The organism is Citrobacter sp. BIDMC107 (genome assembly GCF_001037575.1).
GTDB classification, from domain to species: domain Bacteria; phylum Pseudomonadota; class Gammaproteobacteria; order Enterobacterales; family Enterobacteriaceae; genus Citrobacter; species Citrobacter freundii.
This window is the reverse complement of sequence record NZ_KQ089848.1, coordinates 2,577,456-2,635,126: the sequence shown is the minus strand read 5'-3', so window position 1 is coordinate 2,635,126 and position 57,671 is coordinate 2,577,456. Positions and strand designations below refer to the sequence as shown.

The window sequence follows — 57,671 nt, the reverse complement described above, 5'->3', positions numbered from 1 at the left end:
TAAAAGTGAATATCAATATCAGGGTTATTCACTAATACTGAGGTCATTGAAATACCAGAGCCAAATAAAAAATTACGGTCGACACCATACGCAACACTTAATTTTTTACTCTTCTCATGCGTAGAGCTGTCTATGACGTGTTTTTGGATAACTAGGGAAGGTGCGAACAAGTTCCTGATATGAGATCATCATATTCATCCGGAGCGCATCCCAGAGGGACATCATGAGCCATCAACTCACCTTCGCCGATAGTGAATTCAGCACTAAGCGCCGTCAGACCCGAAAAGAGATTTTCCTCTCCCGCATGGAGCAGATTCTGCCATGGCAGAATATGACCGCTGTCATCGAGCCGTTTTATCCCAAGGCGGGCAATGGCCGACGGCCCTATCCGCTGGAGACCATGCTGCGTATTCACTGCATGCAGCATTGGTACAACCTGAGCGACGGTGCCATGGAAGATGCCCTGTACGAAATCGCCTCCATGCGCCTGTTTGCCCGATTATCCCTGGATAGCGCCCTGCCGGATCGCACCACCATCATGAATTTCCGCCACCTGCTCGAGCAGCATCAACTGGCCCGTCAATTGTTCAAGACCATCAATCGCTGGCTGGCCGAAGCAGGCGTCATGATGACCCAAGGCACTTTGGTGGATGCCACCATCATTGAGGCACCCAGCTCTACCAGGAACAAAGAGCAGCAACGCGATCCGGAGATGCATCAGACCAAGAAAGGCAATCAGTGGCACTTTGGCATGAAGGCCCACATTGGTGTCGATGCCAAAAGTGGCCTGACCCACAGCCTGGTCACCACCGCGGCCAACGAGCATGACCTCAATCAGCTGGGTAATCTGCTTCATGGAGAGGAGCAATTTGTCTCAGCCGATGCCGGCTACCAAGGAGCGCCACAGCGCGAGGAGCTGGCCGAGGTGGATGTGGACTGGCTGATCGCCGAGCGTCCCGGCAAGGTAAAAACCTTGAAGCAGCATCCGCGCAAGAACAAAACGGCCATCAACATCGAATACATGAAAGCCAGCATCCGTGCCAGGGTGGAGCACCCGTTTCGCATCATCAAGCGGCAGTTCGGCTTCGTGAAAGCCAGATACAAGGGGCTGCTGAAAAACGATAACCAACTGGCGATGTTATTCACCCTGGCCAACCTGTTTCGGGTGGACCAAATGATACGTCAGTGGGAGAGATCTCAGTAAAAACCGGAAATAACGCCAGAAATGGTGGAAAAAATAGCCTAAATAGGCTGATTCGATGTGTTTGCGGGAAAAAAATCGGCCCAGATCCGCGAAATTTTAATCAGCGAGTCAGCTTGGGAAGAAATGACCTGCTTATTCGCACCTTCCCTAGCTTTTGGAAATCAATGTTCATAGTAAAATGGCCTCAAACTTTATCTGTGATTTATAGCGCTTTTCTTATTGTTCTTTGTCTTATTTTTTGCGCTTTTGTGACAGCCTGTTCAAACAACCTGACTTCCTGACGAAAGATTTCACGTAGTGGCTTCGAAAAATAGACACGTAAAAAACGGTAGATATCTCTGGACGTCAACCCGATCTCAAGTGAAGAGAAATAGAGTCCAATCAGATCCTTATCCCGCCAGCGGCGTGGCACATGCTGACGAATTTGTGCACGATGCAAATCGATTACGGAGAGTTTGATATCCGCAATATTTTCTGGCATCGGTTGTTGGAGTAAAAAATGGCAAATATAGCAATCCCGATGATTTACTCCCCCCCGATGCATTTTACCCACCATTTCTGCCACGCGGGTAATAATGGTCCGTTTTAATACAAAATCAGGGGGCTCAACTTTCCACCTTGCACAAAAATCTTCAAGGCTGATAGCAGGAGAGAGATCTTCAGTGATGATAAATGAGGTGCGCTCTAACGGATTCAGTCCTTTCTGCCCAAATGCCACGCCGGTCATGGTGTCAACATTCAGTTCTTGCAAGCGATGTATCGCCAGCCACTCACGGTCTGCGCCAAGTACAGGCATACGTAAAGATATAAGATTCTTCACCACTTCTTTAAGCGTGGTTCCATGATGATATTTAAGAAAATAACCCTTACCCATCATCTCAAAACGTAGGGTACGTCGTGTTTCCAGGGCGCGAAAAACCTCACCGTCCAGCTTAGCGACTTCAGTAAACGGGTCTTTTCCTTGCCACTGCGTGGCAAATGGTTCTTTTAATTCAATCATTCTTAGGACCTAAAATGATATCTGCAGCTTTATCTGCCAGGCTGTAGAGATCTTTTGTATCAGCAAAATGCCGTGCGTTCCCGGCCCAACGACTTCTCTGCTCATTATTTTGCAGCGCATCGAAAAGTGCTGTATTCAGATTTTCCTGCTCAAAAGGTTCAGGAATCACCACCCCACATTGGGCGGCGTTGATATAACCCGCATAGCCGCAAACTTCGGTAGTTAATACCGGCAGCCCGGCAACTACAGCTTCTAGCAAGACAATACCGGCGGCTTCCTGTACAGCTGGGTGAAGTAATAAATCAGCAGCAGACATCAATTCTGCTACATCGTCCCGCCCCGAGAAGAACTGCACTTGTTCTTCAACCCCCAATTGACGAGCCTGAGCGCGATAGCGATCGGCCTTATCCTGACCAACAACCATCAATCGTGTGCGGTGGCGAATGACATCAGGCAAAGAAGCCAACGCCTGTAATGTTCTTGGCACGCCTTTGCGTTTGAAATCGGAACCTACCTGTAAGAGCAAGAACTGATCGAGACCAATACCATTTTTTTCTCTAACAATCAGCCGGCTGTTTTCAGGTTGCTGGCTGTACTTTCTGTCAGGGTAGATTCCTGGAGGCAGAATACGAAAGCGCTGGCTCTCAGTTTGGTAATGATGCTTGAAGTCACCAATTTGTTTATCGGTTAACATCAAAAGCGTAGTGCCGACACCCTGCTGAAATACGGCTTTTTCAAATGCAGAGTAGTGTCGGTACCTGCGCGTCAATTTGTAGAAAAAGCCTTTCTCGCGGGCAACCTTTTCCGCATAACAAACGTCCGCAGCGTAATACACATCCAGGCCAGGCATTTTATTAAAACCAACGACACGATCGACGGGATGTTGAGTTAAATAATTCTGAACCCACTGATAATATTGCTCGTTTTTCCCATGATTCGTTCTGGATGTAACGGGGACGAGTATAATCTCCAGCCCTTCCGGACGCTCGCCCTGCCATGACTGGGTAAATACCTGAACATGATGACCACGAGAAGCAACCGTCAGCGCTACCCGCAAGAAATCACGCTGTAACCCACCATAGGGAAAATACTTGTACAAACAAAAAGCAATATTCATGCATTAATATCCGCATCGCGTCGCCAGGCATATCAGGTTTGAAGCATCAGAATCGTGTAATCCTTGCCTAAAGCATCCAAAGATGACTTTCTGTGCTTTCGAAACGTTTCTGCCCGCTAGCTACCTGAAATTGCGCAGTAGTATATCATTTATTATCAAGCATTCCGAAATGAATATTTTTTAAACAAAAAACAAAATAAACCATTAAAAACATACAGATAAATAAGACACCAGTTCATCAGGAAACGCACACCGCACAAGAGGTTAAGACATATAAATGCGGCCATGTGCATTTTTGAAATAGCCATCAGCGAAATCAGTTCCCCACCAATTCCATCGTTTTGATACAACCTGGATAAAAATGATGGTAAAGCCATAGTTAAATACATAGAATCCCCAGCACATTCATAAGTCAGCTACCATTATGCTCGAATTGCTTTACACCGCCCTTTTCTACCTTATTCAGCCTTTGATCTGGATACGGCTTTGGGTGCGCGGACGTAAGGCTCCGGCCTACCGTAAACGCTGGGGCGAACGCTACGGCTTTTATCGCCGCCCGCTAAAACCCGGCGGGATCATGCTTCATTCGGTTTCTGTGGGCGAAACGCTGGCTGCAATCCCATTAGTTCGCGCTCTGCGTCACCGTTATCCCGACTTGCCGATCACGGTCACCACCATGACGCCAACCGGTTCCGAGCGCGTACAATCTGCTTTTGGCACTGATGTTCAGCATATTTATCTGCCTTACGATTTACCGGATGCCCTGAACCGTTTTCTGAATAAAGTTGACCCCAAACTGGTGTTAATTATGGAAACCGAGCTGTGGCCAAATCTGATCGCGGCACTCCATAGGCGTCACATTCCTCTGGTCATTGCCAACGCACGTCTTTCTGCTCGTTCAGCCGCTGGCTATGCGAAATTAGGTAAATTTGTTGGCAGACTACTGCGTCGAATTACGTTAATTGCCGCACAAAACGAAGAAGATGGCGCACGTTTTATTACGCTTGGCGCCAGAAGCAATCAGGTCACCGTTACTGGCAGCCTTAAGTTTGATATATCCGTCACGCCACAACTGGCTGCAAAAGCGGTGACATTACGTCGTCAATGGGCTCCTCACCGCCCGGTATGGATTGCAACCAGCACCCACGACGGCGAAGAAAGCATCATCATTGCCGCCCATCAGGCGTTATTAAATCAGTTCCCGAATCTTTTACTAATCCTGGTTCCCAGACATCCTGAACGGTTCCCGGATGCAATTAACCTCGTACGCCAGGCTGGGCTAAGCTATACCACTCGTTCTTCGGGTGAAGTTCCGTCCTCAGGCACTCAGGTTGTGATCGGTGATACCATGGGTGAGCTGATGTTGCTGTATGGCATTGCCGACCTTGCTTTTGTCGGCGGTTCACTGGTTGAACGTGGTGGGCACAATCCACTGGAAGCCGCAGCACATGCTATTCCAGTGCTGATGGGACCACATACGTTTAATTTTAAAGATATTTGCGCCCGCCTCGAACAGGCAAGCGGATTGATCACCGTCACCGACGCACCTACGCTGGTAAAAGAAGTATCTTCTTTACTGACCGATGCAGATTATCGTAATTTTTATGGCCGTCACGCAGTTGAAGTTCTGTATCAAAATCAGGGCGCGTTACAGCGTCTGCTGCAGCTGCTGGAACCTTATCTGCCACCCAAAACGCATTGAGGCAAGCCATGCAAAAACGGGCGATTTATCCAGGAACCTTTGATCCCATAACTAACGGCCATCTTGATATCGTGACGCGTGCGACCAGCATGTTCGATCACGTGATCCTGGCGATTGCCGCAAGTCCCAGTAAAAAACCGATGTTTACCCTTGAAGAGCGCGTCGAGCTGGCGCAACAGGCAACGGCGCATCTCGGCAATGTGGAAGTTCTGGGATTCAGCGACTTAATGGCAAATTTTGCCCGTGATAATCAGGCTAACATTCTGATCCGAGGCCTACGCGCGGTAGCAGATTTTGAGTATGAAATGCAGCTGGCGCACATGAACCGCCACCTAATGCCGCAACTGGAAAGCGTCTTTCTGATGCCGTCTAAAGAGTGGTCATTTATCTCATCGTCACTGGTGAAAGAAGTCGCCCGCCATCAGGGTGATGTGACGCACTTTCTGCCGGAAAACGTCCATCAGGCGTTAATGAGTAAGTTGAAGTAATGTGCCTGGCCGGATGCTGCATCCGGCCAGCAATGAAACTATTTCTGACAGCGACGGCAATAGAACGTTGTACGCTGGGCGTGTTTTGTCGCAACAATCGGTGCGCCACATGCGCGGCAAGGTTCACCTTCTCTCCCATAGACCTGCAGCTCCTGGGCAAAATAGCCCGGCTTACCGTCACTTTGCAGAAAGTCCTTCAGCGTCGTCCCGCCCTGCTCGATAGAACGCAGCAAAACCGCCTTGATAACGCGTACCAGCAGTTCACACTCATCTTTCGACAGCGATGATGCCAGACGGTCAGGATGGATACCAGCCGCAAACAGCGACTCGCTGGCATAGATGTTTCCCACCCCCACCACCAGCTTGTTATCCATCAGCCAGGGTTTAATCGCCGTTTTCTTCTTTGCACATTTCTGCTGTAGATAACCGGCGTTGAAATCGTCACTCAGCGGCTCAGGGCCAAGATGGGCGAGGACATTATGTCCATCCAGCTCTTTAGTCCACAGCCAGGCACCAAAGCGACGGGGGTCGGTATAACGCAGAACTTTGCCATTACTCATCACTAAGTCAACGTGGTCGTGCTTATCTGCCGGAAGCTCTTCAGGAAGGATACGCAAACTACCCGACATCCCCAGATGAATGATTACCCAGCCATCCGGCAGCTCCAGAAGCAGGTATTTTGCGCGCCGCTGTACGCTCAGGACAGGTTTATCGCTCAGGCGATAGATTTCCTCTGATACCGGCCAACGCAAACGACCGTTACGCACAGTCGCGTGCATAATCGTTGCCCCCACCAGATGCGGCTCAATCCCACGGCGACTGGTTTCGACTTCAGGTAATTCAGGCATAGTATCTCCGGCGGTGTATCAGGTCTCATTAATATGGGGACGGCCAGAAAACAAAAAACCCCGCCGAGGCGAGGTTTTTTGCTACATCGAAACTAAAATTATTTGATTTTAGCTTCTTTGTACAGTACGTGCTGGCGTACAACTGGATCGAATTTTTTCAGTTCCAGTTTTTCCGGCTTAGTACGTTTGTTCTTCGTAGTGGTATAGAAATGACCAGTACCAGCAGAAGAAACCAGCTTGATTTTCTCACGAATACCTTTAGCCATGATTTATTTCCTCTTAGTACTTAGTACTTTTCGCCACGGGCACGCAGTTCAGACAGAACTGTTTCGATGCCTTTCTTATCAATTACACGCATACCTTTAGCAGATACACGCAGGGTGACAAAACGCTTCTCGCTCTCAACCCAGAAACGGTGAGAGTGCAGGTTCGGCAGGAAACGGCGTTTAGTCGCGTTCAGTGCGTGGGAACGGTTGTTACCGGTCACCGGACGCTTGCCAGTAACTTGGCAGACTCGGGACATGTCTATTCTCCAAAAATCAAATTAGCTCGAGCTTCGTATGGGGTATCGGCGCCTCGTCAGGCTTTACAGCCCGGTCATCGCATAGTTCTAAGTGAACTCTCGATTGCCAGGCCCAAATGCCAAACCCGAGATTCTCAAAGGTGGCGTAGTATACGCTGACCCGGCGTTATGCTCAAGTCCCGAACAGACAAAGATCCCGATGGATCGCGTAAAGTGCGTTAAATCCAACCGCGTTCCGCAAAAGAAACGTACTCTCCGCGCCCAATGACCAGATGATCAAGCACCCGGATATCCATGAACTGACAGCATTTCACAACACGCTCGGTGATGAGTTTATCTGCTTTACTCGGCTCTGCACACCCCGAAGGGTGATTATGCGCAAGGATCACGGCGGAAGCATTCATTTTTATCGCTTCGCGGACAATTTCTCGCGGATGTACCTCGACGTGGCTTAGTGTCCCGGAAAAAAGTTTGCTGTGTTTAATCACTTGATGTTGAGAATCCATAAAGATCACCAGAAAGATCTCGCGTTCCTCTTGCGAGAGCTGGCTTTGCAGAAATTCACGCGCCATTTCCGGGCTAAGTAGAGCACGCTCCTCTATTACTCGCACGTTGTAGTAGCGTCTTGCCAGCTCCGCAATACCCTTCAACTGTGCATACTTCGCGATACCGATTCCCGGAACATAGCTAAAATCCATGTAATCAGCAGACAACAAGCCATACAACGACTCAAAATGCTGAAGCATCTCTTTCGCCAGCGTAAGCACATCTTTACCCTGAATGCCGGTACGTAAAAAAAGCGCCAGTAACTCAACATCGGTCAGCGAACTGGCCCCCTGTGCCAACAGCTTTTCCCTGGGCATCATACTTCCTGTATTGTCCATACTTTTCCCTCCTTTCGCGTCCGCATAGTGGCATAACACCGACGGTGAATCGACGCGCTGTTTTCACTTCTTCGTAGTGCCTCGCAAAGTAGAAGACGGTCAAAAGCACGACAAATTGCGGATTGTGATAAAATATCTGCCTTCTGGTGAAACCCAACAGGAAAGATCATGATGAGCCTGGCCGGTAAAAAAATCGTACTTGGCGTCAGTGGCGGGATTGCTGCGTACAAGACCCCTGAGCTGGTGCGTCGTTTACGGGAACGCGGCGCTGACGTCCGCGTGGCGATGACCGAAGCGGCAAAAGCATTTATTACTCCCCTGAGTTTACAGGCGGTTTCAGGTTATCCCGTTTCCGACAGCCTGCTTGATCCCGCAGCCGAAGCTGCGATGGGCCACATTGAGCTGGGAAAATGGGCCGATTTGGTCATCCTGGCGCCCGCTACAGCAGATCTGATTGCTCGTGTCGCCGCAGGTATGGCCAACGACCTGGTGTCAACGATTTGTCTGGCAACGCCTGCTTCTGTTGCTGTACTGCCAGCCATGAACCAGCAGATGTATCGCGCTGCCGCGACCCAGCACAATCTGAGTATTCTTGCCTCACGCGGTTTGCTCATTTGGGGCCCGGACAGCGGTAGCCAGGCATGTGGCGATGTCGGTCCTGGACGTATGCTGGATCCGTTAACGATTGCGGATATGGCGGCAGAACATTTTTCGCCTGTCAACGATCTGCAACATCTCAACATCATGATTACGGCGGGTCCGACGCGTGAACCGCTTGATCCCGTGCGTTATATTTCCAACCATAGCTCCGGGAAGATGGGATTTGCTATCGCGGCCGCTGCAGCAAAGCGCGGGGCAAACGTCACACTGGTATCGGGTCCGGTTTCGTTATCCACACCACCATTTGTTCAGCGGGTTGATGTGATGACCGCGTTGGAAATGGAAGCCGCTGTGCAGTCTGCAGTGCAACAACAGCATATTTTTATCGGCTGCGCTGCAGTCGCTGATTATCGCGCTGAAACTGTCGCCCACGAAAAAATAAAAAAACAAGCGACGCAGGGTGATGAATTAACAGTAAAAATGGTCAAAAACCCGGACATTATCGCCGGTGTTGCCGCACTGGATGCTAACCGTCCTTTTGTCGTTGGGTTTGCCGCCGAAACAAATAATGTGGAAGAATATGCCCGGCAAAAACGCATCCGCAAAAACCTTGATGTGATCTGTGCGAACGACGTTTCGCTGTCAACTCAAGGGTTTAACAGCGATAGCAACGCATTACACCTTTTTTGGCAGGATGGAGACAAAGTCTTACCGCTTGAGCGTAAAGAACTCCTGGGCCAATTATTACTCGACGAGATCGTGACCCGTTATGATGAAAAAAATCGACGTTAAGATTCTGGACCCGCGCGTTGGGCAACAATTTCCGCTCCCGACGTACGCCACTTCTGGTTCTGCCGGACTTGACCTGCGTGCTTGTCTTGATGACGCCGTAGAACTGGCACCGGGCGCAACAACGCTGGTGCCAACCGGGTTAGCTATCCACATTGCCGATCCTTCTCTGGCAGCGGTGATGCTCCCGCGCTCCGGATTGGGCCATAAGCACGGTATCGTGCTGGGCAATCTGGTTGGTTTGATTGATTCCGACTACCAGGGCCAACTGATGGTGTCCATCTGGAACCGTGGTCAGGACAGCTTCACTATTGAGCCGGGCGAACGTATCGCGCAGATGGTATTTGTACCGGTCGTGCAGGCTGAATTTAATCTGGTGGAAGAGTTTGAAGCCACCGATCGTGGCGAAGGTGGCTTCGGCCATTCCGGGCGCAAGTAACCCGCAGAAAAGTATCCCATAGCGTAATAACGCAATAACACACCGCAAACAACAGTTTGCGGTCGCTGTGTGGATGCCTGCCTGGCAAGAGCTTATTTTCAGGGGTATTTTGTAACATGGTAGAAAAGCAAACTGCGAAAAGGAATCGTCGCGAAGAAATACTTCAGTCTCTGGCACTGATGCTTGAGTCCAGCGATGGTAGCCAACGCATCACCACAGCAAAGCTGGCAGCCTCAGTTGGCGTATCCGAAGCGGCATTGTATCGCCATTTCCCCAGCAAGACCCGTATGTTCGATAGCCTGATTGAGTTTATCGAAGATAGTCTGATTACGCGTATCAATCTGATTTTGAAAGATGAAAAGGACACCAGCGCGCGTCTGCGTCTGATCGTTCTGCTGATTTTAGGGTTTGGTGAGCGTAATCCGGGCCTGACGCGAATTCTGACCGGACACGCGTTGATGTTCGAGCAAGACCGTCTGCAAGGTCGCATTAACCAACTTTTTGAGCGCATTGAAGCGCAGTTGCGCCAGGTTCTGCGAGAAAAAAGAATGCGTGAAGGTGAAGGCTACACCGTGGATGAAACGCTTCTGGCCAGCCAGTTACTGGCTTTCTGCGAAGGTATGCTATCCCGGTTTGTACGTAGCGAATTTAAATACCGCCCAACGGATGATTTTGACACCCGCTGGCCGTTGGTTGCCGCTCAATTGCAGTAGCGGTTTCGTCTTGTCCGGCCTACGTAAAACGTAGGCCCGGTAAGTGCGTGGGCCGGATCAGCGCAGCGCTATCCGGCAGTCCTTATACACCGTATGCTTCGCGATAGGCTCGTACTGCCGCCAGGTGCTCCGCCATCTCCGGTTTCTCTTCCAGATACGCAATCAGGTCTTTCAGGGTGATAATAGAGATAACTTTGCAACCGTAATCACGTTCCACTTCCTGAATAGCGGAAATCTCGCCGCGACCGCGTTCCTGACGATCGAGAGAAATCAGTACCCCCGCCAGAGTGGCGCCATTCGCCTGGATAATTTCCATCGACTCACGAATCGCCGTACCTGCGGTGATAACATCATCCACCAGCATCACGCGCCCCTCAAGTGCACTACCGACCAGATTGCCACCTTCACCGTGGGTCTTTGCCTCTTTACGGTTAAAGCAGTACGACAAATCTTTATCGTGGTGTTCAGCCAGCGCAACGGCCGTTGTGGTCGCAATCGGAATACCTTTGTACGCTGGGCCAAACAGCAAATCGAACTCAATACCGGAATCCACCAGCGCTTCGGCGTAAAAACGGCCTAACAGAGCCAGGTCGCGCCCGGTATTAAACAGTCCGGCGTTGAAGAAATAGGGGCTTTTACGCCCGGATTTCAGCGTAAACTCGCCAAACTTTAGTACCTGCTTGCTAAGCGCAAACTCAATAAACTGGCGCTGATACGGTTTCATGGATTCGCTCCTCATCTCACTTTATTACAGACAAAAAAAAGGCGACTCATCAGTCGCCTTTAAAATCAATTTTCTAACGCCGCCTTCTGCGTCGCTACAATGGATTCGATTCCCCCTCGGGCCAACGCCAGTAGGGTGAGAAGTTCTTCATGGCTGAATGGCTCACCTTCCGCCGTGCCCTGAACCTCTATAATGCGACCGTCTTCAGTCATCACTACGTTCATATCGGTTTCTGCAGCAGAGTCTTCAACGTACTCGAGGTCGCAGAGCGCTTCACCGTTAACAATGCCCACGGAAACTGCGGCGACCATCCCTTTCATCGGGTTAGTTTTCAGTTTACCGCTCGCGACCAGCTTGTTAAGCGCATCCGCCAACGCAACACATGCACCGGTAATTGATGCGGTGCGCGTACCGCCATCTGCCTGGATAACATCGCAGTCCAGCGTAATGGTGAACTCACCGAGCGTCTTCAGGTCAACGGCAGCGCGCAACGCGCGAGCGATCAGACGCTGGATTTCCATGGTACGACCACCCTGCTTACCTTTCGCCGCTTCACGGGCGTTACGGGTGTGTGTGGCGCGTGGCAGCATGCCATATTCTGCGGTGATCCAACCCTGGCCCTGACCTTTCAGAAAACGCGGTACGCCTTCATCAATAGAAGCGGTACATAGCACTTTGGTATCACCAAATTCGACCAGCACGGAGCCTTCAGCGTGTTTTGTATAATTACGGGTCAGGGTGACGGGACGCACCTGATTGGCACTACGACCTGCTGGACGCATGATAAAATCTCCGGCTTGAAACGAATGTGGCTGCGCATTATACGGACTTCCGACTGTTATTCCTATCCTGACAAGACGTGGATGGCTATAATCCTCCCATCTCATCTTTAAAAACAGGAACGTCTATGATCCGCAGCATGACCGCTTACGCCCGGCGTGAAATCAAGGGTGAATGGGGTAGCGCTACCTGGGAAATGCGCTCGGTAAACCAGCGTTATCTGGAAACTTATTTTCGCCTGCCGGAGCAGTTCCGTAGTCTCGAACCCGTAGTTCGCGAACGTATTCGCACACGTCTGACGCGCGGTAAAGTCGAATGTACGCTGCGTTTTGAGCCTGATGCCAGTGCACAGGGCGAGCTGATTCTGAATGAAAAACTCGCTAAACAGCTCGTTAGCGCTGCTAACTGGGTAAAAATGCAGAGTGATGAAGGTGAAATTAACCCGGTTGATATCCTGCGTTGGCCAGGCGTAATGGCAGCCCAGGAGCAAGATCTGGACGCCATTGCCGCCGAAATCCTCGCCGCGCTTGACGGTACGCTGGATGACTTTATCGTTGCGCGTGAAACCGAAGGACAGGCACTGAAGGCGTTGATCGAGCAGCGTCTGGAAGGCGTCAGCGCCGAAGTGACGAAGGTACGTGCGCATATGCCGGAAATCCTGCAATGGCAGCGCGAGCGTCTGGTAGCCAAACTGGAAGATGCTCAGGTGCAACTGGAAAATAATCGTCTTGAGCAAGAGCTGGTGCTGATGGCACAGCGTATCGACGTGGCTGAAGAACTGGATCGCCTGGAAGCTCACGTCAAAGAAACCTACAACATTCTGAAGAAAAAAGAGGCGGTTGGCCGTCGTCTGGACTTCATGATGCAGGAATTCAACCGTGAGTCGAATACTCTGGCATCGAAGTCTATCAATGCCGAAGTGACTAACTCCGCAATTGAACTGAAGGTATTGATCGAGCAAATGCGCGAGCAAATTCAGAATATCGAGTAAGTCACCATCTCACGTAGCCCGTCAATAAACGGCGGCGCTACGTGCTTTTCCCGACGCTATCAGTTCTCATCTATGCGACCAGACTTATATTTTCTCATCATTTATTGTCACCACTCATATCACAAAGCGCATGCCATAACGTGTTTACAACAATTTCGCATTAGCTGTAGTTATTAGAATCACTTCGCCTTAGAAAATCTCAATCGTGACAGTGCGCACAAATCGTTAACCTTAGCCCCCAGCAAATCAGGGGGAATACATGCTGTTACACGTTTTATACTTAATTGGTATTACTGCCGAAGCCATGACCGGTGCGCTTGCGGCTGGGCGTCGGCGTATGGATACATTTGGCGTCATTATCATTGCCACCGCGACAGCCATTGGCGGTGGTTCAGTACGCGATATTCTTCTCGGCCATTATCCGCTCGGCTGGGTAAAGCACCCTGAATACGTCATTATCGTAGCCACTGCCGCGGTACTGACCACTATTATTGCTCCCGTGATGCCCTATCTGCGCAAAATATTCCTCGTACTGGATGCGCTGGGCCTGGTGGTCTTTTCTATTATCGGGGCTCAGGTGGCACTGGATATGGGCCATGGACCGATTATCGCCGTGGTCGCTGCGGTCACTACCGGGGTTTTCGGCGGCGTATTACGCGATATGTTCTGCAAACGCATCCCGCTGGTGTTCCAGAAAGAACTGTATGCCGGCGTATCATTTGCCGCTGCCGTGCTGTACATCGTGCTGCAGCATTATGTCTCCAGTCATGATGTGGTGGTTATCTCTACCCTGCTCTTCGGCTTTACCGCCCGACTACTGGCGCTGCGCCTGAAGTTAGGTCTGCCAGTATTTTACTATCGCCATGAAGGCCATTAAGGCATAAATCCCGCGATCCGCTGAGCAGCTAACCAGTTGCTCAGCGCTGTGACCTCTCGATCCTCCAGCCACTGAATAACCTGCCGTGCCCGCTGCTCCCCCATGAAAGGAAGCTGCCGCCAGCTTTGTTCATCGCGTTCTTGCAATTGCTGCCACGAACCATCCCGGCTGGCATTCAGCGTTGCCTGTGTTAACGGTATTCCCATGGCAATCACCCAGCGCGTGAACGGAAGATCGCGTGACAGGTTGAATTGATGCCATAACTTCTCCCCTTTGCTTACACCAAATGTGGACTGTAGTTGTTCCTGAGTTAGCCCGAGCCAGGAAAAGATATGCTCAAAACGATACACCTGGTGGAGCTCCCGCCATCCCGCCTCGCCGATGCCCTCCAGCCCCAGCACCTCTTTGGCCCCCAGCCAGACCAGTCTGGCAACAAACTGTTCCTGGCACTCCGCTGTGGCATAAAAACAGGTTAATGAATTGAAGCGCCCCTCAGGTGGCACTGGCTTACTACGCTGGGTACTGCGCCAGACCACCTCATCTATACGGGGGATCCCTTGTCCGGCCAGGCTCACCAGAATCTGATCGCCAGGCGCGATATCCCATTCATTCCAGCGTCGAACGGAGCCAATATTGACGCGCTGTACGCGTTTATCATCCAGCATGACGGGAGTCAGCAATGCTACCACCGCAATTTTCCCGCTTTTACCAACGGAGAACTGAATACCGGTTACCTCAGATACCCTGGCCACGGGAGGATATTTCCACGCAGCCAGCCAGTCTCCCTGTCCGGGTAGCCAGTATCGCGCCTGCGGCTCTTTTCCTGTTCGCACGACCACGCCATCAGTGACAAAAGGTAATCCTGAAGTCCACCACTTTGCTCGCACTTGCTCTACGTCATCCGCACTCTTCACGGCCTTGGTAAAATGTTGTGTGAAACTGAACCCGGCAGCAGTGAGCTGCTCCAGTCTTTCAGACATGACCGCAGGACCATCGGGCCAGGCCCAGATAAAAATAGCCAGCGAGCCTAATAATTCCTGATTGCTCTGGCGCATCATCAATCCAGCAACCTTCGAGCGGGCGTTCATTCCCCCTCTCTGCTTCTGAATATGCCCCTCTTGCTGCAAAAAAATCTCACCCTGCAACGTACTGTTAGCGAGATTCCCCTTGGTGGAATGTGGTACGGAAGGGATCTGAAGAACCTTTTGCGTCCAGTCTTCGCCTTTCAGGCCATTACCACGGCTAATCGCCCGTACCAGATTGCCATTGCGATAGACTAACGTCACTGCCACGCCATCCACCTTCGGTTGCACCCAGAGATCGCTGCGCGCGTGCATCCATTGCTGTAGCGCTTGCTTATCGGCAAGTTTTCGAACACCCGTGTGGGGAATGGGGTGCGATACTGTGCCACCCATTGGTGGCGCAGACAGATCTGGTGGAACTTCATCACCAAAACAGCGCTGCCATTGAATTAGTTGCGCATTGAGCTGGTCATAAACGCCGTCATCTACGGCACTTTCACCCTGTTTCCAGTAACTGTCATTCCACTGTGTTATCTGCTGCTGTAGTCGTGAAATTTCCTCGTTTGCCCTGGCAGGTGACCAGACGGGGCATACCGCCCATGCGGGTAGATACCCCATTAGCAAAACCAGCCCTATGCCTTTCCATAATCCCATGTTACCTCCGCTGAGCACTGCATTTCCTGGCAGGTATAGCGCGAAATAATAGGGAAACAGAGCGGCAAAAAAGCATCCTGCGAGCACCGTTCCTGACATTTGCGCGTATTGCTGCAAATCATCGATAAAACAGGAAACTGATACGCAAAACGCAATAAACATGCGCAAAAAGTGTGACAAGGGCTACGTCACATAGCGGCTACGTGTATAATAAGCCCGTATGTAGGCTCTCTTTCGACAATCACATACATTAAGATACTCATGGCTCAAGGCACGCTTTATATTGTTTCTGCCCCCAGTGGCGCGGGTAAATCCAGCCTGATTCAGGCTTTATTAAAGACCCAACCGTTGTATGACACCCAGGTTTCTGTTTCGCACACCACGCGCGCACCGCGCCCGGGGGAAGTGCACGGTGAACACTATTTTTTTGTGAACCATGATGAATTCAGAACCATGATTGGCAGAGACGCGTTCCTGGAACACGCGGAGGTTTTCGGTAATTACTACGGCACCTCACGTGAAACCATTGAGCAAGTATTAGCATCCGGCGTAGACGTCTTTTTAGATATCGACTGGCAAGGTGCGCAGCAAATTCGTGAAAAAATGCCGCATGCGCGCAGTATTTTTATTTTGCCGCCATCTAAGATTGAGTTGGATCGCCGTCTGCGTGGCCGCGGTCAGGATAGCGAAGACGTGATCGCAAAACGTATGGCGCAAGCTGTTGCAGAAATGAGCCATTACGCCGAATATGATTATCTTATTGTGAACGATGATTTCGATACCGCCCTGGGCGATTTGAAAACCATCATTCGCGCCGAACGTCTGCGCATGAGCCGCCAAAAGCAGCGTCATGACGCTTTAATCAGCAAACTGTTGGCAGACTGAACCCACATTCAGTATCATGCCCAGTCATTTCTTCACCTGTGGAGCATTTTAAGTATGGCACGCGTAACTGTTCAGGACGCTGTAGAGAAAATTGGTAACCGTTTTGACCTGGTACTGGTCGCCGCGCGTCGCGCTCGTCAGATGCAGGTAGGCGGAAAGGATCCGCTCGTACCGGAAGAAAACGATAAAACTACCGTTATCGCGCTGCGCGAAATCGAAGAAGGTCTGATCAACAACCAGATCCTCGACGTGCGTGAGCGCCAGGAACAGCAAGAGCAGGAAGCCGCTGAATTACAAGCCGTTACCGCTATTGCTGAAGGTCGTCGTTAATCACAAAGCGGGTCGCCCTTGTATCTGTTTGAAAGCCTGAATCAACTGATTCAAAACTACCTGCCGGAAGACCAGATTAAGCGTCTTCGGCAGGCGTATCTCGTTGCACGTGACGCTCACGAGGGCCAGACACGTTCAAGCGGTGAACCCTATATCACGCACCCGGTAGCGGTAGCCTGTATTCTGGCCGAGATGAAACTCGACTACGAAACGCTGATGGCTGCACTGCTGCATGACGTGATTGAAGATACCCCAGCCACCTATCAGGACATGGAACAGCTTTTTGGTAAAAGCGTTGCAGAGCTGGTAGAAGGGGTATCGAAGCTTGATAAGCTTAAGTTTCGCGATAAGAAAGAGGCGCAAGCCGAAAACTTTCGCAAGATGATTATGGCGATGGTGCAGGATATCCGCGTCATTCTCATCAAACTTGCCGACCGTACTCACAATATGCGCACGCTGGGCTCATTACGCCCGGACAAGCGTCGCCGCATCGCCCGTGAAACCCTCGAAATCTATAGTCCGCTGGCACACCGTTTAGGTATTCATCACATTAAAACCGAGCTGGAAGAGCTGGGTTTTGAAGCGTTGTACCCGAACCGCTATCGCGTGATTAAAGAAGTGGTTAAAGCCGCTCGCGGCAACCGCAAAGAGATGATCCAAAAAATCCTCTCGGAAATCGAAGGACGTTTGCAGGAGGCAGGTATTCCGTGTCGCGTAAGCGGGCGTGAGAAGCACCTGTACTCTATTTACTGCAAAATGGTGCTCAAAGAGCAGCGTTTTCACTCCATCATGGATATCTACGCATTTCGCGTCATCGTTCATGATTCCGATACCTGCTATCGCGTACTCGGCCAGATGCACAGCCTGTACAAACCACGTCCTGGCCGCGTGAAAGACTATATTGCCATCCCAAAAGCGAACGGATATCAGTCTTTGCACACCTCAATGATCGGCCCTCATGGCGTCCCGGTTGAAGTACAGATTCGTACTGAAGACATGGACCAGATGGCAGAGATGGGTGTCGCAGCGCACTGGGCTTACAAAGAGCACGGCGGCGAAAGCAGCACCACTGCGCAAATCCGCGCTCAGCGCTGGATGCAAAGCCTGCTGGAACTGCAGCAGAGCGCCGGTAGCTCGTTTGAATTTATTGAAAGCGTTAAATCTGATCTCTTCCCGGATGAGATTTATGTTTTCACACCGGAAGGGCGCATTGTCGAACTGCCCGCCGGTGCAACGCCTGTCGACTTCGCCTACGCCGTGCATACCGATATCGGTCACGCTTGCGTCGGCGCGCGCGTCGACAGACAGCCTTACCCGCTTTCACAACCGCTCTTTAGCGGTCAGACAGTTGAGATTATTACCGCCCCGGGTGCGCGCCCGAATGCCGCGTGGCTCAACTTCGTCGTCAGTTCGAAAGCGCGCGCCAAGATTCGCCAACTGCTGAAAAACCTCAAGCGCGATGATTCCGTCAGTCTGGGCCGTCGACTGCTCAACCATGCCCTGGGCGGTAGCCGTAAACTGGCTGAGATCCCGCCAGAGAGCATCCAGCGTGAGCTTGAGCGCATGAAGCTCGCCACTCTTGACGATCTGCTCGCAGAAATCGGTCTGGGTAATGCCATGAGCGTGGTGGTAGCGAAAAACCTCCAGCAGGGCGAAGCAACAGCGAACGTACCAGCACAATCTGGCCATGGTCATCTGCCGATCAAAGGCGCAGACGGCGTGCTAATCACCTTCGCGAAATGCTGCCGTCCAATTCCAGGCGATCCCATCATTGCCCACGTCAGTCCGGGTAAAGGTCTGGTGATTCACCATGAGTCCTGCCGTAATATTCGTGGCTACCAGAAAGAGCCAGAGAAGTTTATGGCAGTGGAATGGGATAAAGAAACAGAGCAGGAATTCATCACCGAGATTAAGGTGGATATGTTTAACCACCAGGGTGCTTTGGCGAACCTGACGGCGGCAATCAACACGACCACCTCCAATATTCAAAGCCTGAATACGGAAGAGAAAGATGGTCGCGTCTATAGCGCCTTTATTCGCTTGACCGCTCGCGATCGCGTGCACCTGGCGAATATCATGCGCAAAATTCGCGTCATGCCGGACGTGATAAAAGTCACCCGTAACCGAAACTAGTCTTATGAATGAACAGCGCTATGCACGTATCCGCGAGATGCTCGCACGTCGTCAGCCCGATCTGACCGTCTGCATGGAGCAGGTTCACAAACCTCATAACGTTTCTGCGATTATTCGTACTGCAGATGCGGTCGGCGTGCATGAAGTCCACGCCGTCTGGCCGGGTAGTCGTATGCGCACCATGGCCTCTTCTGCCGCAGGCAGCAACAGTTGGGTGCAGGTGAAAACTCACCTTACTATTGGCGATGCGGTCACACATTTAAAAAACCGCGGCATGCAGGTTCTGGCAACTCATCTGTCAGATAAAGCCGTGGATTTTCGCGATATTGATTACACGCGCCCCACCTGCATCCTGATGGGCCAGGAGAAAACCGGTATCACTCAGGAAGCGTTGGATCTGGCTGATCAGGACATCATCATTCCCATGACTGGCATGGTGCAGTCGCTGAACGTTTCGGTCGCCTCCGCGCTGATTCTGTACGAAGCACAACGCCAGCGGCAAAACGCTGGGATGTACCGACGAGAAAACAGCATGCTGCCACAAGACGAGCAGCAGCGCTTACTGTTTGAAGGCGGTTATCCGGTGCTGGCGAATGTCGCTAAGCGCAAAGGTCTTCCCTACCCTCACGTAAACACGCAGGGCGAAATTGAAGCCGATGCAACGTGGTGGGCCACTATGCAATCTGCGAGATAAACGCGATGAAAGGCCGTTTACTGGATGCCATCCCACTCAACTCTCTGACCGGCGTTGGCGCAGCGCAAAGCAGTAAACTGGCGAAAATTGGCCTGCACACCGTACAGGACCTCCTGCTACACCTCCCCCTGCGTTACGAAGACCGTACCCATCTGTACCCAATTGGCGAACTGCTGCCGGGCGTCTATGCCACCGTTGAAGGCGAAGTGCTGAACTGCAATATCACCTTCGGCGGTCGCCGGATGATGACCTGTCAGATCAGCGATGGCTCCGGCATTCTCACCATGCGCTTTTTCAACTTCAGCGCAGCAATGAAAAACAGCCTAGCCACCGGTCGCCGGGTGCTGGCCTACGGTGAAGCCAAACGCGGGAAATACGGCGCAGAGATGATCCACCCGGAATACCGTGTGCAGGGCGATCTCAGCACGCCGGAATTACAGGAAACGCTGACCCCTGTTTATCCGACTACCGAAGGCGTGAAGCAGGCCACGCTGCGCAAGCTGACCGATCAGGCACTGGATCTGCTCGATACTTGCGCCATTGCCGAACTGCTACCGCCAGAGCTGTTACAGGGCATGATGAGCCTGCCCGAAGCACTGCGCACGTTGCACCGCCCTCCACCGTCGCTGCAACTCAGCGATCTGGAAACAGGACAACATCCGGCGCAGCGACGTCTGATTCTCGAAGAACTGCTGGCGCATAATCTCAGCATGCTGGCACTACGCGCCGGGGCACAGCGTTTTCATGCCCAGCCGCTGAGCGCAAACAATGCGCTGAAAGATAAGCTGTTGGCGGCGCTACCATTTAAACCGACTGGCGCACAGGCTCGCGTTACCGCGGAGATCGAACGTGATATGGCACTGGATGTCCCAATGATGCGCCTGGTACAGGGTGATGTCGGCTCCGGTAAAACGCTGGTTGCGGCGTTAGCCGCGCTGCGCGCTATCGCACATGGTAAGCAGGTTGCGCTGATGGCCCCCACCGAATTATTGGCTGAACAACATGCGAATAACTTCCGCAGCTGGTTCGCGCCGCTGGGCGTTGAAGTGGGCTGGCTGGCGGGCAAGCAGAAAGGCAAAGCGCGTCTGGCGCAACAGGAAGCCATTGCCAGCGGTCAGGTGCAGATGATTGTCGGTACTCATGCAATTTTCCAGGAACAGGTTCAGTTCAACGGTCTGGCACTGGTTATCATCGACGAACAGCACCGCTTCGGGGTGCATCAGCGTCTGGCGCTATGGGAAAAAGGTCAGCAGCAGGGCTTCCACCCGCACCAGCTCATCATGACTGCTACGCCAATCCCGCGCACGCTGGCGATGACCGCCTATGCCGATCTCGACACCTCAGTAATTGATGAACTCCCACCGGGACGTACCCCGGTCACCACGGTCGCCATTCCGGATACCCGCCGCAGCGACATCATTGATCGCGTGCGCAACGCCTGTACCCACGAAGCGCGCCAGGCATACTGGGTCTGTACGCTGATTGAAGAGTCTGATCTGTTAGAAGCTCAGGCAGCAGAAGCAACGTGGGAAGAGCTTAAGATTGCGCTGCCAGAACTCAATATTGGCCTGGTACACGGCCGTATGAAGCCCGCCGAGAAGCAGTCAGTAATGGCGGCCTTTAAGCAGGGTGAACTGCATCTGTTGGTTGCCACCACAGTGATTGAAGTGGGCGTGGACGTGCCAAACGCCAGCCTGATGATTATTGAAAACCCGGAGCGCCTGGGCCTGGCCCAGCTGCATCAGCTACGTGGCCGCGTAGGTCGTGGCGCGGTGGCCTCCCACTGCGTCCTGCTGTACAAATCACCGCTGTCTAAAACCGCGCAGAAACGCTTGCAGGTTCTGCGAGACAGCAACGACGGGTTCGTGATTGCGCAAAAAGATTTAGAGATTCGCGGCCCCGGCGAGCTGTTAGGTACTCGCCAGACCGGAACGGCAGAATTCAAGGTCGCAGATTTACTGCGTGATCAGGCGATTATCCCGGAAGTTCAGCGCATTGCTCGCCATATTCACGAACGCTATCCGCAACAGGCCGTGGCGCTAATAGAGCGCTGGATGCCGGAAACCGAACGCTACTCCAACGCATAGTCGATTTCATAGCGGCGGCGGATGTTACCCCGCCGCACAGCCGTTATTGCGCAAAAATCGGTAACAGCAGATACAGCTTAATCACCAGCGCGTTGACGATATCGATAAAGAATGCCCCCACCATCGGCACCACCAGAAACGCCATATGGGATGGCCCAAAGCGTTCGGTAATCGCCTGCATGTTGGCAATCGCCGTCGGCGTCGCGCCGAGGCCAAAACCGCAGTGTCCAGCAGCCAGCACAGCGGCATCGTAGTTCTTACCCATCATGCGCCAGGTAACGAATATCGCATACAGCGCCATGAAAATGGTCTGCACAACCAGGATTGCCAGCATCGGCAAGGCCAGAGAAGCCAGTTCCCATAGCTTCAGGCTCATCAGCGCCATCGCCAGGAACAGTGACAGACTAACGTTACCCAGCACAGAAACCGCACGTTCGAACACCCGGTAGAAGCCCAGTAGCGCCAGACCATTGCTGAGGATCACCCCAACAAACAGCACGCAAACGAAGGTCGGCAGTTCCAGTACCGTTCCAACCAGCATTTGCGCAACGATTTTCCCCACCGTCAGACAGATAGCGATCAGCGCGATGGTTTCAATCAGCACCAGTGAGGTGATCATGCGTCCGACGTCCGGCTTTTCAAATGCGGTCGGAACAGCCTGATCGTCCGGCATACCGTCTGGCGTGGTGGAGTGTTTGACCAGATAGCGTGCCACCGGGCCGCCAATCAGCCCACCCAATACCAGACCAAACGTTGCGCAAGCCATCGCCACTTCAGTCGCATTGGTGAAGCCGTAACGTTCAATAAACAGCTTGCTCCATGCGGCCCCGGTTCCGTGTCCACCAGAGAGGGTGATCGAGCCAGCAATCAGGCCCATCAGCGGGTCCAGACCCAGCAAGGTCGCCATACCAATACCGATGGCGTTTTGCATCAGCAACAGGCCAACAACCACAATCAGAAAAATACCCACCACGCGGCCGCCAGCACGCAAACTTGCGATATTGGCGTTCAGACCGATAGTGGCGAAGAAGGCCAGCATCAACGGATCGCGCAGGGTCATATCGAAGTTAACTTCCCAACCCATGCTTTTTTTCAGCACCAGCAGCGCAATCGCCACCAGCAGGCCGCCCGCTACGGGTTCGGGAATGGTGTATTTTTTCAGGAAGGAAACAGACTGGACGAGCTTACGTCCCAGCAGCAACACAAGGGTTGCCGCAACCAGCGTTGATAACGTATCGAGATAAAACATTTACAGCTCCATTAGTGCGTTTAGCACAATCACGCACGATGCATTCCAGACCGATTTTTAGCTCTTATTGAGTTTTCGGGGTGGATTTTAAGCAGAAAATGATGAAAAGTTATATAAAAATGTTTGTTTATCCGTTTTAAATATTAAGAATACCTGCTAGCAAACGTTTGCTTTTCTGCCCTGGTCAGATAAAATCACCGCTTTTCCACCATGGGATTGCCTCTGATGTCCGTTAACGCCGTAGAGTCAACAAATGCGCAACCGGTTGCGCAGACTCACAACAGTGAACTGATTTACCGTCTTGAAGATCGCCCCCCGTTAGCCCAGACCTTGTTTGCCGCCTGTCAGCATCTGCTGGCCATGTTCGTCGCGGTAATTACTCCCGCTCTGTTAATTTGCCAGGCGCTTGGTTTACCGGCTCAGGATACTCAACACATTATCAGTATGTCGCTGTTCGCCTCCGGCGTAGCTTCTATCATTCAGATCAAAGCCTGGGGGCCGGTAGGCTCAGGGCTGCTATCCATTCAGGGCACCAGCTTTAATTTTGTTGCGCCATTGATTATGGGCGGTACGGCGCTAAAAACCGGTGGCGCAGATGTCCCAACCATGATGGCGGCGCTGTTCGGTACGTTGATGCTGGCAAGCTGCACCGAGATGGTTATCTCACGCGTACTGCATTTGGCGCGGCGGATCATTACCCCATTGGTCTCAGGCGTGGTAGTGATGATTATCGGCCTGTCGCTGATTCAGGTGGGTCTGACATCGATTGGTGGTGGCTATGCCGCAATGAGCGACAACACCTTTGGTGCACCGAAGAATTTACTGTTGGCAGGCGTGGTACTGGCGCTAATCATCCTGCTTAACCGTCAACGCAACCCTTACCTGCGTGTTGCGTCATTGGTGATTGCGATGGCGGCAGGCTATCTGCTGGCCTGGTTTATGGACATGCTGCCGCAAAATACCGCACCGGTAAGTCAGGACCTGCTAATGGTGCCAACGCCGCTGTATTATGGCCTGGGTATCGACTGGAGTTTACTGCTGCCGCTGATGCTGGTCTTTATGATCACCTCGCTGGAAACCATCGGCGATATTACGGCCACCTCTGATGTCTCCGAGCAACCGGTTTCTGGTCCGCTGTATATGAAACGCCTGAAAGGCGGCGTGCTGGCGAACGGCCTGAACTCGTTTGTTTCCGCTGTGTTCAACACCTTCCCGAACTCCTGTTTTGGGCAGAACAACGGGGTTATTCAGTTAACGGGCGTTGCCAGCCGCTACGTCGGTTTTGTGGTGGCGCTGATGTTGATCGCGCTGGGCCTGTTCCCGGCGGTCAGCGGTTTTGTACAGCATATTCCTGAGCCAGTACTGGGCGGGGCAACGCTGGTAATGTTCGGTACTATCGCCGCATCCGGCGTGCGTATTGTGTCCCGCGAGCCGCTGAACCGTCGCGCGATTCTGATTATCGCGCTGTCGCTGGCCGTCGGCCTGGGCGTCTCCCAGCAGCCGTTGATCCTGCAGTTCGCCCCGGACTGGGTGAAAAACCTGCTCTCTTCCGGTATTGCCGCAGGCGGTATTACCGCTATCGTTCTGAACCTGGTGTTCCCACCAGAAAAGCAATAAGCAAACAGCGGCGTTGATTCTGAATCAACGCCGCTGTAACGCTCTTTCACCATTCCCGCCTTGAGCATTGCGTCTAAATCGTGCATAACTTGACTATGTGCACTTCGCGGGATGGAAGACCATGAAATTTATTGGAAAGCTGCTTCTTTACGTGCTGATCGCCCTTGCAGTGGCGATCCTCGGCCTTTATTTTCTACTGCAAACCCGCTGGGGCGCAGAGCACGTCAGTGCCTGGGTTTCACAGAACAGCAGCTACCATCTGGCCTTTGATGCCATCGATCACCGGTTTTCTTCCCCTTCCCATATTCTGCTGGAAAACGTCACCTTTGGCCGGGATGGTCAGCCCGCCACGCTGGTCGCCAAAACGGTCGATATTGGACTCAGTAGCCGCCAAATCACCGACCCGCTGCATGTAGACACCATTTTGTTGCAAAACGGTACGTTGAATCTTTCCCAGCAAACCGCGCCGTTACCGTTTCAGGCCGATCGTCTGCAATTGCAGGATATGGCGCTTAACAGCCCCGGTAGCGAGTGGAACCTCAGCGCCCAGCGCGTTAACGGCGGCGTCATTCCCTGGAGCCCTGAAGCAGGTAAAATTCTCGGCAGCAAAGCGCAAATTCAGCTCAGCGCCAGTTCGTTGACGCTCAACGATGTCCCGACCACCAACGTCTTGATTGAAGGCAGCATTGACCATGACCGGGTGACGCTTAGCAATATTGGCGCAGACGTGGCGCGTGGAGCATTAACCGGCGTAGCGCAACGCAATGCCGACGGGAGCTGGGTAGTGGAGAATCTGCGCCTGAACGATATCCGGCTGCAAAGCGACAAATCGCTGGCCGACTTTTTTGCCCCGTTAAGCACCATTCCTTCCCTGCAAATTGGTCGTCTGGAAGTAACGGATGCCCGTCTGCAAGGCCCTGACTGGGCGGTGACGGATCTCGATCTGAGCTTGCGCAACATGACCTTCAGCAAGGACGACTGGCAAACTCAGGAAGGAAAATTGTCGATGAACGCCAGCGAGTTTATCTACGGCTCTCTGCACTTCTTCGATCCGATTCTGAACGCCGAGTTCTCACCACAGGGCATTGCGCTGCGCCAGTTCACCACCCGCTGGGAAGGCGGTATGGTCAGAACATCCGGAAACTGGCTACGCAGCAACAAAGCGATGGTCCTCGATGATGCCGCTATTGTCGGTCTGGAATACACGCTGCCGGAAAACTGGAAGCAGCAGTGGATGAAACCTCTGCCAACATGGCTAAACAGCCTGACGCTGAAGAAATTCAGCGCCAGCCGCAATCTGGTAATTGATATCGACCCGAGTTTCCCGTGGCAGCTCACCGCGCTTGACGGTTACGGCGCTAACCTCGGGCTGGTACAGAACAATCAGTGGGGGATCTGGAGCGGGAGCGCCACCCTCAACGCCGCTGCTGCTACCTTTAACCGCACGGATGTACGTCGTCCTTCGCTGGCGCTGACGGCGAACAACAGCACCATCAATATCAGCGAACTGAGCGCCTATACGGAAAAAGGGCTGCTGGAGGCCACCGCCAGCATTTCGCAGTTGCCTCAGCGTCAGGCTCAGATCAGCCTGAACGGACGCGGCGTGCCAATGACGATCCTGCAGCAGTGGGGCTGGCCCGCACTGCCGCTTTCCGGCGATGGTAATATTCAGCTTACCGCCAGCGGCAATATTCAGGCCGATGCGCCGCTCAAGCCAACGGTCAGCGGGCAACTGCATGCGGTGAACGTGGAGAAACAGCAGGTCACGCAGACTATGCAGGCGGGTGTGGTTTCAGGGAGTGAAGTCACAGCACCACCACCTGCGCAATAATTTATTGCCCGGTGGCGCTTCGCTTACCGGGCTTACTCACGCTCATAAACGAATATATTCACTGCACAACAGCCACTTCACCGGCTCATCCTCTTCAATCGCCGGGAAGCGACCGCCAGGTTCCAGAAAGTGGTTGTCATGCTGGTCGTCATTGACCATCGAGATTTCCCAGCCCAGCACGAACGCCTTCTCCGCCCAAAAGCGATGATACAAGCGCGGCGGCAGGCACACCCCCTGTCCCGGTTTCAATACCAGCGTCTCGCCAGCGTCAACGGTACGCCGCTGACCATCGACGCTAACTTCAACAATACGCCGTGCTTCATACCCGTCATCAGGCGTGGCCCATGCCAGCTGCATACATAAGTCACCGCCGCCGCGATTCACGATATCTTCCATTTTATGGCGATGAAAATGCCATGGCGTTTGCTGATCCTGCTGAATTTGCAGCATCTTTTCGGCGTACGGTTTGGGGTAATCCGCTGACCCCATCAGACCATTGCGCAACGTCAGTAACGTCAGTCCCGTTTGCGCAAAATCTCCACGCCCAAAGTCGGTAATATCCCAGCCCAGCTGGAGATCGCGCACTTCACGCCACAGAGATTGATCCTGTTGCCGCCAGGCATCGATCGTAAAATACGCAAAATCAGGCAGACAGACCCGAAAAGTCTCGGCGATGGCATGCGCTTTATCGACGGCATAATTAATATGTGAACGCTTCATTCCACTTTTCCTTGTTGCGAAAGAGGCGGGTCGCCCCGCCTGCATGCCGTTAGTAAAGTGATGCTTTGCCGGTTGAACCGAACAATTTCATTTTGTGGCGGATCACGTCCCGCGCGGCGCTAATGGCTTCTGGGTAGATTACGTTCGGGTCCCACCAGGTTTCTTTCGCCAGGATTTCGCGGACTTTCTGGAAGTAGGCATATTTCATATCGCTGGAAATGTTGATTTTGCCAACACCCAGCGTCACGGATTCGGCAATTTCCGCATCCGGGTTCGCGGAACCACCGTGCAGCACCAGCGGAATATCCACACGCCCGGCGATGTCGCGCAGGATGTTCATTTGCAGCTCTGGCTGCATCCCTTTCGGGTAGATCCCGTGCGCGGTTCCAATCGCCACCGCCAGCGTGTCTGCACCGGTTCGGGCGATAAAATCCTCTGCCTGAGCAGGATCGGTATAAGTAACCTTCGACACGCCGCCTTCCACTGACGTCCCAGTCTGACCAATCGTACCCAACTCCCCTTCCACAGAAACACCTACCGCATGCGCCAGCTTGACCACTTCGCGGGTCAGCGCCACGTTCTCTTCATACGGCAGCAGCGAGCCATCAATCATCACCGAGGTAAACCCACACTGAATCGCCCGCAGCACATGCTCAACTGAAGCGCCATGGTCCAGATGCAGAGTAAAGGGAACCGGGCTGCGCAGAGTGATATCGCGGACATAGCTAAAAAACGCATCGCCGACAAAATCATGTTCACTGGGGTGAATAGAGATAATCGCCGGGGTATTGGTCGCTTCCGCTTCCTCCACTACTGCACGTACAAAGCAGCTGTCCGCCACGTTGAATGCGCCGATAGCAAAACCGTGCTGACGAGTAGGTTGCAGTAATTCTTTCATCGAAACTAACATGTTAATTCTCCAGTTTCAGGGTGTAGAAAGCCCTGCCAGTGCGTCATCGCAGAGGCATAGAAGGCGTTACAGAAAATGAATCAGGCTTTGCCGATAGCGCCGCTGGCCTGCAGGTACGGAATAATGGCTTCCTCGCAGGCCTGTTCCATCAGGGCCAGGGCATTAACGAGTTCACCGGATGTGTCACGACACAGGGTATGCAGTAGCGCAGCCTTTCCGGCTTCGAAAACCGCCGCACCAACGTTTATCTTGGCGACACCAAACGTCGGGCAACGCTGTAGCTGATCAAACGGCGTCCCGCTGCCGCCATGCAGTGCCAGAGGTACCGTTGATAACCGGGCTATTTCCTCCAGCCGCAGGAAATCAATAGCAGGTGTGATACCCGGCGCGTACATGCCGTGTGCCGTGCCCACCGACACCGCCAGCAAATCGATGCCGGTCTGTTGGATAAAGGGTTCCACGTCGGCGGCCTGAGTCATCAAATCAGCGTTAGCGGCATGGTCATAGCGCGGAGCATCGGCCAGATGGCCCAGCTCGCCTTCCACGCACAGAGAAACGCTGGCTGCGAGCTCGACCACTGCCCGGGTCTGGCGAATGTTCTCCTCCAGCGCAAAGGCGGAGGCATCGATCATTAACCCGCTGAATCCGGCGCGAAAAGCCTGACGAATGCGTACAGGATCCTTTCCATGATCCAGCGCCAGCGCGACCGGTACCGAGGCTTCCTCTGCCAGCGTTTTGACGACCGCAGCGGCTATCGGGGCCGGAAAATGCTCCAGATGCCCCTGATACAGATTCAGAATGATGGGCGCACGGTGTTTCTCTGCCACCCGAACCGCCGCGCGGGCGCTTTCCAGGTTCATGCAGTTGATGGCCAGCAGCGCGTACTGCTCGCGCCAGGCTTTCGCCACCATGCTTTTCATATCGGCAAACATACGGCCTCCGGTTATTCCAGGGTGAAGGTGATCTCTTCGTCTTTCAGTTTTTGATCGCTGAGTTCATCAAACTCTTCGTCACGCTCGGTCACCGGTTTCTTCCACAGCGACAACATGACACCGCAAATCACCGTGCCGATCCCCAGCGCCAGGCAAAACAGCAGTGGATGCGTAAAGAGCGGAACCACAAACATGCCGCCGTGCGGTACCGGGCTTTCGACACCCCACACCATAATCAGGCCGCCCGCAATCGCCGAGGCCACCACGCAGGAGCCCACCACGCGCAACAGGTCACGCGCTGCAATCGGAATGACCCCTTCGGTAATCATGCAGATCCCCATCGGGAATGCCGCTTTCAGCGCCTCGCGCTCCGCACGGGTGTATTTGTGACGCGTCAGTAGGAAAGAGAGCGTAATGCCGAACGGAGGGATCATCGAACCAACAAACTTCACCGCTTCCGGACCGTACACACCGCTGACCAGCATGCCGTCAGCAAACAGCGACATGGTTTTATTCACCGGTCCGCCGAAGTCGAATGTCGCCATCGCACCGAGGATAGCGCCCATCAGAAAGCGGGATCCGCCCTGCATGGACTCCAGCAGATGAATCAACGCGTCCTGCAGCCAGGCTATCGGCTTGCCAATCAGCGTCATCATCAACAGGCCGCCAATGACGGTACTCAGTACCGGCAACACCATGATGGGCATCAGCCCCTGCATCGACTGTGGCAAACGGATATAGCGCTTAAGTAGCAGTACGGTATAACCGACCAGGAACCCGCCCAGCATCCCGCCGATAAAACCGGTATGAATTTCGCCGCAAACAAAGCCGACAATCAGGCCCGGCGCAAATCCGGGACGATCGGCAATGGAGTACGCAATCGCCGCACTGATCAGCGGTACGATTAACCCCATCCCCCAGCCGCCAATCTGGTTGAGCATCCAGGGTATGGTTCCTGTTTTTTCACCTACGTTAGTGCCGCCAAGTATTTGCCCAAGAGCAATACAGATCCCGGCGGCGACAATTAACGGGATCATCCACGAAATCCCCGTTAATAAATGTCTTTTTATTTCCTGAGATAGCGGAATTTTATTTTCACTCATGTGAAATCCCTCCAGAATGAGGATCGCTACTGGTTATTATTAACTAATGATTTTTCGACCTTTTCAAGAAACTGAATGGGCGATTTTATGACGATTTCGGTTTTCACTCGCACGATGCGTTTATTTGAAAATCGTTCCTCCCCTTTTATTTTGACATCGACAGCAAGAATTACGACATCAGCTGCAGAAATATCCTCTGTCAGCAGTTCGTTCTCCGTGCCGATAGTTCCCTGGGTTTCAACTCTTATATTATGACCAAGCGCTTTAGCACCTTTAATTAGCTTCTCACGGGCAATATAGGTGTGCGCAATACCCGCCGTACAGGCGGCAACACAAACAATATTCATAACATGCTCCACTTTTTATTTAGCAGACATTGGATTCAGCATATTGGCTAAAAAGCTCAATAATTTTCTGTGGACTGCTTTCGACTAACAGTTGTTCAATAATGTCGTCATCCGCCAACGCGCCGGCAACCTGCGAAAGCAGACGAATATGTGTAGTGTTTTGATCTTCAAGACGTACGGCAAACAGAATGATGCAGCGCACGTTGCTGCCATCCAGGGTTTCCCAGGGAATATCCTGGCGGGTACGCCCAATTGCCAGCGTGGTATTGACCACCGCCGAGGATTTCCCGTGCGGGATCGCAATATGATTTTCGAAGCCGGTCGAGCCTTCTGATTCACGCTGCCAGACATCCTGAATAAACGTTTCCCGACAGCTAATTGCCCCATCTTTCTGCAGAATATCCGTCAGTTCCTCAATAGCCTCCGTTTTGTTTGTGGCCTTCATGTCCAAAATAACGCGATTTGTATTGAGTATTTTCGTGATGTCCATCAATCATACCTCATGGAGTTCAGACATTAATTTTCGACGACCAGCGACGTCGCCCGATGTAATTTTTCCGTAATAACCGTTTCTGTTACCCGCTTAATATCTGCATCATTGAAAAAGGCGGTGACATACACGACCGGCATAGCAACAGCAGGTAAATTTATCGTCGATACCACCAGTTCAATATCGTCAGTCAGTACGGAGGGCAGGCTGCCTGCCGATACCACGCCGACGATAGTCCAGTCCGGAAAGGCGCGCAGAATACGGCTTTTGAGTAAGTGAGAGGTGCCAATACCGGTTGAGCAGACCAGCAGCACGCGCTTACGCGCTATCTGCCGCTCCATTGCGGCTTGAAAATGCACGGTTAAATATCCCACCTCATCTTCCGACACGGCCCGCTCGCCCCAGCCGCTAAACACCCGATTCACCGCGCACTGGGTCAGACACCACACGTCCTGCAACTCGCCTTTAATATCCTCCAGCAGCGGATTACGAATGCGGATCTGGTAGTTCAGGCGGTTAATCAGCGGCTTAATGTGGATCAGCAATCCATCATAAAGCGCCGTGTCCTGGCTAAGATCGCTGTCGACCATCTCGGCAAAGGAGGCAATCAACCGATGGGTAATCAAACGCGCTTCGTCGCTGGAGTGCATATGGCCAATCACGCTCACGTCGTTATGCTCTTCAATTACCACGCCGGAAGAGATAATGTATTGATAAATAAACCAGACTTCGTCTTCCGGTAGCGGGTGGGCAATGCGTTTTTCAATATGTTGAATCATCCGGCTGGCAATGGAAAAAATATTCTCGTCACATGAGGTGATATTTTCATCTTTTCTCGGCAGCGCATTGCCCCGCGTGATGCGGTACATCATGATCAAAATATGGGTAAAGATATTGACGTAATAAGGCTCGCCCAAAGACCAGCACAGGTCGCTCTCCATTTCCTGCAATAACGTCTGGACAAATAAAACGTCTTCTTCGCCAAAGTAATGCACTAAGGCTTTATAACTGCCCGGGTCAAGGCGTGAATAAACCACGTTACCAGGTTCATTATGGTTAATCACGCCGTTAATCAGCGACGCCATCGCCTGGCGTACACCGCTCTCGCTGCCTTCGATATGCGTGCCGCTCTGACTGCGAATCAACGACAGGCCCAGTGGGGTAATCCAGGATTCAATTACTTTCAGATCATTAACAATCGATGCGCTACTAATGAAATAACGTTCGGATAATTTACTGATCGACGTTTCATGCGGCGTTTCGCTTAATAACTGTGAGGCTATCTTGACTCGCCGTGAATTATTCATCATGCCGTCAGTATCATCACCTTCCGATCCTAATAACTGATCCATATATAAAAGGTCGGTAATATTATCGGAACTTAATATCACCCCAGCACCAGCACGTTTATCGATGGTTATTTTCCATTCTGATAACCATGGTTCCAGTAAGCGCAGATCGCGCTGCACAGTTTTCTCTGAAACAGATAAATACTCGGCAATTTTCAGCAGCGTTACATATTCCTTCTTAGACAGAAGAAACTTTAATAATCTGTTTTGTCGCGAGGTAATCATTTGCATTATTTACCCTTATCACACACCAGATTAAATAGCTAAAGAAGCGCTTATGCTCCACGTGTAATCCGTGATGATAAATATAAGAGGACTACGATGCGTCAACAATACTAAATCGTGTCCAGTAATCCGGACAGAAATAAGACAAAAAGAGGAAATAGTGAGATATTTACGGCGCAGATCACATTTTTCGCGGGAATCAGAGTGATACCGCTCGCAAATATGCAGAGATAAAAATTTAATTCAGGATGTTTTGGATTTTCAGATCTGGAATGCTGCTCGCAGCGTGGGCCGGATAAAACGCATCCGGCACCACGTCGACACATACTTACAAGGTAATCGTCAGCTCACTGCCCTGTGGAGTAATAACTACACCCAGCTCGCTGCCCATATGCGACCCGCATTTAATGCCGCCAATTTCCTGAATATTTCGCAGGCACAGCGTCCAGTTACGTGCCTCACCCTTCCCTTTCACAGTGATGGTATTACCTACACGCGTCGCCTTCAGCGTGAAGATAACCGAGCCGTCCATCGCAGGCACTTCACACACCGCTTCCCGGCCCTCCTGCAGATGGAACAGCTGGAACGCGGTTCCTTCATGCCAGGCGTAGTCCGGCTTCTGGTTATTGCTGCCCAGCGCCAGCAGAGTGTTCTCGCGCACGTAGACTGGCAGACTCAGGAAGCCATGCTGCTGTTTATGCCAGCGACTGCCAGACACCTCGTCGTTACGCCACAGATGCGTCCAGCGTCCTTCCGGCAGGTAAAACTGCACATCGCCCGCCTCGCTAAACACCGGCGCAACCATCACGCTATCGCCCAACATGTACTGGCGGTCGAGATAATCACATGCCGGATCGTCCGGGAACTCCAGCATCATTGCGCGCATCATCGGCGTTCCTAGCTCATTGGCGCGCGCCGCTTCACGATACAGATACGGCATCATGCGGCATTTCTGCTCGGTGAAGTAGCGCACCACATCGCAGGATTCGTCATCGTACGCCCACGGTACACGGTAGGATTTGCTACCGTGCAGACGGCTGTGGCTGGAGAGCAGCCCGAACGCACACCAGCGCTTGTAGACGTGCGCCGGGGCAGTATTCTCAAAGCCGCCAATATCGTGACTCCAGAAGCCAAAGCCGGACAGACCAATGGACAACCCGCCGCGCAGGCTTTCGGCCATCGATTCATAGTTGGCATAGCAATCGCCGCCCCAATGCACCGGAAACTGCTGCGCGCCGACCGAAGCTGAACGGGCAAACAGCACCGCCTCTTCTTCACCGACAGTATCTTTCAGCACGTTCCACACCAGTTCGTTGTAGATGTACGCATAATGGTTATGCATTTTCTGCGGATCGGCACCGTCAAACCACTGAACGTCAGTAGGAATGCGTTCGCCAAAGTCGGTTTTGAAGCAGTCAACGCCAATATCCATCAGACCTTTCAGCTTATTGGCATACCACTCACAGGCTTGCGGATTAGTGAAGTCGTAAATCGCCAGGCCCGGCTGCCATTTATCCCATTGCCACAGGGAACCGTCCGGCCGCTTGAGCAGATAGCCTTTCTCTTTCAGCTCTTTGAATATTGGCGATTTCTGGCCAATATACGGGTTAATCCACACGCAGACCTTCAGCCCTTTTTCTTTCAGGCGGCGGATCATGCCTTCCGGATCCGGGAAGGTCAGCGGATCCCACTCAAAGTCGCACCACTGGAAGGCTTTCATCCAGAAGCAGTCAAAGTGAAAAACGTGTAGCGGCAGATTGCGCTCGGCCATGCCGTCGATAAAGCTGTTGACCGTCGCTTCGTCATAATTGGTGGTGAACGACGTGGTCAGCCACAGGCCGAACGACCAGGCGGGCGGCAGCGCGGGACGGCCAGTGAACTGGGTATAACGGTTCAACACGTCCTTCGGCGTTGGGCCGTCGATGACGAAATATTCCAGATACTCGCTTTCCACGCTGAACTGCACTTTCGACACCTTTTCAGAGCCGATTTCAAATGACACGCACTGCGGATGATTCACCAGCACACCGTAACCGCGGTTGGTGATATAGAACGGGATGTTCTTGTAAGATTGCTCGGTGCTGGTGCCGCCGTCACGGTTCCAGGTTTCTACCGTTTGCCCGTTACGCACCAGCGCGGTAAAGCGCTCGCCCAGGCCGTATACCGTTTCCCCGACGCCGAGATCCAGGCGCTCAAACATAAAGTTTTTCCCGCTGTTGGTATCCTGCACGTAGCCGTTGTTTTTCAGCTGGCTGCCGGTAATACGTTCGCCGTTACGCAGGAAATCCAGCGACCAGAATTCCCCTTTGGTTACGCGCACGCTCAGGTTACCGCTCTTCAGTTCGGCAATCTCAGCGGTGTTGCGCATCTCGACCTTCACATCCTGCAGCACATTGAGCGGGTAATGCGGACCGGTATCCAGCGCCCCCTGGAAGTGCTCCATACGCACACCGACCACGCCTTCCTGCGGCGAGAAGAAGCGCAGGATAAACAATGGGGTATCCAGTTGCCAGGTACGTTCACGCACATCGCGCGGCGCAACGTAGACAATCATCTCATTGCCCTGCTGTTCAACCTCGAACACCTGAATCGGGTTAATCACGTTCAGACCGGGCTGAATCAGCCAGTTTCCATCGCTAATTTTCATCATCGGTTCCTTAGTTCTGTAATTCTTTCGTCGTGAAATCTTGCTGATTGCGGCGCGCGCCCTGCGCCAGTTGGCTCATGATTTCAGTCAGATACGGGGTTTTCAGGGTGTAGAAGCGTTTGGCGATCACGGCACTCAGCAGGTAGCAAATAGCCGGGACTATGGTGAACAGCGCGATGATGATGCTAATGGTGGCGCCGTTCTGGGTTTTCGCTGCAGCGTCGTAGCCCCCACCTGCCAGCATCCAGCCGATCAGCGCCCCGCCGAGCGCCAGACCCAGCTTGAGGACGAACAACGTGCCCGCAAAGCTGATCCCCGTCAGACGTTTTCCGTTGCACCACTCGCCGTAATCCACGGTGTCGGACATCATTACCCACTGAATTGGCGTCACGAGCTGATGCAGTACGCCAATCACGAAGATGAAGACGAACATGGTAATGTTGGCGTGCATCGGTACGAAGAACATCGCCAGACTGACGGCCGCCAGCGCGGCGTTGGTCCACCAGAAGACGCTGACTTTGCATTTCCAGTCGGTCAGCGGCTTCGCCAGCGCAGAGCCGATAAGATTGCCGACGCAATAGGTGGTGAGGAAGGCGACAAACACTTCTGGCGTGCCCAGAATCCAGATGACGTAATACATCATCGCCCCGCCGCGTACGCAGACAGCAAGGATGTTGAGAATGGTCAGCAGGCCGACGATGCGCCATTGATCGTTCTGCCAGATGTCGCGCAGGTCTTCACGCATTGAGGTGCTGCTCGGCGGCGCTTCCACGCGTTCTTTGGTGGTAAAGAAGCAGAATGCCAGCATCAGGAATGCCACCACCGAGAGCACGGCAATCCCACCCTGGAAACCCAGCGCCTTATCTTCACCGCCAAGCAGATTCACCAGCGGCATCATCAGCACGGTGGAGAGCATGCCGCCCGCCGTCGCCAGCACAAAGCGCCATGACTGCAGGGAGATGCGCTGCGTGGGGTCATTGGTGATCACGCCGCCCAGCGCACAATAGGGAATATTCACCACGGTATAAAGCAGGGTCAGCAGCGTGTAGGTGATTGCGGCATAAATCATTTTGCCATGCAGGCTGAGATCCGGTGTGCTGTAGGCGAGCACACAGACCAGACCAAACGGCAGTGCGCCAAACAGTACCCACGGGCGAAATTTCCCCCAGCGTGAGCGGGTGCGGTCAGCGAGCAGTCCCATGCAAGGGTCTGAGATAGCATCCAGCGCGCGGGCCAGCAGGAACATGGTGCCGACAAATCCGGCCGGAATACCAAAAATATCGGTATAGAAGAACATCATATATAACATGACGTTATCGAAGATAATGTGGCTCGCCGCATCGCCCATACCGTAGCCAATCTTCTCTTTAACGGACAAAATCTCACTTTTCATTACGCATCCTTGTTAGCACTTTCACACGCACTGATACCGGTTACAGTTCTTGTAAACCATCCCTGTGAGCGCGGGTATTCCGATATCTCGTTATCAAATTACGATTCTTGTTTTCTGTGATCAGAGTTGCGTCGAAAAATGTGATGAAATGTAACTACCGGATTTATTGAGGATTTATATGAAACCGATCATGGCAAGACAAAAGGGAAGTTAAAAAAGTGAGTGAGGGGGTGTGGAAACCCCAGGAAGTAGCTATAATGCGCCCCGCCTCCATGTAGCAATCGAGGCGCGGAAGATCGTCATCTCCGGTGAGGTGGCTGGACTTCAAATCCAGTTGGGGGCGCCAGCGTTCCCGGGCAGGTTCGACTCCTGTGATCTTCCGCCAATTTGCCTATCCTGAATTCCCCCACTGTGTCGCCAAAGTTCCTCCGCAGTCATCCGTAACCGTCCGACAAGTTATCTCTGAATCCATGAAAAATATGTATAGTGATGTGTATAAATTTTATATACACATGCCACTAACTGACATACAAATTAAACGGGCAAAGCCCCAAGGCAAGCCCTACACATTGAACGATCGACAAGGCCTTTTATTACTCATCAATCCAGACGGCTCAAAGGGCTGGCGCTTCCGCTTTCGTTTTACCGGTAAAGCACGGCTAATGTCATTTGGCAGCTACGACCTTGTGGGCCTCGCAGAAGCACGTGAGAAACGCGATACAGCTCGTAAGCAGGTAGCAAACGGCATAGACCCAGTGGAAGAACGTAAAGCCCAAAAGCTGGCACAGCATCTCTCAACAGAAAACTCATTCGAAGCGATATGTCGGGAGTGGCATTCAAATAAAGCCGATCGCTGGACAGTGGCTTACCGCGAAGAAATTATTAAAACATTTGAACAAGATATTTTCCCATACATTGGTAAGCGCCCTATAAGTGAGATCAAACCGTTGGAATTGCTCGAGGTGCTACGTCGTATCGAAAAGCGTGGAGCCTTAGAGAAAACGAGGAAAGTGCGTCAACGCTGTGGCGAGGTTTTCCGCTACGCCATAATCACCGGTAGAGCTGAATACAACCCCGCACCTGATTTAGCTATTGCGCTGGCCGTTCCAAAGCAAAAAAATCACCCATTTTTATCCGCAGAAGAAATGCCGCATTTTATACGCGACCTTGAAGCGTATACCGGTAGCATTATTACGAAGAATGCGACGAAGATAATCATACTTACAGGTGTGCGAACCCAAGAGATACGCTTTGCTACGTGGGACGAAGTAGATCTCGAAAAAGGGTTATGGGAAATACCGGCAGAACGGATGAAAATGCGTAGGCCTCACGTCGTTCCTTTATCCACTCAGGTGATTGACCTCTTTAAGCAGCTCAAACCTATTACTGGCCATTATCCCTACATTTTTATTGGCAGGAACAACCACAGTAAACCAATCTGCAAGGAAAGTGTGGCACATGTGATTGAGTTACTTGGCTACAGAGGTCGTGCTACAGGTCACGGTTTCAGACATACAATGTCGACAATCCTACATGAGCAGGGATTTGATAGTGCATGGATTGAAATGCAGTTGGCGCATGTTGATAAGAATAGTATTCGCGGAACTTATAATCATGCTCATTACTTTGAAAAAAGACGGGTCATGCTTCAATGGTACAGCGACAACATTATGAATAAAAAACAAAAACCAAGATGTCTATCGTATTAGTTTAGATTTAAGTTGTATAATTTTATGGCAAAGAGCTACACCTAAGTCTAATCTGACAGGTAGGTCTGCTCCAACATCGGTCAATTTTTTCACAAGGGTCTTTTATTCTACACCCTGAATCCATTTATGATGTATAACGATAGTATTTAAGTAAAAACATTAATACTGAAATATGATATCAACCCACCCCACTTTTGTTAATTATAATTACCTTATCACTCTTTAGTACTGCTCAGCATATCTTACACTATCAAAAGATATATTATTCTAATTTATTGATCATTTTTGAACTAGTTCCGAAAATACACTCCCAATTCACTATCGTCATTTATACTATTCCGCATTAGATAACATGCCACTGCATGACTTATTGGTAATCCTGTATGAAGTTCAATCCAAAGGAATTGCCCTTCTGGATTCACCTCAAAAAACCAATAATCAACTCCGTCAAATCTCATATCTATAGCTGCGTAAACTAACCCTAATGCATCAATTAGCTTAAATAATTTTGATTGGAGTATAGCAGGAATAGACACGGGCGTGATGGGAACCATGTCTGCTCGGCTATCAACAGGGTGGTAGCCAGCCTTGTAATCTATTTTTGCGCATAACATTACATTTCCTACGATAGTAATTCTCAAATCATACTCACCATGAATATGTTTCTGCAAAATAGGTGGGCAATTGCTCATTTTCTCCGACATATACCGCTCATCATCCACTAGGGGGCGCGTTTCGAAAGCTCCGAACCCTATGCCAGAAAAGGGTTTATAGATGAGGTCTGCATTATGTTCATCAATGAATTTATCGATTGCAGTAACGGATGTCGACACCATCGTTGCAGGTATATTTAGACCTACAAGAGAGGCTATTTGTAATTGATGTAATTTGAAACGTGCGAGAGCCGATTGCGCAAATGGATTCATTATAAGTATCTGACTTGATGCAAGACATCCTAGATAAAACTGCTTTAACTCTTCGCTAACTAATTTACGTACTGTAGGGTGCCGAACGTCACTACCTGGCTGTGGGATTGTGGGTCTTCGCCACCATAGCCCTGACAATCTATCAAGATCAAGATCATATTCTTGTATTCTTAATTTCCTCTGTACTGTGTTCGAATGTACCTCATATATAAGTGAGAAGTCATCCTCCTGCTGCGGATCAAATACTACTACGCTCCCTCCCAGTTTATCTATTTCGTATTTAACAACAGCAGCATGTTCGTCTTCATGAAATGATAGGATAAGGACGGTATTTTCTTCCATTTTAATTTTATCCTGTACCTAATTGTTATCATAAACATCAGGAGTGCTGTCATCATTATAATATCCGTCATTATCTATGCTATCTACACGCGTACTACCATTGTTTGGATCTGTGGTGTAACGGGTAGTATCTCTCCGAGATTGTGAAGCGGTGTAACGTGTAGAACTTTGATGTGAAGTTGAAGGGGTAACATTTAAGACATTATCAGGGTCATTGTCATACCCATCAGGATCGTAGCCATCGTTAACATAACCATCGTTATTAAAACCATCGACACTAGTGCTACCATCATTAGGGTTCGTTGTATACCGTGTCGTATCTCGTCGTGTCTGCTTCGAAGTATAACGGGTAGTAGCCCTCTCTGGTGAAGCTCCAAGCGGTTGGACACCACGCTGGCGTAGCCACTCATCATGTTCCGCTGGGTATGGATCCCTTGTGAATGGCTGTGTCATTGAAGGGCGAGAAATCACAAACGGCCATTCGGAAAGCAAATCTTTTGCATGCATCATCTTAATTTGATGCACCACAGTATCTTCAGAAAGCGTCAAGCTAGCAGGAAAACCTTCGTTAAATGGATTTGCTATACCATTCAAAGTATCCGATATGTCGATGACATCTTTCAAAGCTACGGAAAATCGTTCATTGAGATGTCCAAAAACCAAGCGCTCATCACCTTTTGCAATGATAATTACTTCAAGCTGGACAGAGGCGCCCAGCGTATTTTCACCCGACATCAGGAATCGTTCATTTAAAAAATCTGGCTCAACTGGCATTTCTTCGTCCTCATAGCTGTCAACTTCGATAGTCTAACTTTCAATAAAACAGAATAAATTTTTGGTTATGCATGCCCTACTTTAAAACCATTCACTGAAATTTCAACACAAACACCAAAAATATAAGGTCTAACCTCAACATTAACAGGAAATGAAATAACATCACATTTATCGCCACCTATATTTAACTTTGCTTCTTCAAGAAGGTTTTTAATTAAATTCTCGAATTGAACTGGATTACCAGATGCGTTCAGCCAACTAACATCACTGATGTGATCATCTAAATACTTGGCATTTAATATAAATTTTTTAGGCATAATAAACTCCATGCAAGTATCGGCTTATAGCGCAAGATTGCGCCCCCATCGTGAGTGTTTACAAAGAACCTTACATGTAAAGAATAATTCATTGTTTAAAATGTGCAAATGAATGCGATAAATTATTTGACTTTAAACTTAAATTCGTCCGCACAGGTGCTAAATGACAATCTATTTACTCATGGTTTAAACAGTGAATTCATGAGTAGTTTATTGAATTACATAGAGAATTACCTTTGACCGCCGAAGTCAACAACTATACATTAAGAAAAAGGTATTATTGACTTTTCCATCTATTATGTAATAGCAGTTATTGTGCAGCTCATATCCTTGAACATGATACCTTCAACCCTTCCCGGCCAATTTTAGCCGTATTAACGTTAGAATCTCTTATTGCTACCCGTGGTCGCTATCAATATGTCAACTTTGTGCGTAGTTTTTTGTGAAAACAAATTATATTATTGGGTTATATGCAGCTATGAAAAATACAGCGGGAGTTGGCTGATTTGTAGGCTACAATCGCCTTAAAAACAACCTGACGGCAGCCAGTTTAAGCATACTCAAATAGTTTCTCGCCGTCTTTTCTGAGCGTGTAGCGATACGGCGATTTTCTTTTAATACCGCGAAACAACGTTCCACTACATTGCGTTTTTTGTACAACTGACTGTTAAGTTTTCGGCGTTTGTCCCGGCTGGCTTTTTCATTCGATTTGAAAGGAATGACTGCTGTTATCCCTTTGATTTTCAAATCATGCCGAAGGTTATGGCCTGAATAACCTTTATCTGCCAGTACCGCTTTTGGCCGGGATTTCAGGCACCCACTTTTTCGGATAACGCCAACCCGGTTGAGCAGGGCTTTTGCATACTGACTCTCGTGAGCTTGTCCACCGCTCAGGCAAAAACTTAACGGCAATCCCGTTCCATCTGTCGCCAGATGGATTTTGGTGCCAAAGCCGCCCCGAGAGCGACCCAGCCCAAGATCGTCGAGTTCATCGGGATGTTTTTTTTCGCTCCGGCAGCCGCTTTCAGGGCGCGAATGTTACTGCCATCAAGGGCAATGACGTCCCAGTCCACTAACTCTTTTTCATCCAGAATCTGGAGTGATTTATTGAAAATATTGTTCATCACCCCAGCCTTAGACCATCGATTAAATCGATTGTAAGTGGTTTTCCAGTGCCCATAGCGTTCGGGCAAATCTCGCTAGGGGGCTCCTGAACACAACACCCAAAATATGCCATTCATTACTTGCCTGTGCCAGATAAGGGCGACCACCTCTGGATGTACCTTGTTCAGGTGGCAGCATGGGGAGAATCAGCGTCCAGGCATCATCAGGGAAATCGTAACGGGCCAAATTAAGAAGCTTCCGGTGGTTAGGACATACATTAGATTGTACAAAAAACAGTTACGGGACACAGCCTAGCGTAAAAGTGATGAACGGCTGTATCGTGCTGATGGTCTATGGCGAGCAGGAGCAACGGCTGCAGGATGAGCTGCAAGAGGCAAATCAGAAGTTAAAAAGAATTGAGAGCACGCTGGCGACTCTCCAGTGAAGTGCGGCTGAACATGCAAGCAGTACTTACAGGTTCACTTGGTGCCGGATGGCGCTTGCGCTTATCCGGCCTACTCTCCTGGAAAATGAAGCCAAAGTGTAACGGGAACCCAAACAAATGAATCACCACGAAAAACCAGACACCATCTTTTCGATTGACGACGATGAAAAAGTCGAAGAAATAAAAATTCAGTTACTGAAAGCCAAGATTCAATGTGCACAATTTGATATTCATTCTGATAATATTGTTAACGGCGATAATTTCTTTGATGAATTAATGGAGCCTAATAAATGAAAAAAGCATTATAAACTTACGGGCAATAATCAATAATTATGATATTTGAAGCATTAACTCATTATCCATGAATCAGAAAGGCATCAGAAATCATTCAATCTCTATACTAAAAACCATAATAAAAATACTATCCTGATGGCCTATGCCAAACGATAAACATGACAGCACAATAAACACCATATTATAATCCCGCTAAAAATACACAGGCATCATTTTTCTTTAATCAGGAAGGGACAGCCTCGTTTCTAATAAATTAGATTATTGGGTTACATATGAAAAACGTATTCATGGCAATGGTTATCGCTCTCGTCACTATCACCGCATCATCCACTGTTTTCGCATGCCCGAAAGGAGAACACCCGCATGGCGGTACTGGCTCACACCATAAGGGTGGCTGGTGCTCGTATGATCAGTAAAATTGCCATTCCTGTCTTGTTATTGCTCTGTTTTTCAACGCCTGTACTGGCAAAATCGACATTGAATATCGACGGCAACTCGCTTTATCACGGCTATCAGTTGTATGAGAAAGGTTTTGATTATTTGAATGTTCGGGATGAACAGACAGCAGTGATGTATATGTCTTTTGTTGCCGGTGTAGCGGGGACACTATCAAAAGAAAATATCATCTGTAATGAAAGCATAACCATTGGACAGGAAGCTGATATTGTTGGTAATTACCTCCAGACCCATCCTAAAGAACGAACAAAATACAGTCCTTCTGAATTGGCCATGATTGCTTTGGGCAAAGAACTTGCTTGTAACAAAAATAGTAATAGCTAGCGCTGTACGCAGCTTATTTACCGGATGGCGCTAACGCTTATCCGACCTACCGCCTCCCCAAAAAATAAAGCCGCTGACCTATTAATCAGCGGCTTTTCTGTTACTTACAATCCCGTCAGAAATTATATTTCACGCCCAGCATACCGCGGGTATCGCTGTAGCCTTTGTCGCCGATCTGTTGAGCCACGTTGCTCCACACATTGAGACGCGGGGTGATTTGACCTTCAACGCCGACTTTCAGCTCGCCAATGTTCTTCGTGCCACGCATGTCATTGCTCACATCGTCCATCTTCACGCTGGCGGTCTGGGTGTTGTGGATCCAGTTGGCTTCAACAAACGGCTGGAACTCGCGTGATTTACCGTCGTCGATGGCGTTGTGACCGTTGATAAAGGCTTTCACACCCAGACGGGTCATCAGGTTGCCATCGGTGTTATCTTTCACGCGGGTACCGTTCGCTTCGCGGTGGCTGTCGGCCTGCACGTCCATCCATACCACCTGCGCTTTTGGTTGCAGCCAGTAGCTGTTGCGCTCGTTCTCACCCAGTTTGAAGCTATAACCCGCTTCGACCGAAGCAGTAATCCCGCTGGATTTATATTTCTCCGTCGCCTGCTCCTGGCCCATCACTTTGTTATCAAACCAGTTGTACAGCATCCAGGTGTCTACGTAAGTGCCGGTCTTGTCTGCGTCATTGGCATACCAGGTGCCGTACAGCCCCACGCTGTAACCGGTAACCTGACCACGTGAATGGTAGCCGGTCAGGCTGGACTGCGTGTGGTTCTGGCTGTTGGCGTAACCTGCCATTGCGCCGATGTGCCAACGGTCGAGGCCGTCGCTACTCCACTGCGCCAGATCACCGCCCAGCTGCAACACATAGCTGTTGCTTTGGGTTTTCAACTGCCCGCTACCGTCTTTAAAGCGGGTATGCGCCCCGACGTTACGCATCCACATACTGGTGACTTTTTTCTCGCCCGTCAGCATGTCGATGTACTGCGTTTCGCCCAGACGATCGTGCAGTCGGGTCATAAACAGCGTGTTAGCGGCGTAGTTGTTCGCCAGATAACTGCCTGCTTCCGGGCGGTATTGCTGCTCGGTGACCGGAGGTGCGACAGGTATTTCCGGCTCAGGGATTATCGGATCGACCGGGTCTGGATCGACAGGACCTGGGTCAACAGGGTCAACCGGATCCGGGTCAACGGGGTCTGGGTCGATGGGATCTACCGGGTCCGGTTCTTCCGGATCCGGCGGAGCAGGAATAAAGCTGGTCAGATACCAGTTGCTGCCCTTTTGCACCACGTTATAGTCGTACGCACCAGCAACAATACGGCCTGCTTTCTCAAAAGTACCGTCAGAATTACCGGCTACTTCGATGATCTCAATACCTTCAACGGTCTGCGCCCCGGTTCCGCCAATGTTGTTCACCGCCACAAACGCATTACCCGCGGTGTTGCCGAGCACTTTCAGCTTGTCGGTTTCGGAGGTGTCGTCATTCAGGACGGTATTGAAAACCAGTTTGCCGCCGTTGCCGGTGAAATCTTCATTAATGGTAAGCGTCTGCCACGGTTCGCCGTCAGTATGCCCAAAATTCACCACTGACCCGCCGTTCAGCGTCAGGTCGGTGAGCGTTGAGCTGTTGGTCATGTTCCAGGTCGCATCGCTCATTTGCAGCGAGATAACCCCCGTTCCGGCCGTGACGCTGGTGATGTATGACGCCCCACTCCACAACGAGTTGTCGGTCATATTGAGCGTAATGGTACTGTTTTGCTGCGGCAGGCTGCTGCTCGCGGCAGTCGCGCCGGCGGCGTGAAGATCGCCGTCGATAAGGAAGCGCCCACCTGCGGAGCCATCTACGGAGCCGCCCGTTTCGGTGCTGATGGCATAACTTTCATTGCTGTGATTGCCCGCCATGGTAATGGCGGCGCCGCCTGCCAGGTTTATCGCACCGCGTGAAGTCGCATACAGACCGCGTGGCGCTTTGCTGTAAGACGCCGCTTTCGCCGAATTGTTTACGTTGATCGTCGCGTTTTCGCCGAGATTCACGGTTGCATTGGTGGAATAAACCGCATGGGCGCTTGCACCGCTCACCGAAATGGTGGCGTTATTGCCCAGTTCCGTTTTGGAAGATGAGGCGGCATAGATCCCTGTCGAGGAAGCACCCGACGTCTCGATAGTGGCATCATCACCAAGGCGGATCGAGGAACCACTCTGCCCGGTGCGAAGACCTTCTGAACTGTCACCTATCGTCACAATGTGTGCCCGGTCGCCGACGACAATCGTATTTTTAGCCTGCGTGGCGTCTTTCATTGCGTTTGCAGTGATACCACGCCCCTGATAACCGGTGGTTTGAATATACAGATCGTCGCCGACATATATGTTGGCTGAACCTTTCCAACCCTGGCTATAGGAGTTGTAACCGGCGTTAATACCGTCACCATCCTGACCGTCCACATAAATGCTGGTGCGATCTCCGGTGATGATAAAGACCGGGTTATCCGGCGTATTAGCCCCGTGCGTGCGAATACCGTCAACATCTTTACCATTGTTGGCAGCATTCTTCGACTGTGTGCGGATCGTCAGGTCATCACCGAAAATAACGCCTGGGCTACCCGTCGCGCTATTCTGAATAACGGTAATGGAGTGCTCGAAGGCTTCTGCTCCTGGCCCATTGAGCGTTAACCCATTGCCAAAAACAGGAATGGTGCCAGCACTCCATTGATAAACATAATTCGGCGTAGCGCTGGTTTTAGCGAAACTTGCATTCGCCTGTGCAGGAAATAAAGCCTGCAACTCCGGAGGCAGACTACTAACCAGACCGCTGGAAGGAAGACTATCAACATCAATCCAGGCTGCATGGGCCGAAAATACCATAGAAGTTAATGCGGCTGAAACCGCGATGGCAATACGAGAGTAAGATTTGGGATTTGGCATATTAGCCTCCTGCTATTAGGCGTAGAGCGTCCACCACATCGCAAGGATGTGAAATAATAAAAATCAGAAATGCGTTATAAAATATTCGATAGTATTTTATGAATACTATGGCCCAACTTATCTTCAAGCCGGAGCTTATAGACATATATTTTCTTAATATCAATATTATCTATTTGGGTAATTTGCTGAATACTTTTTCCTGAGACAAATCGCTTCAGTAATATCATTTCTGTATAGTTGAGTGTGCGCCCACGTTTACTGTTAGCGAGATGACCGGTAAATAATCGTCTCATTTTCTGATGCTGTACGTCATCATCATCATCAGAATATATAATCCCTTGTATTTTATTGCTTTTCGACAGCCAGTAGTTGGCTAACGGCGCCAGGTTCCGGTCCGCTATCAAAACAATATGCATGCCGCTATAAGCCAGACGATCAACCCATTGCGGGTCGGCAAACAGGCGCAGGTTCGGGAAAGAGAAGTCCACAAAAATAAACCCGCGCGACAAATGATTTTGATTATTAAGCAGAAGTTTTTCAATAATTCCTTTTTGCAGAAAGCCATTTCCCTCAGGCCAGATAGCAAAAGCGGCACGGTGACAGTAACTGGCGCGAACCGCAGCATCCGGAAATAATTGACAGGATAATTCACAGCTTATGCAACGAACACTCTGTGATGGTGATCTCTTCATCAAAAATGACTCCTGTTATTTTTCCATAAATATTTCATTGGTAAATAAATGTGTCAATCCGACACGTACGACATTCCTTGTCAGCTAATAACAGTGGCGCTAATAAAATGTAATAAACTCCTGATGCGCTAATAAGTATGGACTGTGATTAATACGATTGCGCTAAGCTTTTTTGTGCCTTATCTCAGAATAACAGTCTGGGTATTAGGAATTTTATGCATAAATTAAAACCATAGGATAAATCCCAAAAAAAGCACTATTTGCTAAAAAAACAACCGATGTAAACAATGCTCATTAATTACACAATACTGATAACTCAATCACCCTTGAAGTGCTGTGGATAAATATAATGATAATTCAGATAAACCTGTAATGAATTCTCATTATTTAACATTAGTTAATTTTACCTAAGAACTTGATCAGCTAACACGTTGTATGTAAAGAACATTTAAATCTTAAGTGAAATTCTTATCTGCGATCACGTACAAAGAGTGAGGCATATTATCAATTTGGATGTAAAATTTAAGGTAAGTGTTGGCACATGCGGTGATACGTTTAGGTTACTGAGGGCTGGGCAATTGTACCTTATCAATCAGTTGGTCGAATTTAATCCTGATAACAAAAGCCTGGTCAATCGACAGACAGGGCGAGCAATTCAACTACAGATACCAGCCTCGCTCTGTTTTCTCTATTTAATTACTCACGCAAGTGACATTGTTTCTCAGAACACGTTGATTAAAGTGGGCTGGGGTGAGAGAAATAATGTGACCACCACCAACACATTTTACCAGGCTATTCTGACGCTACGTAATGCTCTGGCGGATGTGGGTCTGCCGAGAGATACGGTAAAAACAATTTCCCGGCGCGGGCTTGCATTAAATGAAAATACGCAGGTTGAGGCGATAACACATCCTCAAAGTGAAGTTTACCAGCCACCGGTTATAGAGGATTACGCGCCCCCAAAGATAATTGCTCCCGCGCCTCAACAAACGACGCGGGGACCCTGGTGGTACATTATATTTAGCACGGGCATCGTTATTGCCACCCTGATTATCTGGCTGGTGTGGTATCAGACGCGTCCTGTTATGCCGTTTAGTAAATTCGTGTCTGTTTCTATGCAAGTTCCCTCTCGGCAAAACTGTAAAATTTATTACTCGCCAAATGAGCACGACCAGGAGAATTATTTCAATCTGATGCAACTGCATCCCTATCTCTGCGAAAACAACAAGCACGTCTTCCTTTCCGGCTACCGCAAAGCGGAGAGGATCGTGGCGTTTGTCTGTGATAAAGATGCGCGGATAGATGCTAACGCGTTTTGTACTACCCACTATTACTGGATGCGCGGGTAATGAAAAAAATACATCACCTTATTCTGCTGGTAATCGGTCTGGCGACGTTGCTCGGTTCAGGCGGGTGGCTATGGTATTCACGCTTTGCCGAAAAGCCGCTGAGTTGCATCGGCAACGTGGAATGGAATATTGGCAGCAATCGCTTTGCCGGTACGTTAGCGTTTCGGATGTACGATAATGCAGGTTTGGCCACCATTACCGGAAAACTGTACGGACGTAATACCTCAGACATCAGCAGGAACATTTATTTCAACTACACCAGACAGCACGAAGCCCGGGTGCTACAGGCGATGCAGGTGGTCAAAACCTTCGCAGACAGCGCCGATGAAACGGATATTAACAATACCTTACCCGGTTTTTACCGCCAAAGCGGACGAACCCTCAGTCTGGTCATGGAAGAGTATAAGGGCACATGGATCTTTGCCAGCTCCAATGTACCCTCGCTGTATTGCCGCAAGAGGTAACGTCATATCCGGAAACAAAAATCGCGCCCCTTCAATGGAATTCATATTTGTCATCATCGACTTACGCGACATGGGTCACTGAATCCTCTAATAACCCATTGCTATTCTTCATCCCGAATCAGGAAACATCCTGAATATCACGATATCCATTGCGTAATAATTAAGCGAAATGGGCGTTTTATTTTGTCCAGAAGACTTCAATCTACGGATGGATATTTGGAGAAGGCGTGGGCAGGGGCGTTTATCTCTCTCGCGAGCAATGTCTGAAGGTTCAGGCGTTATCGCATTTCAGGAAACGGTATGTTTCCGGTGTATTTTTGGCGTACATATGAGGGATACGTAATGTTTACTTTTAAAAAGTGCCTGATTGCACTTTCTATAAATTTGGCCGTTGTTTCATCAGGTTTTGCTTGTACGACCCTGCTGGTCGGTAACGAAGCATCAGCGGACGGCTCGATGCTGGTTGCCCGTAGCGCTGACAGCGATGCCCTGAAAGCGCAACATTTTGTCATTCACCCGGCAAAACAGAATCAGACCGGGGTATACAGCACCAAAGCACATAACGGTGCGAATGACTTTACCTGGCCGCTACCCAAAAACTCGCTGCGTTATACCACTGTTCCAAACTGGAAAACCCAACTGCACGGCGCGACCGGATTTAACGAGCTGGGCGTTGGCGTGAGCGGCACAGAATCTATTTTTGCCTCACCAAAAGCGCTGGCCGCCGACCCGTACGTTGAGGATAAAGGGATCACCGAAGACGATATTCCGGATATTCTGCTGTCGCAGAGTAAAACCGCGCGTGAAGCCGTGGCGCTACTGGGCCATATCGTTGAGACCGTCGGCGCAGGCGAAGGCTTTGGCGTTGCCGTCGTCGACGATAACGAGATCTGGTATCTGGAAACCGGCAGCGGCCATCAGTGGATGGCGCAGCGTCTGCCAAATAACCAGTATTTTGCCACCGGTAACCAGGGCCGCTTACAGGATTACGATCCGAAAAACCCGGACATGATGGCGTCAAAAAACCTGATTCAATTTGCGACCGAAAAGGGTCTGTACGAACCGGCAAAAGATGGCAAATTCAACTTCTCCAAAGCCTATACCCGTGATGATGAGCGTGACCGCACGTATAACGACCCTCGCGTTTGGACCATCCAGAAAGAGTTCAATCCTTCCGTAAACCAGGATATGGCCAAAGGGCGCGAATTCCCGGTCTTCATGACGCCAGAGAAGAAAATGACACTGGACGATGTGAAGGCCGTACTGCGTAACCATTATGAAGGCACCAGCCATGACCCCTACACCAACGGTCTGAACGGCAAAGAACCATGGCGTCCGGTCAGCGTCTTCCGCACCTATGAAGCGCATGTTATGCAGGTCCGTCCGTGGTTGCCAAAAGAGATCGGTGAAACGACCTACATTGGTTTGGGCATGGCCGACCTCACCGCCTTTGTTCCGTACTACAGCGGCCTGAAAGCGTATCCGGCTAACTATACGATGGGTACCGATAAAGCGGACGATCAGTCTATCTACTGGAAATATCGTAAATTACAAACGCTGACGATGACCGATTATCCGAAGCTCGCGCCAATCGTCAAAAAAGCCTACAAAGCGTGGGAAGACAAAGTGGCCAAGGAGCAAAAAGAGGTTGAAGCAGAGTATCTGAAGATGGCGAAAACTGATAAACCAGCCGCCGATAAGATGCTGAATGACTTCAACCTGCGCATCATGGCCGACGCCGAGAAGCTGACGGAAGATCTGACTAATCAGCTATTTACCATCCGCACCAAAGACATTCAGTCTGATATCTTCTTTGCAAACGCTGCGAAAAAAGACTGAGTAACGACGCGATAGTATTCTGGCGTAAAGCGCTTATTAGCTTTGCGCCAGCATTTCACACCGCGCCTTCACTGCGTCGTGCAGCAGACGGACTGCTCTTGAAAGCTGCTTCCGATGGGGGCAAATCATATTCAGCGGGACTTTCTCCCCCTGATAATCCGGCATCAGCAGTTGTAATCGACCGTCACGCACATCTTCGCTGACATCCAGCCACGACTTGTACGCCACACCTTCCCCGGCAATTGCCAGCCGTCGGATCACTTCCGCATCGTCGCTCATAATGGTGCCGTTAACCTGCACACTACTGACCTCGCCGTTGCGCGTAAACGTCCAGCGATCGTGCAGACGGCCGCGTAATACGAAGGTCATGGCGTTGAGCTGTGTTAAATCATCCGGGGTTTGCGGCGCGCCGTTTTGTGCAATCCATTGCGGTGATGCCACCAGCACACGTCGGTTACTCGGTGCAACGGGCAGCGCAATGTAAGACGCATCTTCGGTATTGCCATAGCGAAACGCAACATCGACGGGGTCTTTAAAGACATCCGTCACCTGATCAGAGAAAAAAATCCGCAGGCGCAGCGCGGGATAGCGGCGTCGAAACGACTGAAAGACCGGCAGCAGCAGGTTACGGCCAAGATCGGAAGGCACGGCGATTTGCAGCGTGCCAGAAACTTCATCTTCTGGGGTCTGAATTTTTTGCAGCCCGGCATGCATCACGTCCAGCATCTGGCGGGCATAGGGTAGCCAGACCTCGCCCTCCGGCGTCAGGCGTAGGCTGCGCGTGGAGCGGGCGAACAAGCGGATAGCCAACGTAGACTCCAGTCGCTTGATAGCTGAACTGACCTGAGCAGGCTGAACGCCGACTTCGCGCGCAGCATCGCTAAAACTATTCAGCGCCGCGGCGCGGACAAACAACGTGAGATCTTCAAGCCGGAACATTTTCACTCCCCGAGTATAAGTCCTGTCGCCGTAGGGCTATTTTTCCCGTTCTGCTACCGGTTTACCATCGAATTATTCAACTGATTCCTGTGACCGGAGAGACCATGAAAGCCATCGCTATTACCCGCGCCGCGACCGACGGCAATAACATTGAATTTTTACAAGAGATTGACCTGCCCATGCCAGTCGCTACCGGGCACGATCTGCTGGTTGAAGTGAAAGCCATTTCCGTCAATCCCGTTGATACCAAGGTTCGCGAAGGTTTTAACGCCGATGTGCCGCGCGTTCTGGGCTGGGACGCCGTTGGCGTGGTGAAGTCCGTGGGTGAAGCCGTCACCCTGTTCACACCTGGCGATGAAGTCTGGTACGCCGGAGCGCTGGGCCGCGCTGGCAGTAACAGTGAATTTCAGCTGGTTGATGAACGTATTACCGCGCTGAAGCCAAAAACACTGGATAATGCTTCTGCTGCGGCGCTGCCGCTGACCGCCATCACCGCCTGGGAAATGCTGTTCGACCGTCTGGGCGTTGAGGAAAATAGCAATGAAGATGATGTGTTATTGATCGTTGGCGCGGCTGGCGGCGTCGGTTCTATTCTGACGCAACTGGCCAGTAAGCTGACCAAAATGACCGTCATCGGTACGGCATCACGTCCGCAGAGCCAGAAATGGGTTCGTGAAGCGGGCGCTCATCATGTGATTGACCACAGCAAGCCGTTGACAGAAGAGCTGGCACGGATAGGCATTAAAGAGGTGACGCACGTTGCCAGCCTGAACAATACCGAGCAGCACTATTCGCAAATTATTGCCGCCCTGGCACCGCAGGGCAAACTGGCGTTGATTGACGATCCGCACACTCTCGATGCGCGTCCGCTGAAGGCCAAAAGCATTTCGCTGCACTGGGAGTTTATGTTTACCCGTTCGATGTTTACCACCCACGACATCATTGCGCAGCATCAGTTACTGACCCGCGTGGCACAGCTGATCGACAGCAACACCCTCCGCACCACGCTGGGCGAACATTTTGGCGCGATCACCGCGGCAAATCTGCAAAAAGCCCACGCGCAAATTGAAACCGGTCGTTCGGTCGGCAAGATTGTGCTGGAGGGGTTTTAACATGTCAGATTCAGAAGTGATTTCAATTATTGCGGTACTGAAAGCCAAACCAGGGAAAATCGATGCACTGAAACAGGCACTGCAGGCTCTGTTACTGCCTACTCGCCGGGAGCCGGGCAATATTGAATATGCCCTGTTCCAGTTACGCGACACGCCGGATGTGTTTTACGTGCGCGAATCCTGGCGCGGACAGGCCGGTCTGGACGAGCATATCGCTCTGCCACATTTCCAGACGTTCATTCTACAAATGAACGATCTGCTAGCCGAACCGCTACGGCTGGATTATCTGACGCCGATTGCGCCATAAAATAACTGCCGAAGCCCCCTGCCGCGCGGGGGGCTACACCAGTCATGTCTCACTCGCTTCGCTATCTCTGCTATGATGCCTGCACACAAATAAAACAAAACAACATGCCGAGGGAAAGATGAGTTCCACCAGAAGAGGGATGATGAACGTCCTGATTGCCGCCGTATTGTGGGGAAGTTCAGGCGTTTGCGCGCAGTACATCATGGAGCAAAGTCAGATGTCGTCGCAGTTTCTGACCATGACACGTCTGATTTTCGCCGGGCTGATTCTGCTGATGCTCTCTTTCGTTCACGGCGACAAAGTGTTCTCCATTATCAAAAACCGCAAAGACGCCATCAGCCTGCTGATTTTTTCCGTAGTTGGAGCGCTCACCGTACAGCTCACCTTTCTGCTGACCATTGAAAAATCCAACGCCGCCACCGCGACGGTGCTGCAATTTTTGTCACCGACCATTATCGTGGCGTGGTTTTCCGTGGTGCGCAAAGCACGACCGGGGATTTTAGTGCTGACCGCAATCTTCACCTCGCTCATCGGCACCTTCTTACTGGTCACCCACGGTAACCCAACGTCGCTGTCTATCTCACCTGCCGCGCTGTTCTGGGGAATTGCCTCGGCGTTTGCCGCCGCGTTCTACACCACCTACCCCTCAACGCTTATCGCGCGCTACGGCACGCTGCCGGTCGTCGGCTGGAGTATGTTAATCGGCGGCATGATCCTGCTGCCGTTTTATGCCGGACAGGGCACTAATTTCGTGGTGAATGGCAGTTTGATTCTGGCGTTTTTCTATCTGGTGGTCATCGGCACGTCGCTGACGTTTAGCCTGTACCTGAAAGGCGCGCAGATGATTGGCGGACCGAAAGCGAGCATTTTAAGCTGCGCAGAACCGTTGAGCAGCGCGTTGCTGTCACTACTGTTGTTAGGTATTACGTTTACCCTGCCAGACTGGCTGGGCACGCTTTTAATCCTCTCATCGGTAGTACTGATCTCAATGGACTCACGTCGCCGCGCCAGAGCGGTTTAACCCCAACCGGCGCGACAACGGGTCACGATTACCAACCCGGAACCGCGCCGCCGTTAAAGATAGTTTCTGCCGCCTTTGCCACTTCCGGTGACTGATAAGATTGCAGGAATTCTTTCACATTCTCGGCATCTTTGTTGTCTTCTCGCGCCACCAGGATGTTCACGTACGGTGAGTTTTTGTCTTCGATAAATACGCTGTCATGTACCGGGGAAAGACCGGTTTGCTGGATGTAGGTGGTACTGATAATCGCTACATCCACTTTCTGATCGTCCAATACGCGCGGCAACTGCGCGCCTTCCAGTTCCATAATTTTCAGATGCCGCGGATTATCAGTGATATCCAACGCTGTTGGCAGCAGGCCGGTATCCGCTTTCAGCGTAATTAACTTCTCTTTTTGCAGCAGCAACAGCGCCCGCCCGAGGTTGGTTGGATCGTTAGGTATCGCAATCGTTGAACCGTCTTTAAGTTCAGCGACGGTTTTGATTTTCTTCGAATACCCTGCCATCGGGAACACAAAGGTATTGCCCACCGCAACCAGCTTATAGTCGTGTGCTTTATTATCTTGTTCGAGGAACGGACGATGCTGGAAGACGTTGGCATCCAGCTCACCATGATTAGTGGCATCGTTGGGCAGCAGAGAACCGCTAAAACCCACCAGCTCCACCTCAAGGCCATATTTTTCTTTAGCGACTTTCTTCGCGACCTCCGCCACATCCTGCTCGGCACCGTTAATCACACCCACTTTGATATGCTTTGCATCACTGCTCTGTTGATCGCATCCTGCCAGCAATAACCCCGCCAGTAATACCGCCGCCCCGGCCCCAAAAAAAGGTATCTTCAGCTTCACGTTCTATCCTTTTGCAATAACCGCCTGATGAGTAATGAAATGACTATAGCGGCAAGGTCGCTGCGGTTTAAAAAACGAAAAAGCATCAGCAAGAAGAAAAAAGCATAACGGGAAAAAGATACATTAGTCGGAAGATGCCGTTAGTTCATCACTTGAAAGCCCGGTGATAATTAGCACCAGTTCACGATCGATCCCCTTCTCCAGCATGGCATGGGCTATCCGCAACGCTTCGTCTTGTTTGCCTTCAATCTTGCCCTTTTGTAATCCCTCTTGTAAGCCACTGTAATGACCCGTTCTTCGCCCTGATTCACGTAAACATTCTGCAATCGTCATTAATCTCTCCTTGTGTTGGGGAACGCGTAAAGCCACCTCGCGAATAAACGCCTCGAAACGCGGTGCGCTGCCAGACTGCATCAGATAATTAAATAGAGTTTCTACCTGGCTGTCATTAGCGTATCCCTTAACCAGCAGAGCAACCAGGTTATCCACCAGCACCATCAGGTCACGTTCACGTATATGCTTCTGGACAAGCTCAAGTAGCGCCATCCGCCGATGCTGCATAATCTCATCATCAGACACCACCGTGATGTCTACCAGCGGGAAGGCAGAGTCATAAAGCTGCCGCGCAGTTTGTGGATCGTCAAATTCATCCAGCCAACACAGCGAGTATGGATACGGGCTGTCAACGCCATGATAAAAAAGTATCGGCACCACCAGCGGCAGCGTTTTGTGTCCTGCATCAAGATGCTTCTGCATCGTAGCAATGGCATAACGCATCATCCTGAATGCCATATGAGCATCTGGCGAGCTTTGGTGTTCAATCAACGCGTAGATATAGCCTTTACCGGTTCTAGTTTTTAGCGACCACAGAACATCGGAATAACTGGCACGCAGATCCTCCTCAATAAAACTCCCGGGTTCCAGTTTCAGTGTATCCAGATCGCAAAGCTCATGTAATGACGCAGGAAGATAGGTATCAAGAAAATCCCGCACCGTATCTGGATGGCCTAAGAATTTTTTAAACACCGCATCATGCGGTGTAGATGTTGTTGGTTTTTGCATGGCGGTCCGTCACCGGAAGAACAAGATGACGGGACATTACTCGCCAGTGGCACAGACGACATCAGGGAAATTATCTCTCTGCGAGGCGCTTTCGAGGATAAATACATGCTGGTGCAATATATTCATTTTCAGGGAAGGGTGTTCGCAAAAATGCCCGGTAGCACCTAACGCTTACCGGGCATTTTTTGTGTGCCATCCGGCGATAGCAACATCACACCAGGGCTTTGACTATCTCCATCAACCTGATGATATCTGCAGGCCGGGTATTACCGGTCTGAGGGTCGATAATCGAGCTGTAAACATGCGGCATGACGCGCGGTACTCCTGCTTCCAGACAGGATTGCAGGATAATGCCGAAGTTATCGAGATCGATACCGCCGGTCGGCTCAATCAACGTCATGCCGTTGCGCGCCGCTGTCGTCGCCAGTGCGTACAACTCAGGCAGGGACTGCTCACCGCCCATTGGGAAGAACTTCGCCGCATGCGCGCCAGAGTCCAGCATCATACGTACCGCTGCATCACAGGAAACGCGGGCTGGCGTGCCCTGGCTGCTGCTGACGCCAGTGGAGATCAACACTTCCCCCAGCGTGCCCGTGGGACTGACTAACGCGTTGATATGGGTCTGTTCACCGCCCGTTGCCGCCAGCGCGCCTGCCGCAAAACCACAACCGGTAAAGGTCTGGTTGACGTGTGCCGGATGGACCTGTGAGGCAATCATCGCCGCTTTGTAATACTGCGCCGGGTCGCCCGCCCCCAGCCCCACGGAAATCGACGGCACGTCGACCATCCAGCGTTTTACTTCCTTAACCCCTTCCTCAACCGAGGAGAACTGCGCCGAAAGAATGCCGATCACCGCGTGACCTTCGGCAGCGTCATAGATTTCCCGGGCGTTGGCGATATCCTTCGCCAGCACGTTAATAGCCACTTTATTGCGATAAAAATTAATGTGCTGCATGGTCTGCAATCTCCTTTAGTCGGGCCACGATCAGTGCCATTTCCCCTTCTGCAACCGTACGCGGGTCAAGACTAAAGACGCCCTGATGAAGGTTGTAACGGCGAGCGTAAATCGCGATATCACCCTCTCGCAGCTGCGCTTCTACGGCGTAAGCATCCATCCCCAGCTCTTGTGCATTCACCCGAATACGAATCCGCCAGATGGCGCGCCCGGCTTCGTCCTGCTCAATATCCGCATCCAGTCCGCGAATCGCTGAAATCGCCTGCGCCACGGGGCGAAGCTCTTCGGCGGTGACCACGGTTTGCCCCTGATGATAGTTTTCCAGGGCATACACCAGCCCGACCATATTCTCTTTGCCGATCTTCATCGCCCGGGCAATTCCGTGGTGCTGCGCTTTACACGCGGCAATCCACTTTTTCTTTCCGGTGATAAACCCGGAGGTCGGCGCGTTAAAGGCTTTTGCCCCGCTGTAGACCACCATATCCGCCCCGCTCGCCACCCAGGCGTGTAAGTCTTCCTCGGCGGCGGCATCGACAATCAGCGGCAGGTTATGAACCTGCGCAACCCGTACGAAGTCTGCAATGCTCAACATGCCTTTCTGCACGCAGTGGTGCGATTTCACGTACAGCAGCGCGGCGGTGTTATCGGTAATCGCGCTCTCCAGCTGCCAGCGGGCCGCCAGATTACTTGAGCCAACCTCCACCACGCGTCCGCCGCCTAAGCGGATCGCGCTGGTGATGGGCGCCCCGTAGTCAACGTTATGCCCGCGCAGCATGACCACTTCATTGGCCATACCCGCGCTGTCCGGCATCAGCGTGACACTAGCCTGGTCACCGCGGGTAATGGCGGCGGCAACGGCAATCGCAATACCCGCCGAGGCGCACGAAGTAACATAGCTGTCCTCCGCGCCGGTGTAGCGGGAAACCAATTGACCGGTACGGTCCACCAGCCGGTCAATTTCAACAAAGGCCGAAGCTGCCCGCGCGGTGGCTTGCATCACTTCCGGCGCGACGCTGGAAACGCCCAGAATCGTCATCTTGCCACAGGCGTTAATCACCTGTTTTAGCCCCAATTGTTGATAGATATTCTGTGTCATGGCTTACAACACTCCCAGCAGCGAACAGACCACGCTGAGTGCGACAATCGACAGCAAAATCGTGGTGTAACGCG

55 protein-coding genes, 1 tRNA gene and 2 pseudogenes (2 of these 58 cut by a window edge) are annotated in these 57,671 nt (G+C 51.2%); 26 read left to right on the top strand and 32 right to left on the bottom strand.

Annotation, left to right across the window (positions count from 1 at the left end):
- A protein-coding gene (locus SK39_RS12250) for a glycosyltransferase (RefSeq protein WP_053069596.1) crosses the window boundary here: on the bottom strand, positions 1–170 show its 5' portion. Its footprint begins 844 nt before the window's first position; only the first 170 of its 1,014 coding nucleotides appear in the window; the start codon lies at positions 168–170; its stop codon lies beyond the left edge, outside the window.
- A 53-nt stretch (positions 171–223) separates the two neighbouring features.
- On the opposite strand from SK39_RS12250, the gene SK39_RS12245 reads away from it, so the two are divergent.
- A complete protein-coding gene (locus SK39_RS12245; protein WP_032637327.1) occupies positions 224–1,204 on the top strand; it encodes an IS5-like element ISKpn26 family transposase in 981 nt (326 codons plus the stop codon).
- 202 nt (positions 1,205–1,406) lie between these two features.
- Here the strand turns inward: SK39_RS12245 and rfaP are convergent, their stop codons facing one another.
- Together rfaP and SK39_RS12235 are read right to left on the bottom strand one after the other, a co-directional pair.
- Positions 1,407–2,204, bottom strand: a complete 798-nt coding sequence (gene rfaP, locus SK39_RS12240; protein WP_032937168.1) for a lipopolysaccharide core heptose(I) kinase RfaP — start codon at positions 2,202–2,204, stop codon at positions 1,407–1,409.
- Entirely contained in the window at positions 2,197–3,321 is a 1,125-nt protein-coding gene (locus SK39_RS12235; RefSeq protein WP_003837612.1) for a glycosyltransferase family 4 protein, read from the bottom strand. The genes rfaP and SK39_RS12235 overlap by 8 nt, the downstream gene beginning before the upstream one ends.
- 424 nt (positions 3,322–3,745) lie before the next feature.
- Here SK39_RS12235 and waaA point away from each other — a divergent pair, with 424 nt between their 5' ends.
- Together waaA and coaD are read left to right on the top strand one after the other, a co-directional pair.
- Positions 3,746–5,023, top strand: coding sequence for a lipid IV(A) 3-deoxy-D-manno-octulosonic acid transferase (gene waaA, locus SK39_RS12225; protein ID WP_048217051.1), 1,278 nt, complete (start codon positions 3,746–3,748; stop codon positions 5,021–5,023).
- Positions 5,024–5,031: 8 nt separating this feature from the next.
- Positions 5,032–5,511, top strand: a complete 480-nt coding sequence (gene coaD, locus SK39_RS12220) for a pantetheine-phosphate adenylyltransferase (RefSeq protein ID WP_003024099.1) — start codon at positions 5,032–5,034, stop codon at positions 5,509–5,511.
- Positions 5,512–5,549: 38 nt separating this feature from the next.
- Here the strand turns inward: coaD and mutM are convergent, their stop codons facing one another.
- The 4 genes from mutM to radC all read right to left on the bottom strand — a co-directional run bounded on the left by mutM (position 5,550) and on the right by radC (position 7,766).
- On the bottom strand, positions 5,550–6,359 hold the full coding sequence (gene mutM / locus SK39_RS12215; protein ID WP_003844529.1) for a bifunctional DNA-formamidopyrimidine glycosylase/DNA-(apurinic or apyrimidinic site) lyase: 810 nt from the start codon (positions 6,357–6,359) through the stop codon (positions 5,550–5,552).
- 98 nt (positions 6,360–6,457) lie between these two features.
- Complete coding sequence (gene rpmG / locus SK39_RS12210; RefSeq protein WP_003024094.1) at positions 6,458–6,625, bottom strand: 50S ribosomal protein L33; 168 nt, start codon at positions 6,623–6,625, stop codon at positions 6,458–6,460.
- A gap of 20 nt (positions 6,626–6,645) precedes the next feature.
- Entirely contained in the window at positions 6,646–6,882 is a 237-nt protein-coding gene (gene rpmB, locus SK39_RS12205; protein ID WP_003024071.1) for a 50S ribosomal protein L28, read from the bottom strand.
- Between the two features lie 218 nt (positions 6,883–7,100).
- The gene (gene radC, locus SK39_RS12200) at positions 7,101–7,766 is read right to left on the bottom strand and encodes a RadC family protein (RefSeq protein WP_003837605.1); all 666 of its coding nucleotides are present in this window, start codon (positions 7,764–7,766) and stop codon (positions 7,101–7,103) included.
- Positions 7,767–7,937: 171 nt separating this feature from the next.
- Between radC and coaBC the strand changes: the two genes are divergently transcribed.
- The 3 genes from coaBC (at position 7,938) to slmA (ending at position 10,307) form a co-directional block, all read left to right on the top strand.
- Entirely contained in the window at positions 7,938–9,158 is a 1,221-nt protein-coding gene (gene coaBC, locus SK39_RS12195) for a bifunctional phosphopantothenoylcysteine decarboxylase/phosphopantothenate--cysteine ligase CoaBC (RefSeq protein WP_088169059.1), read from the top strand.
- Positions 9,136–9,594, top strand: coding sequence for a dUTP diphosphatase (gene dut, locus SK39_RS12190; RefSeq protein WP_006687626.1), 459 nt, complete (start codon positions 9,136–9,138; stop codon positions 9,592–9,594). Before coaBC ends, dut begins: the two co-directional genes overlap by 23 nt.
- 116 nt (positions 9,595–9,710) lie before the next feature.
- Positions 9,711–10,307: a nucleoid occlusion factor SlmA gene (gene slmA / locus SK39_RS12185; RefSeq protein ID WP_003024060.1), complete on the top strand. Its 597-nt coding sequence runs from the start codon at positions 9,711–9,713 to the stop codon at positions 10,305–10,307.
- An 82-nt stretch (positions 10,308–10,389) separates the two neighbouring features.
- Here slmA and pyrE read toward each other — a convergent pair whose 3' ends face one another.
- Together pyrE and rph are read right to left on the bottom strand one after the other, a co-directional pair.
- Positions 10,390–11,031: an orotate phosphoribosyltransferase gene (gene pyrE, locus SK39_RS12180; RefSeq protein ID WP_048217050.1), complete on the bottom strand. Its 642-nt coding sequence runs from the start codon at positions 11,029–11,031 to the stop codon at positions 10,390–10,392.
- Positions 11,032–11,096: 65 nt separating this feature from the next.
- Entirely contained in the window at positions 11,097–11,813 is a 717-nt protein-coding gene (rph, locus tag SK39_RS12175; RefSeq protein ID WP_003024054.1) for a ribonuclease PH, read from the bottom strand.
- Positions 11,814–11,938: 125 nt separating this feature from the next.
- Between rph and SK39_RS12170 the strand changes: the two genes are divergently transcribed.
- Both SK39_RS12170 and SK39_RS12165 read left to right on the top strand, forming a co-directional pair.
- Positions 11,939–12,802, top strand: coding sequence for a YicC/YloC family endoribonuclease (locus SK39_RS12170; protein WP_003024052.1), 864 nt, complete (start codon positions 11,939–11,941; stop codon positions 12,800–12,802).
- Between the two features lie 259 nt (positions 12,803–13,061).
- Positions 13,062–13,679, top strand: coding sequence for a trimeric intracellular cation channel family protein (locus SK39_RS12165; protein WP_003024049.1), 618 nt, complete (start codon positions 13,062–13,064; stop codon positions 13,677–13,679).
- On the opposite strand, the gene ligB is transcribed toward SK39_RS12165, so the two are convergent.
- Positions 13,676–15,355 carry an NAD-dependent DNA ligase LigB gene (gene ligB, locus SK39_RS12160; protein WP_048217415.1) on the bottom strand — a complete coding sequence of 560 codons (1,680 nt, stop codon included), beginning with the start codon at positions 15,353–15,355 and terminating at the stop codon, positions 13,676–13,678. The two genes, SK39_RS12165 and ligB, sit on opposite strands and share 4 nt — an antisense overlap.
- Before the next feature lie 261 nt (positions 15,356–15,616).
- Here ligB and gmk point away from each other — a divergent pair, with 261 nt between their 5' ends.
- The 5 genes from gmk to recG are packed head-to-tail and all read left to right on the top strand — an operon-like array spanning position 15,617 to position 21,484.
- Positions 15,617–16,240 carry a guanylate kinase gene (gmk, locus tag SK39_RS12155; protein WP_003024042.1) on the top strand — a complete coding sequence of 208 codons (624 nt, stop codon included), beginning with the start codon at positions 15,617–15,619 and terminating at the stop codon, positions 16,238–16,240.
- Between the two features lie 54 nt (positions 16,241–16,294).
- On the top strand, positions 16,295–16,570 hold the full coding sequence (gene rpoZ / locus SK39_RS12150) for a DNA-directed RNA polymerase subunit omega (protein ID WP_000135058.1): 276 nt from the start codon (positions 16,295–16,297) through the stop codon (positions 16,568–16,570).
- Between the two features lie 18 nt (positions 16,571–16,588).
- Positions 16,589–18,703, top strand: a complete 2,115-nt coding sequence (gene spoT, locus SK39_RS12145) for a bifunctional GTP diphosphokinase/guanosine-3',5'-bis pyrophosphate 3'-pyrophosphohydrolase (RefSeq protein WP_003024038.1) — start codon at positions 16,589–16,591, stop codon at positions 18,701–18,703.
- A gap of 4 nt (positions 18,704–18,707) precedes the next feature.
- Positions 18,708–19,397: a tRNA (guanosine(18)-2'-O)-methyltransferase TrmH gene (gene trmH, locus SK39_RS12140; RefSeq protein WP_032950540.1), complete on the top strand. Its 690-nt coding sequence runs from the start codon at positions 18,708–18,710 to the stop codon at positions 19,395–19,397.
- Between the two features lie 5 nt (positions 19,398–19,402).
- Positions 19,403–21,484, top strand: a complete 2,082-nt coding sequence (gene recG / locus SK39_RS12135) for an ATP-dependent DNA helicase RecG (RefSeq protein ID WP_003837591.1) — start codon at positions 19,403–19,405, stop codon at positions 21,482–21,484.
- Positions 21,485–21,527: 43 nt separating this feature from the next.
- Here the strand turns inward: recG and gltS are convergent, their stop codons facing one another.
- Positions 21,528–22,733, bottom strand: a complete 1,206-nt coding sequence (gltS, locus tag SK39_RS12130) for a sodium/glutamate symporter (protein ID WP_003024029.1) — start codon at positions 22,731–22,733, stop codon at positions 21,528–21,530.
- Between the two features lie 225 nt (positions 22,734–22,958).
- Between gltS and xanP the strand changes: the two genes are divergently transcribed.
- Entirely contained in the window at positions 22,959–24,350 is a 1,392-nt protein-coding gene (gene xanP / locus SK39_RS12125) for a xanthine/proton symporter XanP (protein WP_003024026.1), read from the top strand.
- A 121-nt stretch (positions 24,351–24,471) separates the two neighbouring features.
- Positions 24,472–26,181 (top strand): AsmA family protein, encoded by a 1,710-nt coding sequence (locus tag SK39_RS12120; RefSeq protein WP_048217049.1) that lies wholly within the window; start codon positions 24,472–24,474, stop codon positions 26,179–26,181.
- A 42-nt stretch (positions 26,182–26,223) separates the two neighbouring features.
- Here SK39_RS12120 and SK39_RS12115 read toward each other — a convergent pair whose 3' ends face one another.
- The 9 genes from SK39_RS12115 to SK39_RS12075 form a co-directional block, all read right to left on the bottom strand.
- The gene (locus tag SK39_RS12115; RefSeq protein ID WP_048217048.1) at positions 26,224–26,901 is read right to left on the bottom strand and encodes a D-lyxose/D-mannose family sugar isomerase; all 678 of its coding nucleotides are present in this window, start codon (positions 26,899–26,901) and stop codon (positions 26,224–26,226) included.
- A gap of 49 nt (positions 26,902–26,950) precedes the next feature.
- Positions 26,951–27,811 (bottom strand): ketose-bisphosphate aldolase, encoded by an 861-nt coding sequence (locus SK39_RS12110; RefSeq protein ID WP_003024018.1) that lies wholly within the window; start codon positions 27,809–27,811, stop codon positions 26,951–26,953.
- A gap of 80 nt (positions 27,812–27,891) precedes the next feature.
- Positions 27,892–28,743 carry a class II fructose-bisphosphate aldolase gene (locus tag SK39_RS12105; RefSeq protein ID WP_003837583.1) on the bottom strand — a complete coding sequence of 284 codons (852 nt, stop codon included), beginning with the start codon at positions 28,741–28,743 and terminating at the stop codon, positions 27,892–27,894.
- Positions 28,744–28,754: 11 nt separating this feature from the next.
- A complete protein-coding gene (locus tag SK39_RS12100) occupies positions 28,755–29,846 on the bottom strand; it encodes a PTS fructose transporter subunit IIC (RefSeq protein WP_003837581.1) in 1,092 nt (363 codons plus the stop codon).
- Positions 29,847–29,872: 26 nt separating this feature from the next.
- Positions 29,873–30,193 carry a PTS fructose transporter subunit IIB gene (locus tag SK39_RS12095; RefSeq protein WP_003844521.1) on the bottom strand — a complete coding sequence of 107 codons (321 nt, stop codon included), beginning with the start codon at positions 30,191–30,193 and terminating at the stop codon, positions 29,873–29,875.
- A 19-nt stretch (positions 30,194–30,212) separates the two neighbouring features.
- The gene (locus SK39_RS12090) at positions 30,213–30,683 is read right to left on the bottom strand and encodes a PTS sugar transporter subunit IIA (protein ID WP_003024008.1); all 471 of its coding nucleotides are present in this window, start codon (positions 30,681–30,683) and stop codon (positions 30,213–30,215) included.
- A 26-nt stretch (positions 30,684–30,709) separates the two neighbouring features.
- Positions 30,710–32,263: a BglG family transcription antiterminator gene (locus SK39_RS12085; protein ID WP_048217047.1), complete on the bottom strand. Its 1,554-nt coding sequence runs from the start codon at positions 32,261–32,263 to the stop codon at positions 30,710–30,712.
- 322 nt (positions 32,264–32,585) lie between these two features.
- A complete protein-coding gene (yicI, locus tag SK39_RS12080) occupies positions 32,586–34,904 on the bottom strand; it encodes an alpha-xylosidase (RefSeq protein ID WP_048217046.1) in 2,319 nt (772 codons plus the stop codon).
- Between the two features lie 10 nt (positions 34,905–34,914).
- On the bottom strand, positions 34,915–36,297 hold the full coding sequence (locus tag SK39_RS12075; protein ID WP_032937155.1) for a glycoside-pentoside-hexuronide family transporter: 1,383 nt from the start codon (positions 36,295–36,297) through the stop codon (positions 34,915–34,917).
- Positions 36,298–36,587: 290 nt separating this feature from the next.
- Between SK39_RS12075 and SK39_RS12070 the strand changes: the two genes are divergently transcribed.
- Together SK39_RS12070 and SK39_RS12065 are read left to right on the top strand one after the other, a co-directional pair.
- Positions 36,588–36,682, top strand: a tRNA-Sec gene (locus SK39_RS12070).
- 127 nt (positions 36,683–36,809) lie between these two features.
- The gene (locus SK39_RS12065) at positions 36,810–38,006 is read left to right on the top strand and encodes a tyrosine-type recombinase/integrase (protein ID WP_048217414.1); all 1,197 of its coding nucleotides are present in this window, start codon (positions 36,810–36,812) and stop codon (positions 38,004–38,006) included.
- A gap of 290 nt (positions 38,007–38,296) precedes the next feature.
- Here the strand turns inward: SK39_RS12065 and SK39_RS12060 are convergent, their stop codons facing one another.
- The 4 genes and pseudogenes from SK39_RS12060 to SK39_RS26840 form a co-directional block, all read right to left on the bottom strand.
- Positions 38,297–39,274, bottom strand: a complete 978-nt coding sequence (locus tag SK39_RS12060) for an MvdC/MvdD family ATP grasp protein (RefSeq protein ID WP_044714194.1) — start codon at positions 39,272–39,274, stop codon at positions 38,297–38,299.
- An 18-nt stretch (positions 39,275–39,292) separates the two neighbouring features.
- Positions 39,293–40,048, bottom strand: coding sequence for a hypothetical protein (locus SK39_RS27115; protein ID WP_129622603.1), 756 nt, complete (start codon positions 40,046–40,048; stop codon positions 39,293–39,295).
- 65 nt (positions 40,049–40,113) lie between these two features.
- Positions 40,114–40,365, bottom strand: a complete 252-nt coding sequence (locus SK39_RS12045) for a hypothetical protein (protein ID WP_048217045.1) — start codon at positions 40,363–40,365, stop codon at positions 40,114–40,116.
- Positions 40,366–40,878: 513 nt separating this feature from the next.
- Positions 40,879–41,715 (bottom strand): annotated as a pseudogene (locus SK39_RS26840) (IS5 family transposase).
- Between the two features lie 55 nt (positions 41,716–41,770).
- On the opposite strand from SK39_RS26840, the pseudogene SK39_RS27855 reads away from it, so the two are divergent.
- From SK39_RS27855 to SK39_RS12025, 3 genes and pseudogenes are all read left to right on the top strand, one after another.
- Positions 41,771–41,914: pseudogene (locus tag SK39_RS27855) on the top strand (SymE family type I addiction module toxin); the annotation flags it as partial.
- A 117-nt stretch (positions 41,915–42,031) separates the two neighbouring features.
- A complete protein-coding gene (locus SK39_RS12030) occupies positions 42,032–42,208 on the top strand; it encodes a hypothetical protein (protein WP_016151199.1) in 177 nt (58 codons plus the stop codon).
- A gap of 363 nt (positions 42,209–42,571) precedes the next feature.
- Complete coding sequence (locus tag SK39_RS12025) at positions 42,572–42,988, top strand: Rap1a/Tai family immunity protein (protein WP_231593816.1); 417 nt, start codon at positions 42,572–42,574, stop codon at positions 42,986–42,988.
- Positions 42,989–43,103: 115 nt separating this feature from the next.
- On the opposite strand, the gene misL is transcribed toward SK39_RS12025, so the two are convergent.
- Positions 43,104–45,914, bottom strand: a complete 2,811-nt coding sequence (gene misL, locus SK39_RS12020) for an intestinal colonization autotransporter adhesin MisL (protein WP_048217044.1) — start codon at positions 45,912–45,914, stop codon at positions 43,104–43,106.
- 74 nt (positions 45,915–45,988) lie between these two features.
- Positions 45,989–46,606 (bottom strand): helix-turn-helix transcriptional regulator, encoded by a 618-nt coding sequence (locus SK39_RS12015; RefSeq protein WP_003023988.1) that lies wholly within the window; start codon positions 46,604–46,606, stop codon positions 45,989–45,991.
- Positions 46,607–47,184: 578 nt separating this feature from the next.
- On the opposite strand from SK39_RS12015, the gene SK39_RS12010 reads away from it, so the two are divergent.
- The 3 genes from SK39_RS12010 (at position 47,185) to SK39_RS12000 (ending at position 50,258) form a co-directional block, all read left to right on the top strand.
- Positions 47,185–47,955 carry a winged helix-turn-helix domain-containing protein gene (locus SK39_RS12010; RefSeq protein WP_016151203.1) on the top strand — a complete coding sequence of 257 codons (771 nt, stop codon included), beginning with the start codon at positions 47,185–47,187 and terminating at the stop codon, positions 47,953–47,955.
- On the top strand, positions 47,955–48,419 hold the full coding sequence (locus SK39_RS12005; RefSeq protein ID WP_003840687.1) for a hypothetical protein: 465 nt from the start codon (positions 47,955–47,957) through the stop codon (positions 48,417–48,419). Before SK39_RS12010 ends, SK39_RS12005 begins: the two co-directional genes overlap by 1 nt.
- A 342-nt stretch (positions 48,420–48,761) precedes the next feature.
- Positions 48,762–50,258, top strand: coding sequence for a C69 family dipeptidase (locus SK39_RS12000; RefSeq protein WP_005121531.1), 1,497 nt, complete (start codon positions 48,762–48,764; stop codon positions 50,256–50,258).
- A gap of 36 nt (positions 50,259–50,294) precedes the next feature.
- Here SK39_RS12000 and SK39_RS11995 read toward each other — a convergent pair whose 3' ends face one another.
- A complete protein-coding gene (locus SK39_RS11995; protein ID WP_048217043.1) occupies positions 50,295–51,197 on the bottom strand; it encodes a LysR family transcriptional regulator in 903 nt (300 codons plus the stop codon).
- Between the two features lie 104 nt (positions 51,198–51,301).
- On the opposite strand from SK39_RS11995, the gene SK39_RS11990 reads away from it, so the two are divergent.
- The 3 genes from SK39_RS11990 to SK39_RS11980 all read left to right on the top strand — a co-directional run bounded on the left by SK39_RS11990 (position 51,302) and on the right by SK39_RS11980 (position 53,637).
- Complete coding sequence (locus tag SK39_RS11990) at positions 51,302–52,309, top strand: zinc-binding alcohol dehydrogenase family protein (RefSeq protein WP_032937145.1); 1,008 nt, start codon at positions 51,302–51,304, stop codon at positions 52,307–52,309.
- Position 52,310: 1 nt separating this feature from the next.
- Positions 52,311–52,616 (top strand): putative quinol monooxygenase, encoded by a 306-nt coding sequence (locus tag SK39_RS11985; RefSeq protein ID WP_048217042.1) that lies wholly within the window; start codon positions 52,311–52,313, stop codon positions 52,614–52,616.
- 118 nt (positions 52,617–52,734) lie between these two features.
- Complete coding sequence (locus tag SK39_RS11980; RefSeq protein WP_003023973.1) at positions 52,735–53,637, top strand: carboxylate/amino acid/amine transporter; 903 nt, start codon at positions 52,735–52,737, stop codon at positions 53,635–53,637.
- Between the two features lie 28 nt (positions 53,638–53,665).
- Here the strand turns inward: SK39_RS11980 and nlpA are convergent, their stop codons facing one another.
- From nlpA to SK39_RS11955, 5 genes are all read right to left on the bottom strand, one after another.
- Positions 53,666–54,484 (bottom strand): lipoprotein NlpA, encoded by an 819-nt coding sequence (nlpA, locus tag SK39_RS11975; protein ID WP_048217041.1) that lies wholly within the window; start codon positions 54,482–54,484, stop codon positions 53,666–53,668.
- Positions 54,485–54,607: 123 nt separating this feature from the next.
- Positions 54,608–55,546 carry an Rpn family recombination-promoting nuclease/putative transposase gene (locus SK39_RS11970; protein WP_032937143.1) on the bottom strand — a complete coding sequence of 313 codons (939 nt, stop codon included), beginning with the start codon at positions 55,544–55,546 and terminating at the stop codon, positions 54,608–54,610.
- Positions 55,547–55,757: 211 nt separating this feature from the next.
- Positions 55,758–56,501: a 2-dehydro-3-deoxy-phosphogluconate aldolase gene (gene dagF, locus SK39_RS11965; RefSeq protein ID WP_032937142.1), complete on the bottom strand. Its 744-nt coding sequence runs from the start codon at positions 56,499–56,501 to the stop codon at positions 55,758–55,760.
- Entirely contained in the window at positions 56,488–57,597 is a 1,110-nt protein-coding gene (gene dgaE / locus SK39_RS11960) for a D-glucosaminate-6-phosphate ammonia lyase (RefSeq protein WP_016151208.1), read from the bottom strand. The genes dagF and dgaE overlap by 14 nt, the downstream gene beginning before the upstream one ends.
- 3 nt (positions 57,598–57,600) lie before the next feature.
- Positions 57,601–57,671, bottom strand: partial view of a PTS system mannose/fructose/sorbose family transporter subunit IID gene (locus tag SK39_RS11955; RefSeq protein ID WP_005121522.1) — the 3' end only. It continues 790 nt past the right edge of the window; the window shows 71 of its 861 coding nt (coding positions 791–861); the start codon falls outside the window, past its right edge; its stop codon occupies positions 57,601–57,603.

Bases quoted from the DNA above. Each gene is read 5' to 3' on its own strand.
- SK39_RS12245 (WP_032637327.1), top strand. From the start codon at position 224: ATGAGCCATCAACTCACCTTCGCCGATAGTGAATTCAGCACTAAGCGC.
- rfaP (WP_032937168.1), bottom strand. From the start codon at position 2,204: ATGATTGAATTAAAAGAACCATTTGCCACGCAGTGGCAAGGAAAAGAC.
- SK39_RS12235 (WP_003837612.1), bottom strand. From the start codon at position 3,321: ATGAATATTGCTTTTTGTTTGTACAAGTATTTTCCCTATGGTGGGTTA.
- waaA (WP_048217051.1), top strand. From the start codon at position 3,746: ATGCTCGAATTGCTTTACACCGCCCTTTTCTACCTTATTCAGCCTTTG.
- coaD (WP_003024099.1), top strand. From the start codon at position 5,032: ATGCAAAAACGGGCGATTTATCCAGGAACCTTTGATCCCATAACTAAC.
- mutM (WP_003844529.1), bottom strand. From the start codon at position 6,359: ATGCCTGAATTACCTGAAGTCGAAACCAGTCGCCGTGGGATTGAGCCG.
- rpmG (WP_003024094.1), bottom strand. From the start codon at position 6,625: ATGGCTAAAGGTATTCGTGAGAAAATCAAGCTGGTTTCTTCTGCTGGT.
- rpmB (WP_003024071.1), bottom strand. From the start codon at position 6,882: ATGTCCCGAGTCTGCCAAGTTACTGGCAAGCGTCCGGTGACCGGTAAC.
- radC (WP_003837605.1), bottom strand. From the start codon at position 7,766: ATGGACAATACAGGAAGTATGATGCCCAGGGAAAAGCTGTTGGCACAG.
- coaBC (WP_088169059.1), top strand. From the start codon at position 7,938: ATGAGCCTGGCCGGTAAAAAAATCGTACTTGGCGTCAGTGGCGGGATT.
- dut (WP_006687626.1), top strand. From the start codon at position 9,136: ATGATGAAAAAAATCGACGTTAAGATTCTGGACCCGCGCGTTGGGCAA.
- slmA (WP_003024060.1), top strand. From the start codon at position 9,711: ATGGTAGAAAAGCAAACTGCGAAAAGGAATCGTCGCGAAGAAATACTT.
- pyrE (WP_048217050.1), bottom strand. From the start codon at position 11,031: ATGAAACCGTATCAGCGCCAGTTTATTGAGTTTGCGCTTAGCAAGCAG.
- rph (WP_003024054.1), bottom strand. From the start codon at position 11,813: ATGCGTCCAGCAGGTCGTAGTGCCAATCAGGTGCGTCCCGTCACCCTG.
- SK39_RS12170 (WP_003024052.1), top strand. From the start codon at position 11,939: ATGATCCGCAGCATGACCGCTTACGCCCGGCGTGAAATCAAGGGTGAA.
- SK39_RS12165 (WP_003024049.1), top strand. From the start codon at position 13,062: ATGCTGTTACACGTTTTATACTTAATTGGTATTACTGCCGAAGCCATG.
- ligB (WP_048217415.1), bottom strand. From the start codon at position 15,355: ATGGGATTATGGAAAGGCATAGGGCTGGTTTTGCTAATGGGGTATCTA.
- gmk (WP_003024042.1), top strand. From the start codon at position 15,617: ATGGCTCAAGGCACGCTTTATATTGTTTCTGCCCCCAGTGGCGCGGGT.
- rpoZ (WP_000135058.1), top strand. From the start codon at position 16,295: ATGGCACGCGTAACTGTTCAGGACGCTGTAGAGAAAATTGGTAACCGT.
- trmH (WP_032950540.1), top strand. From the start codon at position 18,708: ATGAATGAACAGCGCTATGCACGTATCCGCGAGATGCTCGCACGTCGT.
- recG (WP_003837591.1), top strand. From the start codon at position 19,403: ATGAAAGGCCGTTTACTGGATGCCATCCCACTCAACTCTCTGACCGGC.
- gltS (WP_003024029.1), bottom strand. From the start codon at position 22,733: ATGTTTTATCTCGATACGTTATCAACGCTGGTTGCGGCAACCCTTGTG.
- xanP (WP_003024026.1), top strand. From the start codon at position 22,959: ATGTCCGTTAACGCCGTAGAGTCAACAAATGCGCAACCGGTTGCGCAG.
- SK39_RS12120 (WP_048217049.1), top strand. From the start codon at position 24,472: ATGAAATTTATTGGAAAGCTGCTTCTTTACGTGCTGATCGCCCTTGCA.
- SK39_RS12115 (WP_048217048.1), bottom strand. From the start codon at position 26,901: ATGAAGCGTTCACATATTAATTATGCCGTCGATAAAGCGCATGCCATC.
- SK39_RS12110 (WP_003024018.1), bottom strand. From the start codon at position 27,811: ATGTTAGTTTCGATGAAAGAATTACTGCAACCTACTCGTCAGCACGGT.
- SK39_RS12105 (WP_003837583.1), bottom strand. From the start codon at position 28,743: ATGTTTGCCGATATGAAAAGCATGGTGGCGAAAGCCTGGCGCGAGCAG.
- SK39_RS12100 (WP_003837581.1), bottom strand. From the start codon at position 29,846: ATGAGTGAAAATAAAATTCCGCTATCTCAGGAAATAAAAAGACATTTA.
- SK39_RS12095 (WP_003844521.1), bottom strand. From the start codon at position 30,193: ATGAATATTGTTTGTGTTGCCGCCTGTACGGCGGGTATTGCGCACACC.
- SK39_RS12090 (WP_003024008.1), bottom strand. From the start codon at position 30,683: ATGGACATCACGAAAATACTCAATACAAATCGCGTTATTTTGGACATG.
- SK39_RS12085 (WP_048217047.1), bottom strand. From the start codon at position 32,263: ATGCAAATGATTACCTCGCGACAAAACAGATTATTAAAGTTTCTTCTG.
- yicI (WP_048217046.1), bottom strand. From the start codon at position 34,904: ATGAAAATTAGCGATGGAAACTGGCTGATTCAGCCCGGTCTGAACGTG.
- SK39_RS12075 (WP_032937155.1), bottom strand. From the start codon at position 36,297: ATGAAAAGTGAGATTTTGTCCGTTAAAGAGAAGATTGGCTACGGTATG.
- SK39_RS12065 (WP_048217414.1), top strand. From the start codon at position 36,810: ATGCCACTAACTGACATACAAATTAAACGGGCAAAGCCCCAAGGCAAG.
- SK39_RS12060 (WP_044714194.1), bottom strand. From the start codon at position 39,274: ATGGAAGAAAATACCGTCCTTATCCTATCATTTCATGAAGACGAACAT.
- SK39_RS27115 (WP_129622603.1), bottom strand. From the start codon at position 40,048: ATGCCAGTTGAGCCAGATTTTTTAAATGAACGATTCCTGATGTCGGGT.
- SK39_RS12045 (WP_048217045.1), bottom strand. From the start codon at position 40,365: ATGCCTAAAAAATTTATATTAAATGCCAAGTATTTAGATGATCACATC.
- SK39_RS12030 (WP_016151199.1), top strand. From the start codon at position 42,032: ATGAATCACCACGAAAAACCAGACACCATCTTTTCGATTGACGACGAT.
- SK39_RS12025 (WP_231593816.1), top strand. From the start codon at position 42,572: ATGGCGGTACTGGCTCACACCATAAGGGTGGCTGGTGCTCGTATGATC.
- misL (WP_048217044.1), bottom strand. From the start codon at position 45,914: ATGCCAAATCCCAAATCTTACTCTCGTATTGCCATCGCGGTTTCAGCC.
- SK39_RS12015 (WP_003023988.1), bottom strand. From the start codon at position 46,606: ATGAAGAGATCACCATCACAGAGTGTTCGTTGCATAAGCTGTGAATTA.
- SK39_RS12005 (WP_003840687.1), top strand. From the start codon at position 47,955: ATGAAAAAAATACATCACCTTATTCTGCTGGTAATCGGTCTGGCGACG.
- SK39_RS12000 (WP_005121531.1), top strand. From the start codon at position 48,762: ATGTTTACTTTTAAAAAGTGCCTGATTGCACTTTCTATAAATTTGGCC.
- SK39_RS11995 (WP_048217043.1), bottom strand. From the start codon at position 51,197: ATGTTCCGGCTTGAAGATCTCACGTTGTTTGTCCGCGCCGCGGCGCTG.
- SK39_RS11990 (WP_032937145.1), top strand. From the start codon at position 51,302: ATGAAAGCCATCGCTATTACCCGCGCCGCGACCGACGGCAATAACATT.
- SK39_RS11985 (WP_048217042.1), top strand. From the start codon at position 52,311: ATGTCAGATTCAGAAGTGATTTCAATTATTGCGGTACTGAAAGCCAAA.
- SK39_RS11980 (WP_003023973.1), top strand. From the start codon at position 52,735: ATGAGTTCCACCAGAAGAGGGATGATGAACGTCCTGATTGCCGCCGTA.
- SK39_RS11970 (WP_032937143.1), bottom strand. From the start codon at position 55,546: ATGCAAAAACCAACAACATCTACACCGCATGATGCGGTGTTTAAAAAA.
- dagF (WP_032937142.1), bottom strand. From the start codon at position 56,501: ATGCAGCACATTAATTTTTATCGCAATAAAGTGGCTATTAACGTGCTG.
- dgaE (WP_016151208.1), bottom strand. From the start codon at position 57,597: ATGACACAGAATATCTATCAACAATTGGGGCTAAAACAGGTGATTAAC.